Origin of the sequence: Nitrincola sp. A-D6, from assembly GCF_000764495.1 — a bacterium.
Taxonomy (GTDB): domain Bacteria; phylum Pseudomonadota; class Gammaproteobacteria; order Pseudomonadales; family Balneatricaceae; genus Nitrincola.
This window is the reverse complement of record NZ_JRLB01000024.1, coordinates 1-57,671: the sequence shown is the minus strand read 5'-3', so window position 1 is coordinate 57,671 and position 57,671 is coordinate 1. Positions and strand designations below refer to the sequence as shown.

55 protein-coding genes and 3 pseudogenes (1 of these 58 running past the window's edge) are annotated in these 57,671 nt (G+C 50.7%); 27 read left to right on the top strand and 31 right to left on the bottom strand.

Annotated elements, in window-relative coordinates:
- From betA to LH51_RS22170, 3 genes and pseudogenes are all read left to right on the top strand, one after another.
- Positions 1–1,199 (top strand): annotated as a pseudogene (gene betA, locus LH51_RS04855) (choline dehydrogenase) (it extends 486 nt beyond the left edge of the window).
- 174 nt (positions 1,200–1,373) lie between these two features.
- Positions 1,374–1,943, top strand: coding sequence for a hypothetical protein (locus tag LH51_RS22175; RefSeq protein ID WP_235263522.1), 570 nt, complete (start codon positions 1,374–1,376; stop codon positions 1,941–1,943).
- 5 nt (positions 1,944–1,948) lie between these two features.
- Entirely contained in the window at positions 1,949–2,590 is a 642-nt protein-coding gene (locus LH51_RS22170) for a hypothetical protein (protein WP_235263521.1), read from the top strand.
- On the opposite strand, the gene LH51_RS04845 is transcribed toward LH51_RS22170, so the two are convergent.
- Positions 2,565–3,497, bottom strand: coding sequence for a DMT family transporter (locus tag LH51_RS04845; protein ID WP_235263520.1), 933 nt, complete (start codon positions 3,495–3,497; stop codon positions 2,565–2,567). The genes LH51_RS22170 and LH51_RS04845 overlap by 26 nt on opposite strands.
- 65 nt (positions 3,498–3,562) lie before the next feature.
- Positions 3,563–4,309 carry an AraC family transcriptional regulator gene (locus LH51_RS04840; protein WP_036520293.1) on the bottom strand — a complete coding sequence of 249 codons (747 nt, stop codon included), beginning with the start codon at positions 4,307–4,309 and terminating at the stop codon, positions 3,563–3,565.
- A 238-nt stretch (positions 4,310–4,547) separates the two neighbouring features.
- Here LH51_RS04840 and LH51_RS21215 point away from each other — a divergent pair.
- The 4 genes and pseudogenes from LH51_RS21215 (at position 4,548) to ggpS (ending at position 8,253) form a co-directional block, all read left to right on the top strand.
- Positions 4,548–5,473: pseudogene (locus tag LH51_RS21215) on the top strand (MFS transporter).
- Positions 5,474–5,477: 4 nt separating this feature from the next.
- Complete coding sequence (locus LH51_RS21205) at positions 5,478–5,951, top strand: hypothetical protein (protein ID WP_200881869.1); 474 nt, start codon at positions 5,478–5,480, stop codon at positions 5,949–5,951.
- A 27-nt stretch (positions 5,952–5,978) separates the two neighbouring features.
- A complete protein-coding gene (locus LH51_RS22165; RefSeq protein ID WP_235263519.1) occupies positions 5,979–6,503 on the top strand; it encodes an HAD family hydrolase in 525 nt (174 codons plus the stop codon).
- Position 6,504: 1 nt separating this feature from the next.
- On the top strand, positions 6,505–8,253 hold the full coding sequence (gene ggpS / locus LH51_RS04830) for a glucosylglycerol-phosphate synthase (RefSeq protein WP_235263518.1): 1,749 nt from the start codon (positions 6,505–6,507) through the stop codon (positions 8,251–8,253).
- A gap of 9 nt (positions 8,254–8,262) precedes the next feature.
- Here the strand turns inward: ggpS and LH51_RS23395 are convergent, their stop codons facing one another.
- A complete protein-coding gene (locus tag LH51_RS23395; RefSeq protein WP_268746524.1) occupies positions 8,263–8,394 on the bottom strand; it encodes a hypothetical protein in 132 nt (43 codons plus the stop codon).
- Positions 8,391–9,149, bottom strand: a complete 759-nt coding sequence (locus tag LH51_RS04825) for a DMT family transporter (protein WP_235263517.1) — start codon at positions 9,147–9,149, stop codon at positions 8,391–8,393. The genes LH51_RS23395 and LH51_RS04825 overlap by 4 nt, the downstream gene beginning before the upstream one ends.
- Positions 9,150–9,366: 217 nt before the next feature.
- On the opposite strand from LH51_RS04825, the gene LH51_RS04820 reads away from it, so the two are divergent.
- Positions 9,367–9,843, top strand: coding sequence for a peroxiredoxin (locus LH51_RS04820; protein ID WP_036520291.1), 477 nt, complete (start codon positions 9,367–9,369; stop codon positions 9,841–9,843).
- Between the two features lie 76 nt (positions 9,844–9,919).
- Here the strand turns inward: LH51_RS04820 and LH51_RS04815 are convergent, their stop codons facing one another.
- A complete protein-coding gene (locus LH51_RS04815; RefSeq protein WP_036520289.1) occupies positions 9,920–11,845 on the bottom strand; it encodes a DNA topoisomerase III in 1,926 nt (641 codons plus the stop codon).
- A gap of 78 nt (positions 11,846–11,923) precedes the next feature.
- Between LH51_RS04815 and LH51_RS04810 the strand changes: the two genes are divergently transcribed.
- From LH51_RS04810 to LH51_RS04800, 3 genes are read left to right on the top strand one after another with little or no spacing between them, the layout of a single operon-like run.
- Positions 11,924–13,438, top strand: a complete 1,515-nt coding sequence (locus LH51_RS04810; RefSeq protein WP_081960663.1) for an MFS transporter — start codon at positions 11,924–11,926, stop codon at positions 13,436–13,438.
- Positions 13,365–14,063 carry an EamA family transporter RarD gene (rarD, locus tag LH51_RS04805; RefSeq protein WP_081960662.1) on the top strand — a complete coding sequence of 233 codons (699 nt, stop codon included), beginning with the start codon at positions 13,365–13,367 and terminating at the stop codon, positions 14,061–14,063. Before LH51_RS04810 ends, rarD begins: the two co-directional genes overlap by 74 nt.
- Positions 14,064–14,123: 60 nt before the next feature.
- Positions 14,124–14,732 carry a LysE family translocator gene (locus tag LH51_RS04800; protein ID WP_036520287.1) on the top strand — a complete coding sequence of 203 codons (609 nt, stop codon included), beginning with the start codon at positions 14,124–14,126 and terminating at the stop codon, positions 14,730–14,732.
- 17 nt (positions 14,733–14,749) lie between these two features.
- Here LH51_RS04800 and LH51_RS04795 read toward each other — a convergent pair whose 3' ends face one another.
- From LH51_RS04795 to LH51_RS04775, 5 genes are all read right to left on the bottom strand, one after another.
- A complete protein-coding gene (locus tag LH51_RS04795) occupies positions 14,750–16,318 on the bottom strand; it encodes a sensor domain-containing diguanylate cyclase (protein ID WP_144244178.1) in 1,569 nt (522 codons plus the stop codon).
- 119 nt (positions 16,319–16,437) lie between these two features.
- A complete protein-coding gene (gene codA, locus LH51_RS04790; protein WP_081960661.1) occupies positions 16,438–17,820 on the bottom strand; it encodes a cytosine deaminase in 1,383 nt (460 codons plus the stop codon).
- 28 nt (positions 17,821–17,848) lie between these two features.
- Positions 17,849–19,102 (bottom strand): cytosine permease, encoded by a 1,254-nt coding sequence (gene codB / locus LH51_RS04785; RefSeq protein WP_036520282.1) that lies wholly within the window; start codon positions 19,100–19,102, stop codon positions 17,849–17,851.
- 87 nt (positions 19,103–19,189) lie between these two features.
- A complete protein-coding gene (preA, locus tag LH51_RS04780) occupies positions 19,190–20,464 on the bottom strand; it encodes an NAD-dependent dihydropyrimidine dehydrogenase subunit PreA (RefSeq protein WP_036520279.1) in 1,275 nt (424 codons plus the stop codon).
- 15 nt (positions 20,465–20,479) lie between these two features.
- A complete protein-coding gene (locus LH51_RS04775; RefSeq protein ID WP_052063448.1) occupies positions 20,480–21,829 on the bottom strand; it encodes an NAD(P)-dependent oxidoreductase in 1,350 nt (449 codons plus the stop codon).
- A 293-nt stretch (positions 21,830–22,122) separates the two neighbouring features.
- Between LH51_RS04775 and LH51_RS04770 the strand changes: the two genes are divergently transcribed.
- Positions 22,123–22,776, top strand: a complete 654-nt coding sequence (locus LH51_RS04770; protein WP_052063453.1) for a TetR/AcrR family transcriptional regulator — start codon at positions 22,123–22,125, stop codon at positions 22,774–22,776.
- An 8-nt stretch (positions 22,777–22,784) separates the two neighbouring features.
- Here the strand turns inward: LH51_RS04770 and LH51_RS04765 are convergent, their stop codons facing one another.
- A complete protein-coding gene (locus LH51_RS04765) occupies positions 22,785–24,074 on the bottom strand; it encodes a Zn-dependent hydrolase (RefSeq protein ID WP_036520324.1) in 1,290 nt (429 codons plus the stop codon).
- Between the two features lie 477 nt (positions 24,075–24,551).
- On the opposite strand from LH51_RS04765, the gene hydA reads away from it, so the two are divergent.
- From hydA to LH51_RS04740, 6 genes are read left to right on the top strand one after another with little or no spacing between them, the layout of a single operon-like run.
- Complete coding sequence (gene hydA, locus LH51_RS04760) at positions 24,552–25,991, top strand: dihydropyrimidinase (RefSeq protein WP_036520276.1); 1,440 nt, start codon at positions 24,552–24,554, stop codon at positions 25,989–25,991.
- Positions 25,992–26,004: 13 nt separating this feature from the next.
- Positions 26,005–26,844 carry an ABC transporter ATP-binding protein gene (locus LH51_RS04755; RefSeq protein WP_144244176.1) on the top strand — a complete coding sequence of 280 codons (840 nt, stop codon included), beginning with the start codon at positions 26,005–26,007 and terminating at the stop codon, positions 26,842–26,844.
- On the top strand, positions 26,841–27,185 hold the full coding sequence (locus LH51_RS22160; protein ID WP_235263516.1) for a hypothetical protein: 345 nt from the start codon (positions 26,841–26,843) through the stop codon (positions 27,183–27,185). The genes LH51_RS04755 and LH51_RS22160 overlap by 4 nt, the downstream gene beginning before the upstream one ends.
- The gene (locus tag LH51_RS22155) at positions 27,170–27,724 is read left to right on the top strand and encodes an ABC transporter permease (protein ID WP_235263515.1); all 555 of its coding nucleotides are present in this window, start codon (positions 27,170–27,172) and stop codon (positions 27,722–27,724) included. Before LH51_RS22160 ends, LH51_RS22155 begins: the two co-directional genes overlap by 16 nt.
- Complete coding sequence (locus tag LH51_RS04745; RefSeq protein ID WP_144244175.1) at positions 27,724–28,674, top strand: ABC transporter permease; 951 nt, start codon at positions 27,724–27,726, stop codon at positions 28,672–28,674. The genes LH51_RS22155 and LH51_RS04745 overlap by 1 nt, the downstream gene beginning before the upstream one ends.
- 58 nt (positions 28,675–28,732) lie before the next feature.
- Positions 28,733–29,740 (top strand): ABC transporter substrate-binding protein, encoded by a 1,008-nt coding sequence (locus LH51_RS04740; protein WP_036520273.1) that lies wholly within the window; start codon positions 28,733–28,735, stop codon positions 29,738–29,740.
- Between the two features lie 66 nt (positions 29,741–29,806).
- Here the strand turns inward: LH51_RS04740 and LH51_RS24045 are convergent, their stop codons facing one another.
- Both LH51_RS24045 and rapA read right to left on the bottom strand, forming a co-directional pair.
- Positions 29,807–30,838: a hypothetical protein gene (locus tag LH51_RS24045; RefSeq protein ID WP_327124277.1), complete on the bottom strand. Its 1,032-nt coding sequence runs from the start codon at positions 30,836–30,838 to the stop codon at positions 29,807–29,809.
- Complete coding sequence (gene rapA / locus LH51_RS24040) at positions 30,820–32,658, bottom strand: RNA polymerase-associated protein RapA (protein ID WP_327124275.1); 1,839 nt, start codon at positions 32,656–32,658, stop codon at positions 30,820–30,822. Before rapA ends, LH51_RS24045 begins: the two co-directional genes overlap by 19 nt.
- Positions 32,659–32,797: 139 nt before the next feature.
- Here rapA and LH51_RS04730 point away from each other — a divergent pair, with 139 nt between their 5' ends.
- On the top strand, positions 32,798–33,649 hold the full coding sequence (locus LH51_RS04730; RefSeq protein ID WP_036520270.1) for a prephenate dehydratase: 852 nt from the start codon (positions 32,798–32,800) through the stop codon (positions 33,647–33,649).
- A 291-nt stretch (positions 33,650–33,940) separates the two neighbouring features.
- On the opposite strand, the gene LH51_RS04725 is transcribed toward LH51_RS04730, so the two are convergent.
- Positions 33,941–34,420, bottom strand: a complete 480-nt coding sequence (locus LH51_RS04725) for a MarR family winged helix-turn-helix transcriptional regulator (protein ID WP_036520267.1) — start codon at positions 34,418–34,420, stop codon at positions 33,941–33,943.
- A gap of 126 nt (positions 34,421–34,546) precedes the next feature.
- Between LH51_RS04725 and LH51_RS04720 the strand changes: the two genes are divergently transcribed.
- Both LH51_RS04720 and LH51_RS04715 read left to right on the top strand, forming a co-directional pair.
- Complete coding sequence (locus LH51_RS04720) at positions 34,547–35,452, top strand: EamA family transporter (protein ID WP_036520264.1); 906 nt, start codon at positions 34,547–34,549, stop codon at positions 35,450–35,452.
- Positions 35,449–36,042: an NADPH-dependent FMN reductase gene (locus LH51_RS04715; protein WP_036520261.1), complete on the top strand. Its 594-nt coding sequence runs from the start codon at positions 35,449–35,451 to the stop codon at positions 36,040–36,042. The genes LH51_RS04720 and LH51_RS04715 overlap by 4 nt, the downstream gene beginning before the upstream one ends.
- A 123-nt stretch (positions 36,043–36,165) precedes the next feature.
- On the opposite strand, the gene rsgA is transcribed toward LH51_RS04715, so the two are convergent.
- The 5 genes from rsgA to LH51_RS04685 all read right to left on the bottom strand — a co-directional run bounded on the left by rsgA (position 36,166) and on the right by LH51_RS04685 (position 40,001).
- Entirely contained in the window at positions 36,166–37,200 is a 1,035-nt protein-coding gene (rsgA, locus tag LH51_RS04710) for a ribosome small subunit-dependent GTPase A (RefSeq protein ID WP_036520258.1), read from the bottom strand.
- A gap of 343 nt (positions 37,201–37,543) precedes the next feature.
- The gene (locus tag LH51_RS04705) at positions 37,544–38,098 is read right to left on the bottom strand and encodes a GNAT family N-acetyltransferase (protein WP_036520254.1); all 555 of its coding nucleotides are present in this window, start codon (positions 38,096–38,098) and stop codon (positions 37,544–37,546) included.
- Positions 38,091–38,606, bottom strand: coding sequence for a YpsA SLOG family protein (locus LH51_RS04700; RefSeq protein ID WP_036520253.1), 516 nt, complete (start codon positions 38,604–38,606; stop codon positions 38,091–38,093). Before LH51_RS04700 ends, LH51_RS04705 begins: the two co-directional genes overlap by 8 nt.
- Before the next feature lie 519 nt (positions 38,607–39,125).
- Positions 39,126–39,530, bottom strand: a complete 405-nt coding sequence (locus LH51_RS04690) for a DUF1801 domain-containing protein (RefSeq protein ID WP_036520250.1) — start codon at positions 39,528–39,530, stop codon at positions 39,126–39,128.
- Positions 39,531–39,605: 75 nt separating this feature from the next.
- Positions 39,606–40,001, bottom strand: a complete 396-nt coding sequence (locus LH51_RS04685; RefSeq protein WP_036520247.1) for a putative signal transducing protein — start codon at positions 39,999–40,001, stop codon at positions 39,606–39,608.
- Between the two features lie 555 nt (positions 40,002–40,556).
- Here LH51_RS04685 and LH51_RS04680 point away from each other — a divergent pair.
- Together LH51_RS04680 and LH51_RS04675 are read left to right on the top strand one after the other, a co-directional pair.
- Positions 40,557–41,531 (top strand): DUF1852 domain-containing protein, encoded by a 975-nt coding sequence (locus LH51_RS04680; RefSeq protein ID WP_036520245.1) that lies wholly within the window; start codon positions 40,557–40,559, stop codon positions 41,529–41,531.
- Positions 41,532–41,567: 36 nt separating this feature from the next.
- Positions 41,568–42,598, top strand: a pseudogene (locus tag LH51_RS04675) (methionine synthase).
- Positions 42,599–42,641: 43 nt separating this feature from the next.
- Here the strand turns inward: LH51_RS04675 and LH51_RS04670 are convergent.
- Genes LH51_RS04670 through LH51_RS04665 form a run of 3 tightly spaced genes read right to left on the bottom strand, consistent with a single transcriptional unit; the run spans position 42,642 to position 45,282 of the window.
- Positions 42,642–43,232, bottom strand: a complete 591-nt coding sequence (locus LH51_RS04670; protein ID WP_036520243.1) for a class GN sortase — start codon at positions 43,230–43,232, stop codon at positions 42,642–42,644.
- Complete coding sequence (locus LH51_RS20755) at positions 43,229–43,405, bottom strand: hypothetical protein (RefSeq protein ID WP_160173677.1); 177 nt, start codon at positions 43,403–43,405, stop codon at positions 43,229–43,231. The genes LH51_RS04670 and LH51_RS20755 overlap by 4 nt, the downstream gene beginning before the upstream one ends.
- Positions 43,402–45,282, bottom strand: a complete 1,881-nt coding sequence (locus tag LH51_RS04665) for a marine proteobacterial sortase target protein (RefSeq protein ID WP_052063446.1) — start codon at positions 45,280–45,282, stop codon at positions 43,402–43,404. The genes LH51_RS20755 and LH51_RS04665 overlap by 4 nt, the downstream gene beginning before the upstream one ends.
- A gap of 228 nt (positions 45,283–45,510) precedes the next feature.
- Here LH51_RS04665 and LH51_RS22150 point away from each other — a divergent pair, with 228 nt between their 5' ends.
- The 3 genes from LH51_RS22150 to creC are packed head-to-tail and all read left to right on the top strand — an operon-like array spanning position 45,511 to position 47,515.
- Entirely contained in the window at positions 45,511–45,930 is a 420-nt protein-coding gene (locus LH51_RS22150) for a response regulator (protein WP_235263514.1), read from the top strand.
- An 8-nt stretch (positions 45,931–45,938) separates the two neighbouring features.
- Positions 45,939–46,178 (top strand): winged helix-turn-helix domain-containing protein, encoded by a 240-nt coding sequence (locus LH51_RS22145; RefSeq protein WP_235263513.1) that lies wholly within the window; start codon positions 45,939–45,941, stop codon positions 46,176–46,178.
- Positions 46,175–47,515 carry a two-component system sensor histidine kinase CreC gene (gene creC / locus LH51_RS04655; protein ID WP_036520242.1) on the top strand — a complete coding sequence of 447 codons (1,341 nt, stop codon included), beginning with the start codon at positions 46,175–46,177 and terminating at the stop codon, positions 47,513–47,515. The genes LH51_RS22145 and creC overlap by 4 nt, the downstream gene beginning before the upstream one ends.
- A 751-nt stretch (positions 47,516–48,266) precedes the next feature.
- Here creC and LH51_RS04650 read toward each other — a convergent pair.
- From LH51_RS04650 to LH51_RS04625, 9 genes are all read right to left on the bottom strand, one after another.
- On the bottom strand, positions 48,267–51,821 hold the full coding sequence (locus LH51_RS04650; protein WP_200881868.1) for a hypothetical protein: 3,555 nt from the start codon (positions 51,819–51,821) through the stop codon (positions 48,267–48,269).
- Positions 51,815–52,837 carry a hypothetical protein gene (locus LH51_RS21200; protein WP_200881867.1) on the bottom strand — a complete coding sequence of 341 codons (1,023 nt, stop codon included), beginning with the start codon at positions 52,835–52,837 and terminating at the stop codon, positions 51,815–51,817. Before LH51_RS21200 ends, LH51_RS04650 begins: the two co-directional genes overlap by 7 nt.
- A gap of 244 nt (positions 52,838–53,081) precedes the next feature.
- Positions 53,082–53,591 (bottom strand): DUF4145 domain-containing protein, encoded by a 510-nt coding sequence (locus tag LH51_RS04645; RefSeq protein ID WP_144244174.1) that lies wholly within the window; start codon positions 53,589–53,591, stop codon positions 53,082–53,084.
- Positions 53,591–55,249, bottom strand: a complete 1,659-nt coding sequence (locus tag LH51_RS04640) for an RNA-directed DNA polymerase (RefSeq protein ID WP_036520238.1) — start codon at positions 55,247–55,249, stop codon at positions 53,591–53,593. The genes LH51_RS04645 and LH51_RS04640 overlap by 1 nt, the downstream gene beginning before the upstream one ends.
- 118 nt (positions 55,250–55,367) lie before the next feature.
- The gene (locus LH51_RS04635) at positions 55,368–55,694 is read right to left on the bottom strand and encodes a hypothetical protein (RefSeq protein ID WP_036520237.1); all 327 of its coding nucleotides are present in this window, start codon (positions 55,692–55,694) and stop codon (positions 55,368–55,370) included.
- A gap of 87 nt (positions 55,695–55,781) precedes the next feature.
- Positions 55,782–55,931 carry a hypothetical protein gene (locus tag LH51_RS20750; protein ID WP_160173676.1) on the bottom strand — a complete coding sequence of 50 codons (150 nt, stop codon included), beginning with the start codon at positions 55,929–55,931 and terminating at the stop codon, positions 55,782–55,784.
- A gap of 12 nt (positions 55,932–55,943) precedes the next feature.
- A complete protein-coding gene (locus LH51_RS04630) occupies positions 55,944–56,435 on the bottom strand; it encodes a hypothetical protein (RefSeq protein WP_036520228.1) in 492 nt (163 codons plus the stop codon).
- 12 nt (positions 56,436–56,447) lie between these two features.
- Positions 56,448–56,777 (bottom strand): hypothetical protein, encoded by a 330-nt coding sequence (locus LH51_RS20405; RefSeq protein ID WP_144244173.1) that lies wholly within the window; start codon positions 56,775–56,777, stop codon positions 56,448–56,450.
- Between the two features lie 370 nt (positions 56,778–57,147).
- Positions 57,148–57,468: a hypothetical protein gene (locus LH51_RS04625; protein ID WP_036520225.1), complete on the bottom strand. Its 321-nt coding sequence runs from the start codon at positions 57,466–57,468 to the stop codon at positions 57,148–57,150.
- Between the two features lie 91 nt (positions 57,469–57,559).
- Between LH51_RS04625 and LH51_RS24650 the strand changes: the two genes are divergently transcribed.
- Positions 57,560–57,671 (top strand): type II toxin-antitoxin system RelB/DinJ family antitoxin (locus tag LH51_RS24650; protein ID WP_036520222.1); only part of this gene is annotated, 112 nt, incomplete at its 3' end.

The window sequence follows — 57,671 nt, the reverse complement described above, 5'->3', positions numbered from 1 at the left end:
AATGCCGGTGTCGAAGCGGGTTATTTCAACACCAGCGATTATAACGGTGCACAGCAAGAAGGCTTCGGGCCGATGCACATGACCATCAAAGGGGGCCGTCGCTGCTCCACCGCGAATGCCTATTTGCGTCCAGCCATGAGCCGCTCCAACCTGATGTTGGTCACCCATGCGCTGGTACATAAAGTTCAGCTTGAAGACAAAAAAGCCGTCGGGGTGATTTACGAACAGGGCGGTCGTACCCACACGGCTCGGGTCAACCGGGAAGTGATTTTATCGGCCGGTTCCATCGGCTCACCCCACCTGCTGCAGCTCTCCGGTATTGGTGATCCTGAGCTGCTGGCAAAAGCTGGTATCGCTTTGGAACATGCGCTGCCAGGTGTGGGTAAAAACCTGCAGGACCACCTGGAATTCTACTTTCAGTTCCGCTGCCTGCAACCCGTTTCACTGAACCGCAAACTGGGTTGGTGGAGCCGCTTAAAAATTGGTACCCGCTGGATTCTTAAAAAAGATGGGCTGGGTGCAACCAACCATTTTGAATCCTGTGGTTTTATTCGCTCTAAAGCCGGTGTTGAATGGCCAGATCTACAATACCACTTTCTGCCTGCAGCGATGCGTTATGACGGCAAGGAGGCGTTTGATGGCGATGGTTTTCAGCTGCATATCGGCCATAACAAACCCCAAAGTCGCGGCTCAGTCGACATAGTCTCTGCTGATCCACATCAGCCGCCACGCATACAGTTCAATTACCTGCAAGAGGAAGCTGACCGGGAAGGTTTTCGTGCCTGTGTCCGGCTGACACGTGAAATCATCAACCAGTCCGCCATGGACCTTTCCGGGGGGGTGAAATTCAGCCAGGACTGGACGTACAAAGCGATGAGCAGATCGATGCCTTTGTCCGTCGTGCCGTCGAAAGTGCTTACCACCCCTCCTGCTCCTGCAAAATGGGTGTTGATGCGATGGCCGTTGTTGATCCGCAAACCCGTGTCCATGGTCTGCAAGGACTAAGGGTTGTTGATTCCTCCATTTTTCCAACTATACCCAACGGTAATCTGAACGCACCCACTATTATGCTGGCGGAACGTGCCGCTGACCTGATTCGGGGCAAGGAGCCCCTTGCACCATCGAATGCTGATGTATCGATGGATGCTCTCTGGCAGGAGCGCCAGCGACCCGAAGAGGCAAAACGCAAAGTTACCTAAGCTTTGCGTTTTACCTCAACCCAACGTGCAAACCATCAGGCTGTAAGCAAGATTACAGCCTGAGCCGTTCACACGCGGTGGTTTGTGTCCAATTCGAATGAACGCCCGTTTCAATAGAAGAGGTACACCTATGCTATTTCGAAAAATAATTGACTGCTACTACCGGAGGCGCGCATGACACTCTGGTTATCCATCGGACTTCTGTTCACCTTCGCTGCGATTATCGCGGTATTGACTAAATGGTGGAATCTGCGCTGTATTGGCGTCACCCCGGTTCGCACCTTTACTTTCATTGCCATACTGTTTACGTCCGGGCTGGATGTTGGCTTGATCATGTTCCCATTGACCGAATTCGCTGGCTATGCCGACCTGTCAGCCAGCCCTGAGTACAGTTTTGCCAATCCACTGGCGATAGAATTTGGCTTCTGGGCATTTTTAATCTGGGGGTTTTACTTCCTCACCTGTTTTTACTTCTGTGTGGTCGAACCTCGGGTGCGTTTTTTTGATATTCCGCTGGTCAAAGTGGTCAACAATGCCGTGATTATCGGCACCTGTGCATTTACAGCCTTCCTGCTACTGGTCAACCTGCCCTGGTATCTGCCCGAAATAGGTGATGGTGAAAGCGTGATACCCACCTTCTACCTGATCGTGTTATTGGCGATTGCAGCCGCTGTATACTCCAGCAGCAAACTCAAGTATGTACGAATTCTCAGCCTCGGCTCCTCCTGGCTGTTCATCGCCTGATTGCCATGATGTGGGGCGGCGCCTTCCTCACAGACAACGGCAGCCCGAGTGATTTTATTGCCACCGCTGGCCTGATCACGGAATACTTTACCAATCTGCATCAATTCATGTTACCGCTGAATGACTACCACGAGTTTTACCTCTTCTGGTGGTTCTCCTGGAGCATCATGATTGGTCAGTTCACCGCACGCTTTGTCAGTGGTTTGCGCACCTGGCAGTTAATGCTGGCGATGCTGGTATTCCCGTCCGTTGCTATAGGTACCTGGTTCACCGTGCTCTATCATTACCATTCAGAAGGCCTGCATATCAGCAGTTTCATCAATGTGGCGATGATCTCTGTCGGTATCTTGATGGTGGTTAACTCACTGGATTCATTGATCCGTCTCTACACTGAGAACCTCAACCTGACCGCCCGTCATATCGGCAAATCGCGCTACTTTCTGGGCAACTTTGCCGCCATGTGTGCGCTGACCATTCTTTTCCAGTTGGATTTCCTGAAAATCCAGTGGGTGGGCGCTTTGGTTATCGCCATTTACTTTGGCTGTTTAGGCTACATACTGCTGTACAAGCGCAAAGAGGTCATGGCAATCGAGGCCTCACCCGAGGAAAACATCCTCGACTTCAACCGCATAGAGCTAGCCAACTAACCTCCTGTAGGCGCTCGCTCTGCGGGCGCTTCAACCCACCGGTTTCTGCCGCTTCCCGGCAATAAACGAACCACTCACAATAGCGATACTGGCATAAAACAGCGTCCAGCTGGCATTCGCCTCTCCCGCCAGCACCAATAGCACCACCGAGATCAGTGGCGCACTGTAAGCCAGGGTGCCCAGCAACTGCAGATTGCCGTGCTTGACGCCATAGTCCCAGGTAAAAAAAAGCGATACCTACCGGCCCTAACCCTAATCCGATCACCCCCACCCACTCGGCCCAACTCTGTGGCCAGACGGTTTCTTCCAACACCAGGTGACACACCAGCGCCAGTACCGCTGTAACAGCACAAAACCAGCCAACCGCATCTGTTGGTACCGATTTGACCAGACGGCTCAACACCGAATAACTGGACCAGATCAAGGCACAAAGCAATGCCAGCAAATACCCAGGTAAGTATTGCGGTTGAAAGCCATTGTGATTCTGACCAATCAATATCCAGCAGCCCAGAAGCGCCAGGCACGCACCAAGCAAATGTACGCCACGTAAACGTTCACCGGGTAACAACGCACTGAAAATCACAATCAATAGCGGCCAAAGATACGCCAGCAAACTCACCTCAACAGCCGGTGCCAGGGTCATCGCCTTGAAATAAACAAAATGATAGCCAAAAAGCCCAGCGACACCGATCACCCAGGCCGCCAGCGGTTGTCGCAGATAGCGCAATCCTGATCGCTTTTGTCCATGCCAGCGGATCAGCATCAGCAGAAAAGCGATGGCAAAGGTCATCGTCATCATCTGGAACTCCGGGATAGCCCCGCCGGTCATGCGTGTCAATAACGCCAGCGTCCCCCAGAGAAAAACCGATACAGAACCAATCAGTGTGGCCTTGTGCAGTTGGGTCATTATCAGACTCTATCAGCTTGGAAAAACACCAGTGTATACCATGCCTGCAGGCTGTCTTTGCCGGATCAGCTGTGTTGTTTGTTCCGCTGGCGGAAATAGCGTGGTGATTGACCAAAGTGACGGCGAAAACGGTCGCTGAAAGCCGCAAGATTGGTATAGCCGACCTGTTCAGCCACTAGCTGCACCTGAAGATCAGTAGATTCCAGTAGTTGTCTGGCTTTCTGCATACGCAGCTCCAGCAAATATTGCTGTGGTGATCGCCCTAAGTGCTGTTGAAACAGACTGGAAAGCTGCCTGACACTCAAATAAGAAATGCCAGCCAACTGATTCAGAGAAATCGGGCGATGCAGTTGCTGTTCCAGATAGGTTCTGGCAACTTCAATACGCCGGTCCTGCCGAACGGGCAGAGCGAAACGTTGCTGTAGCAGTTGCAACAACAAGCGCAGCATCTGGTGCTCGGTTTCTGTCGAGCCAGGTACCTGGTGACACTGCATCTGTAGGTGCAAAAAATTAATATACTGACGTAATACCTGATCCAACTGCACAAAAGCCGGAAGCCGCTCCAACATGGGAGCCATTGTTTCAGGCACATCGGCGACTAAAAAGCAGTTGGCTACTGGCGCATAAAAACCATGATCAGCACCCGCCGGAATAATTGCGGCCTGCTGGGCAGTGACTGCACCCTCAGCATAATTGACACTCAGGCACAGCTCACCATCAACCGGCAATACCAATTGATGATGATCGTGATGGTGGCTCGCCACCTCATCTGAATAGGAGCGCAACTCCAGTTTGAGCGCAGCTGAGTTCACCCAACATCATCCTGTGACTGATTGATAGAAGTATCAGTATACAACAGCTAAACCAAGCAAGAGAATTGTTCAACACGCTCAGTCTGCTGACTAAATTCCCATACCGAAATTTACCTTCTCAACTGGAAACGTTAGTCAAAATCGGGTAGGGTCTAAAGAAAACAACATAAATACAGGAGCCCCAATTCAAGTCTGACTGCCCTTAATCCAGGCTGTTCAGAAGGAGAGAGCTGAACTGATGATCCCGATTTTACTGCCGATTGGCGCACTGTTAACGGGTATTGCCCTGCTACTGCTGGGCATGGGATTGTTAAACACTCTGCTCGCACTTCGAGGCAGTGCAGAAGGCTTCAGTGATCAAACCCTCGGCTTGCTGGGTTCTGCCTATTTTATCGGTTTTATTCTGGGCACCTGGCTCTGCCCCAAACTGATCCGGCGTATGGGCCATATCCGCGCCTTCGCCTTTCTCGCTGCCGCAACATCCACCTGTGTACTCCTGCATGTTTTGATTATCGATCCTGTCACCTGGTTTATCCTGCGCGTCATTACCGGTACGGCACTGGTTGGCATCTACACCGTGATTGAAAGCTGGTTGAATACCCAGGCACCACCGGAACGCCGTGGTCGGGTTTTTGCCGTTTACATGGCGATTAATCTGGGTTCACTCGCACTGGCGCAGCAGCTACTGCGTATAGACAGCCCCCTGGCGTTCAGCTTATTTGCCATCTCGGCAATCTTTATTATTTTAGGCCTTATGCCAGTGGCCGCCACACGACTGACGCAGCCCAAAATCAGCGACACTCCCTCCCTGTCACTGAAACTGCTTTGGCGTGCGGCCCCTATCGCTTGTGCCGGTGCTTTGCTCTCCGGGTTGGCAATGGGGGGCTTCTGGGGGCTGGGGCTGTTTACGCTGGTCGATTAGGCATGTCACCCGCTGATATTGCCATGTTTATCTCTCTGGTTATCGTCGCCGGAGCACTGTTTCAATGGCCAATGGGGATACTCTCCGATCGCATAGATCGACGCCAGGCACTGGCGATTATTGCCATGATCGCTGCTGTTGGCGGCGTATTGATGATACTCCTCAGCCTTATGGCCAATGGTTTTTGCTCGGAGCAGGCGTATTTGGAGCGGGAGCCTTTGCAGTCTACCCGGCTGTTGTAGCCACTTGATCGACCACCTGCATCAGGATGAAATCCTCTCCGGTAATGCCGCTCTACTGATGCTGCATGGTGTAGGTGCGGCCTTGGGCCCCGCCACCGCTGGCTGGATAATGAGCCAAACTTCGGCTCATGCTCTGCCGGTTTACTTCAGCACCATGTTTGTCATCTGTGCCGTCTACAGCCATATACAGGCACGCCGCATGCGCGACACTATTGTTGAAGAGTCTGCTCACTATGTACCCATGGTACGCACCTCACCGGTGGTGCTGGAAATGATGCTGGATGATCAAACTCCAGATGAACCAACAGACGAGGCTACTGATTTGGAAATGGAACCTCATACCGATACAGAAGAGGCTCTACAAGAAGAATCTACAGAACAAGAAAACACCCCAAAAACTCCCCTTGATAAAGTGCCTCACAAGGAAGAAACAGATCCATCAAATGACACTGACAAGCCCGATCCTACTGATCGTTAACACGTTCAGCCATGACCGGCAGGAGTAATGAGTACTATGATTCTGGCAACAGATCTTGACGGAACCTTTCTTGCAGGCGATCCGGAAAATCGCCAGCGCCTTTATCAACTGATCACTGCCCACCAAGGCATCAAACTGGTATTTGTCACCGGACGTGGCCTGGAAGTTGTGGTCCCCCTGCTTTCCGACCCGGCTATTCCTCGCCCTGACTACATTATCTGTGACGTGGGTGCCACGCTGGTGGATGGTGAAACGCTGCAACCTGTGTACCCGGTGCAAAGCGAAATAAATGCCTGCTGGCCCGGAGATCTGACCATCGTTGAAGCACTGAAGGGCTTTCCTGGCCTGGAACGTCAGGAGGTGCCGCAGCAACGTCGCTGCTCCTACTTTTGTGAACCCGGCGCGGTGACTGACAAACTCAAGCAGACGATTGAAGGGCTAGGCTGCGATATGCTGTTTTCAGCCGGGATATATCTGGACTGCCTGCAAAGGGTTAACAAGGGCACAACCCTGCAACGCTTGATCGAGCACTTGCAACTCGCCAGGAGATGATGTGCTGGTTGCCGGGGATACCCTGAACGACCTGTCGATGTATGAGCAGGGATTCAAGGGTGTCTGTGTCGGTGAATCGGAACCTGCCCTGCTGGATGCTACTGCCGACAGGGCCAGTGTGCTGCAGGCACGCCTCAGTGGTTGTGGCGGGATTCTGGAAGCTGTGGGTCATTTTGGTTTTCTGGGTCCCCTGGGGGTCGATCACGAACTACCCGACCTGACCATCAAGGGTAAAGCCGATCTGGTGATGGTTTACCACCGACTGCCCTATGAGGAGGTCGAAGAGTCAGGCAAGCTGATCCGTCGTCCGCCCTCATCACCCAACGGTATCCTGCCCACCCTGCTAAGTTTCTTTGGCCGTGGTCAACGCGGCTCCTGGGTGGCCTGGTCAATCCATGACCCGCGTAAAGGCCGTGCGTTTGAGGTACATACCCAGGTCGACCCCGAGCAGTATCCAAACCTGGTCGCTGCACGAGTAGCACTAACCAAGGACGATGTGGATACCTTTTACAAACGTTTCTCCAAAGAGGCCTTCTGGCCGACCCTGCATACTTTCTGGGAAAGAGCCATCTTTCGTGAGGAAGACTGGGTCACCTTCCTCAAGGTCAACCGCCTGTTCGCCGAACGCACCGCTGCCGAAGCCGCTGAAGGTGCGATTATCTGGTTACACGACTACAACCTGTGGATGGTCCCGGCCTACCTGCGGCCCTTGCGCCCGGACCTGACCATCGCCTTCTTTCACCACACCTACTTTCCTTCGGCGGATGTCTTCAATGTCCTGCCCTGGCGACGTGAGATCATCGGCAGTCTGCTGCAATGTGACTATATCGGCTTTCATATTCCCCGCCAGGCGGAAAATTTTGTCGATGTCGCCCGCGGCGTTGCACCACTGGAAGTCGTGGAAACCAGCGGCTGCGCCCCCCGTTTTCTCACCTACGGCTGTGCGGTAGGGCTGGACAGTATGACCACGGCTATTCGTGTCCATGATCGCCATATCGGTCTGGGCGCGCATCCGGTCGGACTGGATGTCGGTCGTATAGACACAATTGTTCAAGAGCCAGCCTGCCAGGAACTGATGGAAACACTGCGCCAACAGCTTCGCCATACCCGCGTGGTTTTGTCGGTAGAACGGCTGGATTACACCAAGGGTACCCTGGCGAAACTACTGGCCTTTGAGGCATTACTCGATGTGCACCCGGAACTGATCGGCAAGGTCACGCTGATGACCATCTGTGTACCGGCGGCACGGGAAATGACTATCTATGATGAGCTGGTGGGACAGATAGAACAGGCTGTGGGGCGCATCAATGGCCGCTTCTCCCGTGTAGGCTGGTCACCGGTACAGTTTTTCTACCGAGCATTCCCATTTAAGGAACTGATTGCCTACTACCTGATGGCTGATGTGATGTGGATTACGCCCCTGCGCGATGGTCTCAACCTGGTTGCCAAAGAGTATATTGCCACTCAGGGACTCTGTGGTGGTAATGGGGTGTTGGTATTATCAGAATTCGCCGGGGCCGCTGCCGAGTTGCATGGCGCCTTGTTGACTAATCCACACGATCCGCATGACCTATGCGATACGCTCTATATCGGCCTGACACTAGGTAAAGCCGAACGTGAAGCCCGCTTGAAGGAGATGTACCAGATCGTCTGCCATAACGACATCGCCCGCTGGGGCGAGGAGTTTCTGGGGGCCGTTAAGGCGACACGCCGGACACAACTGTCACTGCTGACAGAGGGAGCCGCCTGAATCTCAAGCTTAGGCTGGTGGCCGGCGTATGGGGATTCGATGCCCCCAAAAAAACAGAGCCAGGCCACCCACCACCAGCAAACAGCCCTTCCATAAGCTGGCGGTCAAGGGTTCGGCATTGAGCAGGTTGCCCAGCATCAAGGCGAAAACCGGGTGATCAGTGTCACCAGAGCTACCGTACTGGGTGGCAGGTGACGCAATACATGAAAATAACTGACAAAGCCGATCAAAGAGCCAAAGATTGCCAGGTAGAGTACTGACCAGAAGGCACGCGTGGATGGATCGATTACCAAAGGTGCTGCACCCATCAACCACCAGGTCAGCGCGAATCCGGGCAGAGACCAGAGTAACGCACCGACTGTGTGTGCCAGCGGATGCACCTGAGCACCGGTGCGTTTGACCAGCACGCCACTCAGACTGAACAGACTAACGGCCATTAACAGCAAAAACACACCCGGCAGGCTTTCCCGTCCCAGCACCACATCATCGGTAAAAATCACTCCCAGACCCACAAAAGCCAAGGCACTGGCCACCCAGCGATAGGGTCTCAAGGCTGGCTCGTTAAGTAACCCCATGCCAAAGATCGCCGAAAGAATCGGTGCCAGACCAAAAATGATCGAAATCAGCCCGGAAGGTACATAACGTGAGGCAATATAGGTGCAGCACATGGCGCCAAACACCCCGAGTGAAGCATAGGCATAGGCCAGTTGCGCACGCGCATTTAACGGCAGCCGAATACGCAACACCGCCAATAACATCAAGCCAAGCAAAGCCGCAATGCCCATACGCAACCAGCCGGCCAGCACCGGATCGATGGTTTCACTGCTCCAGGCAATGGTTAACGGTGTGGTGGACCAGATCAACACCACAGCAAGATAGGCAACCGGTATAGACATCATGTCTCCGAAGCCGTTATCAAAACGGCACAGACACCGCACACAGGCTGTGGCGGTATAGATCAATAAAAAACCCTGCAAGCCTGTAATCTTCCGCCATATCCGGTTTTGGGTCAACGGTCTTTGCCAATATCCGAGTAAAATACTACGTTATTGCTATACTACCTAAACACGAGGATACTATTGGGTAATCAATTAACCATTAAGGAGAACACATATGAGCCTTCAAATAGGTGACACCTTTCCTTCACTGACCCTGAAAGTACTGGGTGAGAAAGGTCCAGAAGACGTTACCACCGACAGCCTGCTGAGCGGTAAAAAAGTGGTGCTGTTTGCCGTTCCCGGTGCATTCACCCCCGGTTGTTCCAATACCCACCTACCCGGTTTTGTCATGAAAGCCGATGAAATCAAGGCACGTGGGGTCGACAGCATCATCTGCACTGCCGTAAATGATGCCTTCGTCATGGGTGCCTGGGGTAAGGCGCAGAATGCGGAGGAAATCATTATGCTGGCTGATGGGCTGGGTGAACTGGCTAAAGCCGCCGGACTGGATCAGGACCTTTCAGCTCCAGGGCTGGGTGTGCGCAGTCAGCGCTATGCCATGATCATCAATGACGGCAAGATCGAGCTGCTCAATGTCGATGCCACAGGGGTCGATAAAAGCAGTGCAGAAACTGTACTCGCGGCGCTTTAACGTTTTCCGGCAGCGCCTGACCGGCGCTGCGGTTTGATTACGACTTAAAGCCGCACAACCTAAGCCGGCAAACAATTTATAGTTTCGATGACCTGGCTTTTCGCCGACGAGTGGCTTTACGCTTGGGGCGCTGTCCGGTTCCGGCAGGTACCCGAATAGCGCTTTGGCTCACTTGGCTTATCAGGCTGCTCAGGGTAGTTTCCAGACTGTGCATAAAAGCCTGATAACTGTCTTCACGCTGGCTGATAGCATCAAGCCGGGCTTCCCATTCCGCGGTCATATCCGGCAAGGTGGTCGGTTCTGGCAGACTGTTAATCAGTCCCTTCCCCGCTGGCGTTGCCAGTATCTGCTTACCCTGGCGCATCAGAAATTGACGTTTGAACAGCAACTCGATAATCCCCGCACGGGTGGCTTCTGTACCTAATCCATCCGTTTCACGCAGAATTTTACGTATCTCCGGATCTTTGACATACCGGGCGATGCCGGTCATGGCAGCCAGCAGCGTAGCATCAGTGAAATGCTTGGGTGGCTGGGTCATTTTTTCCTGCAACTCCCCCCTCAGACAGCGTAGGGACTGGCCTTTCTTTAATGGCGGTAGTGCTGACTGTCTGGGTTCATCGCCGTCATCATCACTCTGACGTGAGGGAAACAGCACCTTCCAGCCACTGTCCTGCGTTTCACGTGCGCGGGCAATAAAACAGCCTCCGGCAATATCCACAAGCACTTCGGTATCATGATAGCACCAGGGTGGATAAAACTGGATCAGGTACTGACGGGCGATCAGTTCATACAAACGTTGTTCATTTGCCGACAGGCGGGTGCCGCTGGCCTGTTTTTCGGTAGGTATAATGGCGTGGTGGGCATCCACCTTTTTATCATTCCAGGCTTTGCTGCGTAATCGCAGGTCAGTGCCATCGGCGGCCTCGGCCAACGCCGGGCAGGTGCTGCGAATAGCCTTAACAACGCGCTCCGCCCGTCCCAAATGCTCCTCAGGCAAATAACGGCTATCAGAACGCGGATAGGTAATCAGCGTGTGCTTTTCGTACAGGCTCTGACAGGTATCCAGCACCTGTTGGGCACTCATGCCGTAGCGTTTACCGGCATCGATCTGCAGAGCTGACAGACTATAAGGCAGGGGGGCAGGCTGCTGTTTGGTTTTCCGGTTCAACTGGGTGATCTGTGCTGGCTGACCGGTAATGCGGCGAATAACATTCTCTGCCAGGGCTTTGGATATCACCCGCCCCTCTTCATCCTGATAAGCCGCGCAGGCTTCACTGGGTTGCCATTTAGCCTGAAAATGTTCACCGGCTTCAGTTTCCAGTTGCGCCAGCACTTCGTAAAAGGGTTTGCTGACAAAGGCTTCAATGGTCTCATCCCGACGTACCACCAGTCCGAGCACTGGCGTCTGCACCCGTCCTACCGACAAGACACCCTGATATCCGGACTGCTGACCTTGCAAGGTGCAGGCACGCGTCAGGTTGATACCATACAACCAGTCGGCTCGTGAACGCGCCAAAGCCGAGGTCGACAGCGGCACAAATTCGCGGTTAGGTTTGAGTTGAGCCAAAGCCCGACGTACCGCATCGGGGTTCAGGTCACTGATCAGGCAACGCTGCACGGTATTGCGTTTGTATTCGGGCACTTTAAGGTAGGCGATCACTTCATCAACCAGCAACTGACCTTCGCGGTCCGGATCACCAGCATGAACTAATTCATCCGCTTGTTTAACCAGCTTTCGCAACACAGTCAGTTGCTTGCGAGTTGCACTCTTAGGTTGCAGCTGCCATTCACCGGGTAGAATCGGCAGATGTTCCATGCGCCAGCTTTTAAATGCCGGATCATATGCCTCGGGTTCAGCCTGCTCCAACAGATGCCCGATACACCAGCTCACCAGCACATCCTGCCCGCAACGCACAAAGCCATCACCACGCTGCTTGCTGCCGGGCAGCGCATCAGCAATGGCACGACCTAATGAGGGCTTCTCGGCAATATACAACCTCATGCAAAAATGCGGGCCTGTATTTTCATCCCCAGCCTGTTATATTCATGTCTTTGATGATTTCTCTGACGGACATTTCTCATGCGACTCCCTATCACTGTCTGGGGCCTGGCACTGGGCCAGGCTTTGCTGGTTTCCGGTAATATTCTACTGGTTTCGGTAACGGCACTCATCGGCCAACAAATAGCGCCCAGCCTGAGCTTAATCACGCTGCCGGTCGCACTGCAGTTTCTCGGCTTGATGGGTGTTACCCTGCCTGCAGCACATCTGATGCGTATTTTTGGACGCAAAGCGGGCTTTCTGATCGGTAATCTGATCGGTGTTGGCGGTGCTGTGCTGGCCTATTCTGCCCTTGCTGCCGGCAATTTTACACTGTTTTGTGTCAGTACGTTTCTGCTGGGCATGGCCATCGGCGTCGGGCAGCAATACCGCTTCGCCGCCATCGAAGGTTGCTCTGGAAGCCAACACCCCCGCGCGATTAGCCTGGTAATGGCTGGAGGAATCATTGCCGCTATTTTAGGCCCTAACCTGGCGATCTGGGGTGAAAACCTACTCCCGGACACTCAATATTTGGGCGCTTTTGCCGTACTGATCGGTCTTTATGTCCTCACAACTATCCTCATTTCCTGCCTGCCTTTGGCAAGGCCATCGTTTGATGAACTGCATGGTGAAGCTCGCTCCTACTCTGAATTGTTCCGTCAACCGCAACTGATCGCCGCCATTACCGCTGGTGTCATAGGTTATGCCGTGATGGTACTGATCATGACCGCCACACCCTTAGCCATGCAAGGTTGCGGTTTCGGATTCAGCAGTACCGCCAGCGTGATTCAGTGGCATGTGCTGGGTATGTTTGCCCCCTCCTTTATTACCGGACGATTGATCACCCGCTTTTCAGAAGCCAAAGTGATTCAAACCGGCTGCCTGCTGCTGATCCTGTGCGTACTTTTGAACCAGTTAGGCACCAGCTATTGGCATTTCTGGACCGCCCTGGTTGCCTTGGGTGTAGGCTGGAACTTTACCTTCATCGGCGCCACCTCACTACTGACCCACACCTACCGCCCTGCAGAAAAAGCCAAAGTACAAGGCATCAATGACTTTCTGGTATTCGGCAGCGCCGCCATCGGCAGCCTGCTGGCCGGATACTGGCAAAGCCTGCTCGGCTGGGAAATACTCAATCTACTCATGCTCCCCGCCATCGGCGTCGCCATGCTCCTGGTCGCCCTCAGCGCCAAAAGACACCAACAAAAAGGGTCAGTACCCTTTTCCGGTAAAGGTACTGATCCCTTTAATTTTTTAGGAAGGCTCATGGAAACATCTTCTCGAAGTGGAATTGTTTTCGCACTAAGTGCATTTTTTCTATGGGCTGTTGCACCCATATATTTTAAAGAGATGTCCTTTGTTCCCGCGACTGAAATTCTTGCCCACCGGGTGATTTGGTCTTGCGTCATTGTTTTTGTGTTGATCATTCTGCTGCGTTATACCGGTGCATTAAAAAAAAGTGCTGCAATCACCCAAAACGCTCATGGCCATGTTGGTTTCGACTCTGCTTATAGGCTTAAATTGGGGAACCTTTATCTGGGCCATTCAGAACAATAAAATGCTAAGCGCCAGTTTGGGCTATTACATTAACCCACTGATCACCATTCTATTGGGCGTGGTTTTCTTTAAAAACAAACTTGATAGAGTACGTATAATTGCGGTGGGTTTATGTTTCTGTGCCGTGGTGTTTGAAGTGATTCAATTTGGCTCTTTACCCTGGATTGCCCTGGCACTCGCCATTACCTTCGGATTTTATGGCTTAGTACGTAAAAAAGTCGCTGTAGACAGTTTTACCGGCATGGCCATAGAAACCGCCATTCTGCTGCCTATCGCTCTATTATATTTATCGCTAATCGACTCACCTACGGCGAATATGTTTGATAATAGTGCTGGTGTAAACTGGCTGCTGTTTGCTGCCGGACCGGTGACTATGGTCCCGCTGATGTGTTTTGCGGCCGCCGCGAACCGTGTTAGCCTGGTGACCCTCGGCTTCTTTCAATACATAGGGCCAACAGGGATGTTTTTGTTAGCGGTATTTGTGTATGACGAACCGTTGAGTGCAGAAAAACTCACGACGTTTGTACTTATCTGGTCGGCACTTGCTATGCTGATTGTCGATTCCTTGCGATACCTGCGTAAAACTAACGCGGCCACTATCATGATCGACAAAGATGCGACTTAACCAGACTGTTGTTTGCATACCAAGAACAATATTGACTACTAGCTTACTCAGGAGTTGGGTATGACACTGGAAACCTGGCTGATTTACCTTGTCGCCACACTGGGCCTGTCACTTACACCAGGGCCGAATAGTCTGCTGGCACTGACCCATGGCGCTATCCATGGACCAACGCAAACGCTAAAAACCATTACCGGTGGGGCTCTGGGTTTCGCCTGTGTTATAGCCCTGTCAATGTTTGGTATTGCCTCGGTGCTCAAGCTTGCTGAAGAACTCTTACTGGGCATGAAGATTATCGGTGGATTATATCTGATATGGCTGGGCATTCAGGTCTGGCGTTCACCCGCACCAGGGCAAACAGGCATAACGACTGACAGCCGTTGTGGCTGGCGTATGGCACGTCAGGGTTTCTTGGCAGCTCTGTCCAATCCTAAGGTCATTTTATTCTTTGCGGCCTTTCTACCTCAGTTCATCAACCCCAACAGCGATCTTTGGTTACAGTTTTTGATCATGATGGTAACGTTTGTGTTGGTTGAATGTTTCGTCGAGCTGTTCATTGCCGGATTTGCCAGAAGTATTGCCAACTGGCTTGGACGCTGTGGCAAAGGCTTTAACCGGGTCTGCGGTAGTTTGTTCGTGCTGATAGGTGTTGGATTACCGTTAAGCAGCTAAGATCTTAAGTGTATGGATCAGGCCGCGATGCAAACCTGATTACGACCACCCTTCTTCGCCCGATACAAGGCAAGATCAGCGGCCAGGAACAACTCCTCTACCGTTCCTTTAAGGTCGGGATAGGCAACCACCCCAACGCTGATCGTAATTGTGCCCAGGTTGCCGCCTGCCTGTGCCCAGTGTTCCGATTCAATATGGCTGCGCAAACGTTCGGCGATCTCGAGGCCTACGTGCTTGCAGGTCTCAGGCAGCACGATTACCAGTTCCTCTCCTCCGTAGCGGCCAGCGTAATCGACATCGCGTATCGTCTCGCCCAGAAGTGCGCCAATACGGCGCAGAACCTCATCGCCAGCCTGATGACCAAACTGGTCGTTTACTAGTTTAAAGTTGTCGATATCAATGAGTAACACGCACAGTGGGTGCTGATAGCGTTGCGCACGCGCAACATCCTCATGCAAGCGGTGCATCAACTTGTGTCGGTTGTACAGGCCGGTCAGCGAATCGTGCGTGGCCAATCGTTCAAGCTCCTGCTCCATGCTTTTGCGGTCAGTAATATCAAAGATCAGACCTTCAATATAGCTATTGCCGTCCACCGTCACGCTACGTCCCTGCTCCCAAACCCAGCGCTCCGTGCCATCCTGGCGAATGATCCGGTACTCCATGGCGAAGGAGCGGTCTTCACTAATCGCCTGCTGCACCGCCTCCCAGAGGGGTTGACGGTCATCAGGATGTGTAAGATCAGCGAAATAGGTTTTTGCGTTGTTTACCAACGCTGCGGGTGGATAACCGGTGAGTGATAGGCAGCCATCACTGACGAACTTCATGGTCCAATGCGAGTCGTTGATGCAGCGGTAGGCCATACCGGGAAGGTTAGACATCAGCGTCGCGAGCTGCCGTTCACGCTCAATCAACGCGTGCTCTGCTTGCTTGCGTGCGGATATGTCCTGACCAATCGCAATCGAACCTGTCATCGTACCGTCTTCATCGAAAAATCGGCGTGAGTTCCAGGCAATGATTTTGTCCTGGCCATTGCTGGCACGAATGCGGGTCTCAAAACCTTCCACCTCGGTGCCGTGCTCAAGTATTTCCATCACCTTGGCGCCAATTGACGCTCGATAGGCTGGATCCGGATAAAGCCACTCCCAGATAGCCGGGTTACCCAGCACCTCGTCACGACCATAACCACTGATCTGCTCGGCCGCCTTGTTCCAAACGGTGACGCGCCCCTCCGGATCGAGGACATTGATCCAGACCAAGGCATTGTCGATGACATTTACGCGAAACTGATCCAGTACCCGTAACTGCTGGCGCTGCTGCGCCTCCCGCCGCTCGGACGCTTCAAACTCCCGCTGCCAACGCCACAAGACCATATACAGCATCAGCGCTGTCACGAACACGAAACCTAAGCCTTGGGAGATGCTTATAGCTGTCGCGAGATCGGGCCTGCGCACAGCCCAGTAGCTTCCCAGTAAATCGCTGCCTATAAACAATGTACCTGCTACCAGGATATAAACACCCAGTACAGCAAGGGCGTGCAGCGGCGAATGCGACGCTCGAAGTCGGTTCATTGCAGACCATTTGTTCACAACATTCTCCAGGTATTCCAACGGGCAAGCATTCCAATGTTATTGTTATACTCGGAAGTATTTGGGAATGTTTGGAGTATAGGTAGTATTGTTTTGCTAGTGAGTATAAACACCCTTTTTCATGAATCAAAGACCAATGTAGTAGCCATTTTCAAACAAACGCTTAAAGGGGTCAGTACCCTTTTCTGCAAACAAACGCCCCACCGGCAGGGCCGGTGGCGGCAGAGGGGTACTCGGAAAAGGGTACTGACCCTTTTAACGGACCCTTGGGGGGTTAGGATTTTAGCAGGTTGGCGTTGCAGGAGGATCTTGCCTTGGCGTACCGACAGAAGTACTTCGCTTTGCTGGCGTAGTACGGCATAGTCATCTTCGCCCTGTAACAGGATAAAACTGGCGGGTTTACCTTCGGCGATGCCGTAGTTTTCACCCAGGTTAAGGGTGCGGGCACTGTTGTCGGTGATGAAATCCAGTGCGGTACGGAAGTCTTCGTAGCCCATCATCTGACAGATGTGCAGTCCAAAATCCAGGGTGCGCAGCAGGCTGCCGTTACCCAGGGAGTACCAGGGATCAAAGATAGAATCTTCACCGAAACACACATTAATGCCAGCCGCATTCAGCTCTTTTACCCGCGTCACGCCACGGCGTTTGGGATAGGTATCAAAACGGCCCTGCAGATGGATACTTTCAGTCGGGCAGGAAACAAAATTGATTTTAGATTGTTTCAGTAAGCGAAACAGTCGAGAACAGTATGCATTGTCGTAGGAATGCATCGCTGTGGTGTGGCTGGCGGTAACCCGATCACCGATATCGTTGAACAGGGCTTCAGCCGCCAGCACTTCCAGAAAGCGCGAAGCTGGATCGTCAATCTCATCACAATGCACATCGATCAGCTTGTCATATTTCAATGCCAGCTGCACCAGTGTTTTGACCGAGGCTTCGCCCAGTTCGCGGGTGTACTCGAAGTGCGGGATGCCGCCCACGACATCAGCCCCCGCCTCCACAGCGCTCTCTAATAGTTTTTCACCGTCTGGAAAGGAATGGATACCTTCCTGCGGGAAGGCTACTACCTGTATATCGATACGATCACGCAGCTCATCACGTAAGGCACACAGGGTATGCAAACCCAACAGACTGGGATCGGTGGTATCCACATGGGTGCGCACATGTTGTACCCCGCGACCTACCAGCATCTCCAGGGTCTGCAACACCCGCTGACGGATATCCGTGTCGCTCAGCATGGGTTTGCGCTGCCCCCAACGCTCAATGCCCTCGAACAGCGTACCGCTGTGATTCCAGTCCGGCTCACCCGCCGTTAAGGCCGCATCCAGGTGGATATGCGGTTCGACAAAAGGTGCGCAGAGCAGGTTGCCACCGGCATCCAGTTGTCCATCGTTAACCGGCAGCAAACCTGGCTGTACCTCAATGCGGCTGAAACGCCCTTCTCGAATGACCAGGCGATGGTATTCAGTCGAATGACGTAAACGGGCGTTGATAATTTCCATAAATCCTTTCCAAATCGGTGAAAAATGATTATTTAGCTGAACTGTAGCTAGGTACCGGCATGGGCAGCTTCAGGAGTACACCATAGCAGAGCGCCGCAACCAGTACACCCACGACAGGGGGTAGCACTGGAGAGAAATACGCGGCAGCCGAACCGACAGCATAGGCCGCCAGACCATGCCAGTTGAAGTCTGGCAAAGAAACACTGCTCAGTAACGGGTACTGGCCTTTATGCCGCAACCAGAAGTCGGCCATGATCACACCACCAATCGGTGGAATAAACGTACCCAGCAGAATCAGGAAAGGAATCAGCAGGTTGTACATTCCGCCCACAGCCAATACCGTCCCTATGGCCGCGCCAGCAACCGTTACCACTTGCCGACGATCGGTACGCAACAGATTACAACCCGCTACGGCAAAGTTGTAGATGGTATTGTCCTGCGTGGTCCAGATATTCAGAAACAGCATCAGTACTGCCAGCACTACAAAGCCCTGCGCCAGCATCACATCGACAATATCGGCCTGCTGATAGATCAGCGCACCCAAGGCACCGGTGAACACCATCAAACCATTGCCGACAAAGAAAGCTGCCAGCGTCGCCAATACCGCGATTTTCGGGCTGGCGGCAAAACGGCTCCAGTTAGTCGCCTGAGTACCACCGCTGACAAAGGTACCAATAATCACGGTGATGGCCGCCGCAAAACTCATGCTACCGCTGCCAGATGCACTCATCAGACTGCCCCAGCCACCGACATCCACCCAACCTTTGTACAGACTGATGAGAATAAACAGCATCATCGCCGGAACGGCAAAGCGTGATAGCCAGTCCAGCCCTTTGTAGCCAACCATAGCAGTCGCACAAAAGGCAAAACCGAACAGCACCATCAGCGGTATCTCCAGTGCTTCAGGCAAGCTAGTTGTTTTCACCAGTACGATGGCGATGGTTGCTGTACCCCAGGCATACCAGCCTATCTGGGTAAAACCCAGCACAAAATCCGACAGTTTGCTGCCTTTTTCACCAAAGCAGAAACGCCCCATCAACACGGAGTTGAGTCCGCTTTTGCAGGCGATATAGGCTAATGCTGCGGCATAACTGCCAAGCAACAGGTTACCGATCAGGATCACCAGCAGCAGTTCAGTAAAACTGAACGCTGTGCCTAACGACCCACCCGCCCACATAGTGGCGGTGAAAAAGGTAAAACCAAGCAGCACCAGGGAGGTAGATAGCAACCCTTTACGTGCCTCGGCAGGAACTTCACTGAGTGGATAGTCTGTTTCTTTCATTACAGGATCCTCTGTTTAATTCAGGCTAAATCATTGGATTTAACAGCAAAGGGTATGCCATCAATAACAACACACCCGACAATTCAACTAACGCGCATCACCATAGGGGTTGCGCGGATCATTCAGCCAATTCATATAGGGTTTATCAGCCTCTTTACGCACCATGGTGATGCAGTTATCCACCGGACAGGTGATCTCGCACAGATTACAACCCACACATTCGGATTCGATAATGTCGAATTGATTAGTTCCATCAGCTTTGGGCGTCAGACTGATCGCCTGGTGCGAGGTATCTTCACAGCTGATGTAACAGCGTCCGCAACCAATACAGCTTTGCTGATCGATGCTGGCAACGATCTTGTAGTTCATATTCAGGTATTTCCAGTCGGTGGTGTTGGGCACCGCCAGACCCCGAAAATCCTCCAGGCTCTGGTAGCCCTTGCTGTCCATCCAGCGACTCAGACCATCCTGCATTTCGGTGACGATACGAAAACCATGCACCATCGCGGCGGTACAAACCTGTACGGAACCTGCACCCAACGCAATAAATTCAGCCGCATCCCGCCAGGTACTGATACCCCCGATACCGGAGATCGGCAGCCCCTGTGTCTGTGGATCTCGGGCAATTTCCGACACCATGTTCAGCGCAATCGGCTTCACCGCCGGACCACAATAGCCACCATGGGTGCTTTTACCATCCACAATCGGTCGGGCGACCATCTGATCCAGATCGATACCGGTGATGGAGTTGATGGTGTTAATCAGCGACACCGCATCCGCACCACCGGCATGGGCTGCACGCGCGGAGAAGCGGATATCAGTGATATTAGGCGTGAGCTTGACGATCACCGGCAAACGGCTGTAGGTCTTGCACCAGCGTGTCACCATCTCGACAAACTCAGGTACCTGGCCGACCGCCGCCCCCATACCACGCTCCGGCATGCCGTGTGGACAGCCGAAGTTTAGCTCCAGACCATCCGCCCCCGTCTGTTCGACGAGTTTAACAATGGTTTTCCAGGACTCTTCTTCACAAGGCACCATCAGCGAGACTACCAAGCCCGATCCGGCCAGTGTTTTTTTGACCGCTTCAATCTCGCGCAGGTTGATCTCCAGACTACGATCGGTAATCAGTTCAATATTGTTGAACCCGGTGACCTGCCCAGTGGCATCGTAGATGGCTGAATAGCGTGATGAAACGTTAACAGCGGCGGGATCTTCGCCCAGGGTTTTCCAGACCACCCCACCCCAACCGGCCTCAAAAGCACGCTCGACATTGTAGGCTTTATCTGTAGGTGGAGCCGATGCCAGCCAAAAGGGATTGGGTGATTCGATTCCGGCAAAGCGTGTGAATAAATTAGCCATAATAAATCTCCCGGATTAGGCCTGAACAGGCATCAGTAGTTGATGGATGGATTCGGCCGCCAGCTTGCCCTGCTGCACGGCCTCGACTGTCAGATCCTGACCTACAGAGGTACAATCTCCCCCGGCAAACACCTTGTCCAATGGAGTGCGAAATTGCGCATCGATCCAGAGTTTTCCGTCCTCGATCTGAAGCTGTTGCTGCATTTCGTCTTCTGGCAGTACAAGTGTCTGTCCGACAGCCTTGAACAAAGCATCACATGGCAGCGTGAAGGCTTGATCTGTATCCACCAGCTCACCCGCTTCGAACCGAGTGCGGCGCAGTTGCAGTCCTTGCAACTCACCCTGTTCATTAAGCAACAACAGTTCCGGGCGGCTCCAGGTGCAAATACGCACCTGATGATCCCGGGCGATCTGCTGTTCATGCCCGGTTGCACTCATGCTTTCCTCGCCACGACGGTAGGCCAGTGTGACCTCTTCACAACCCAGGCGACGCAACTGACAGGCGATATCGATAGCGGTATTACCCGCGCCAATCACCACAGCACGTTGAGGCACTGAGATCTGACTCAGATCAGATGCCTGGCGCAACTCCCGAATATAATCCACCGCATCCACAACCCCTTTGGCTGATTCATGCTCCAGCAGCAATTTGCGGGTGCCCTGCAATCCTATACCCAGGAATACGGCATCAAAGCCGGACTGCAATTCAGCCAGACTCACATCTCGTCCCAAAGCCTTGTGGGTGTGTAGGGTAATACCACCGATACTCAGCACAAACTCGACTTCACGTGCCGCAAAGGCATCGGTCATTTTGTAGCGGGCAATACCGTATTCATTTAAGCCACCGGGCTTTTCGCTGGCTTCAAAAATCTCGACCTGATGCCCTTTCATCGCCAGACGGTGAGCACAGCTCAGACCGGCAGGACCGGCGCCCACTACCGCCACGCGTTTGCCAGTATCGGCTGCACGGCTAAACGGATGGCCAGCATATTCCGCATGATCGGTGGCATAGCGCTGCAGCAAGCCGATCAATACCGGCGCACATTCAGCTTCCTTATTTCGGACACAGGCTTGTTCACACAAAATCTCGGTTGGACACACCCGCGCACAACTGCCACCGAGAATATTACTGGCGTAAATAGTCTGGGCCGCCCCTTGCAGGTTGTCGGAATGGATCTGCTGAATAAAGCTGGGGATATTGATGTCACTCGGACAGGCTTTGATACAGGGTGCGTCATAACAGTACAAGCAGCGTGCACTTTCCAGCAAGGCTTGCCTGCCAGTCAGCGGTGGATGGATATCAGTAAAATACTGATCAATATCCTGTGGAGGTGACATCTTGGTCACCGGCGGTTGAAGGCTCATTGTCAGGTTCTCCGGTTATCACTAACACAGTCAGGTTCATCGTTGTTATGGCTCTATGGAATGCAGACTCTGTGCCATCTTCTGACCATTTGGTCAGAAGATTTTTAATTAACCAGACAATTAATTGATTTAAATAATATTTATGCCCCTGTACGAAAGTAATACAAGCCAAAAACTGGATAAATTTTCAGCTTGGTGCTTGCTACGAGATGATTTTTTCTGCACTCTTTTCAGGCATCACACCCTATTTATGCGCCAGACATGGTGCAGTTTGCAGCGAATTCAGTCCGAACATGAGTGTAAAAAAGCAATCCAGCAAACCGGTACGACGCAGTCTGGCGAGAATCCGCAAGGACAACTCCGAACATATTCTGAAGGTTGCCGAACGCCTGTTCAGTGACAACGGCTACAACGGCACCACCATTCAAGCCATCGCCAAAGAAGCCAACCTGCCAAAAGCCAATGTGTTGTATTATTTTCACACCAAAGAAGCCCTGTATAAGCGAGTACTGAGCAATATCCTGTCGATTTGGATGCTGAGCATGAATGATATGACCGAAGATCAGCACCCCAGGGATGCGCTGCGCAGTTATATCGTCAAGAAAATACGCCAGTCCAAAGAGCATCCGCATGCATCACGGATTTTTGCCGCCGAAGTGCTGCATGGCGCGCCCTATCTGAAAGAGCAGCTGGAAACCGATCTAAAGGATCAGTTCCAGACCACCTGTCAGGTGTTTCGCCAATGGATATTGAAGAAATGGATGGACCCGGTAAGCCCGGAGCACTTGATGTTTATGCTCTGGTCTACGACCCAGGCTTATGCCGACTTCCAGGTACAGAGCAGCATTCTGCTAGGTAAAACGGAGCTGGATGATCAGGACTACAACGAGGGAGCAGACCTGATTATCCGTATGGTGCTGAAAGGCTGTGGCATCAATCAGGTGTGAATGAGCCGTTACAGCTCACCCACCCGATGCAGCACCAGGGTTTCCTCTTCCAGGTCCGTGTCAGCCGACACCACCTCAGCCATACGCAGCATGGCATTCAGCAATACCGAGCAACCCGCTTCACACTCTTCCGGTGTTGTGGATTCAATTTCATTGTGACTGATACCATTTAAACAAGGGGTAAACACCATACTGGTTGGCGCAAAATCGGACACATAACAGGCGTCATGGCCGGCGCCAGCAATGATATCCATATGACTATAGCCCAGATCGGCCGCTGAATCCCGCACCGCTTCGATACAGTATTTATCAAATGGAATCGGCGCGTAGTACCAGATGGGTTTCAGTTCTATTCGTACACCCGTGTCAGCTATCAATTGCTCAACGGTCTTGGTCAATTCGGCATCCATGGCACTGAGTTGCGCATCATCCGGGTGACGCAGATCGACACTCAGGTTAATTTTACCCGGTATGGTGTTGCGCGAATTGGGCATCACCTGCATAAAACCTACTGTGCCACAACCCGGTTTATGCTGCTGCGCAATGGCCTGAACCGCCAGTATCAGTGAAGAAGCACAAGTTAAGGCATCCGTACGCAGATGCATCGGCGTGGTACCGGCATGGGATTCCTGTCCGGTCAGTTCGACATCATACCAGCGCTGCCCTTGCCCACCGGTGACTACGCCGATTACCTTGTTTTCGGCTTCCAGATAAGGGCCCTGCTCAATATGGGTTTCAAAGAAGGCATGGTACTGACGCCCGGTCACCGGCGTATCACCGGCATAGCCGATTCGCTCCAGCTCATCACCCAAACGAATACCGTCGACATCGGTTTTATCCAGTATTTCCTGCAGGGTAAAACGCCCTGACACCACGCCCGATCCCATCATCGCTGGCGCAAAACGTGAACCTTCCTCATTAGTCCAGACTGAAATTTCGACCGGGTGACGCGTCTTGATGCCATGGTCATTCAGGCTACGCACCACCTCCAATCCAGACAGCACACCAAACACACCATCGTACTTACCGCCAGTTGGCTGAGTATCCAGATGACTGCCCGTACCCACTGGAGGCAAACTCATATCTTCACCCGGACGGGTCGCCATAATATTGCCCACGGCATCGACACGGATGCTGCAACCGGCTTCTTCTGCCCAACGGATATATAGATCACGAGCCTGTCTATCCAGATCGGTCAGCGCCAGTCGGCAACACCCGCCTTTCTCCGTTGCACCAATTTTGGCCATCTCCATGAGACTGTCCCATAAACGCGCTTTGTTTACCTTCACAGGTTTCATCATCACACCCTTCTGCTTGTTATCAGACTTGTATTGTCAATATCCATCCTGGACAGCAAGCCACCCGGACAGGTTGTTTGCAGCAGTCACATGCAAAGTTTTGACCATAAGGACAGGAAGTTTGTAATTATTTACTTAATTTAATGTTTTATAAGAACAAATATACAAAACCTGTCAGCGAGTATTTCCTTGCAGTAGCTATCCGCCTATGCAGCCTATGTAAAAATGCACTTTTTTAGCCCACTCAGCCCCGTGATTGTGCAGAACAAAAATCAGCCTGCCCTCAGCCTTGCCGTAGCGCTCAGACAATAAAAAATAAAACCCTATTACTAACAATGAATTAAAACAAATATCACTAACCTCCTGTCCAAATGGTCAGATAATTGCATTGCACTCCAGGTATAGATCGTGGGCGACAATACCGCGATACAACAAGCCACCAAGTACAGCGGCAAGGTACTACTGAGGAGTGTCAACATGGGCGTACTGATCAAAGGGGGTCTGGTCGTTAATGCGGATCAGAGTCAGCTAGCGGATGTGTATTGCGAAGATGGCAAGATACAGGCTATAGGACAAGCACTGAGCGTTCCTGAAGGAACGGAGGTGGTTGATGCCAAAGGCCAGTATGTGATGCCCGGTGGCATCGACCCGCACACCCATATGCAGCTGCCCTTTATGGGCACAGTCGCCAGCGAAGACTTCTACACAGGTACAGCCGCCGGACTTGCCGGTGGTACCACCATGATCATCGACTTTGTGATCCCTGCTCCCCAGCAGCCACTGATGGAGGCCTACCATACCTGGCGGGAGTGGGCGGAAAAATCTGCCGCTGATTATTCGTTTCACGTCGCCGTGACCTGGTGGGACGATTCCGTATACGAAGATATGGGCACCCTGGTGAATGAAGAAGGGGTGAACTCCTTCAAGCATTTTATGGCGTATAAAAACGCCATTATGGCCACCGATGAAACCCTGGTGAACAGCTTTAACCGTTGCCTTGAATTAGGTGCCATGCCGACGGTACATGCCGAAAACGGTGAGCTGGTTTACCATCTGCAGCAAAAGCTGCTGGCGGCTGGGCTGACCGGCCCGGAAGCCCATCCATTGTCGCGCCCGTCGCAGGTTGAGGGTGAAGCGGCTAATCGCGCCATTCGCATCGCTCAGTCGCTTGGCGTGCCGCTCTATCTGGTGCACGTGTCCTGCAAAGAAGCGGTGGATGAAATTGCCCGCGCGCGCCATGAAGGTCAGCGGGTCTATGGTGAGTGCCTGGCCGGTCATCTTGAACTCGATGACAGTGTGTATAGAAACCCCAGTTGGGAGTTTGCAGCGGCACATGTTATGAGCCCGCCCTTTCGCCCCAAGGAGCATCAGGAAGTGCTCTGGAAAGCACTGCAAGGTGGCACCTTGCAAACTACGGCCACCGATCACTGCTGTTTCTGTGCCGATCAGAAAGCCGCCGGCAAGGATGACTTTTCCAAAATCCCCAACGGCACCGCTGGTGTTGAAGACCGCATGATGGTGCTGTGGGATTCCGGGGTCAACAAAGGGCGCTTAACCCCTAACGAATTTGTGGCCGTCACCTCTACCAACAGCGCACAGATTTTCAATCTCTACCCGCAGAAAGGCCATATCGCCGTGGGTTCCGATGCCGACATCGTCGTCTGGGACCCCAACAAACAACACACCCTGTCCGCCAAAACCCACCATCAGAATATTGATTTCAATATATTTGAAGGCCGTACAGTTACCGGTACGCCTAGTCACACTATCAGTCAGGGTCGGGTGGTGTTCAAGGATGGCAAGCTGATGGCGGAAAAAGGCGCCGGTCGTTATATCAAGCGCCCAGCCTTTCCCAGCGTGTTTTCAGCCGTGGAGAAGTATAACGCCGAACATAAACCTCAGGCCGTAAATCGCTAAAAGGAAACCCGTTATGCAGGCTGTAGAAAACCTTACTGAGCTAAGCAGCAAACCCAGAAGCCACAGGCAAATGATCGCTATCGACCAGCTGTCGTTAGTCTTTGAAACTAACGACGGGCCGGTGCATGCACTGTCTGATATCGACCTGACGATTCACGAAGGTGATTTTGTCTCCTTCATCGGCCCATCCGGTTGCGGTAAAACCACCTTGCTGCGTGTGATTGCCGATCTGGAGCACCCGACGGGTGGGCAGATTCAGGTCGGTGGCACCTCACCAGAGGATGCCCGCCTGAACCGCCTGTACGGCTATGTGTTTCAGGCCCCGGCCCTGTTCCCCTGGCGCAGCATCGCCAGTAACTGCGCTCTGCCTATGGAGATCTCGGCGCAATCCAAAGCGCATCGCAACGCGCAGATCGACAAATACCTTGGCATGGTCGGCTTGCAGGACTTCAAACACAAATTCCCCTGGCAACTGTCTGGCGGTATGCAACAGCGTGCTTCCATTGCCCGGGCCTTGTGCCTGGAACCAGAGCTACTGCTGATGGACGAACCCTTCGGCGCGCTGGATGAGATCACCCGTGATCACTTAAACATAGAACTGCTGAAAATCTGGCAGGCAACCGGCAAGACCGTGGTGTTCGTGACCCACTCCATTCCCGAAGCGGTGTTACTGTCCACGCATATTGTGGTGATGTCTCCCCGACCTGGACGCATCGTCAAGGTGATTGAAAGTCCACTGCCACGTGACAAGACCTTGGCGCTGCGGGATACCCAAGCCTTTACGGCGCTGGCTGCGAGATACGTCAGGCATTGGCCACTGATCATCAGATCGATTGAGGTAGCCGAGCTATGACGACGCTAAAACAACTCACAAACAAGCAGTGGTTCGCAGTCCTGGTGCTGGTGATCGCGATCATCATTATCTGGTACATCGCCGCGCTGCTGATGAACGGTAACCAGATGATCAATATGCTCGAGCGCACCGGTCAGAGCTGGTCTTACACGCAGATTTTTGAAGGCGCCTACAGCATACAGCGCCCACCACTTCCTGTACCGCATCAAGTGGCGTACGAGCTGTACGACAGCATTTTCAACAATGCCATCACCTCTAAACGCTCGCTGCTTTACCATACCCAGATCACGCTAAACACCACTCTTCTGGCTTTTTTCTCGGTTCAGTGCTGGGCATTCTGATCGCCGTAGGCATCGTACACAACCGCACCCTGGACACCAGTTTGATGCCCTGGGTTATCGCCTCGCAGACTGTACCCATTCTGGCGATAGCACCCATCGTCGTCGTGGTGCTGGGTTCCATGAACGTGACCGGCATACTGCCCAAAGCCATCATCTCCATGTACCTGTCGTTTTTCCCGGTGGTTATCGGCATGGTCAAGGGGCTGCGCTCAGCTGACAAACTGCATACCGAACTGATGATCACTTATAACGCCAGTACCCAGCAGATGTTCTGGAAGCTGCGCTGGTTTTCAGCACAACCCTATCTGTTCGCCAGCTTGAAAATCGGCATTGCGGCGGCACTGGTCGGTGCCATCGTCGCTGAACTGCCTACCGGTGCCCAGGGTGGACTGGGAGCACGCCTGCTTAGCGGCTCCTACTACGGTCAAACCGTGCAGATCTGGTCTGCGCTGGTGATGTCGGCCTTGCTTGGCTGGGTACTGATCACCCTGGTCGGACTGGCTGAACGCTTTATTCTGCTCAGACGAGGTCTCTCCTGATGAAAACTCTGCTTACCTTGCTGGCAATTGCACTGTTACTGGTAAAGATTACTCTGGTGCTGATACTGCCAAATGGCTTTTACCAGGGCAGCTTTCTGTTACCACTGTTATTGTTATCACTGTTTGCCGCAGGCTATCTGATGAGCCGTATGACCCAGGTGGTCGATAGCCCTAGCCAGTGGTCAAAGCCCTGCAAACTGGCGGTGCCTGCACTGTTTGGCATGATGATTCTGCTGGTCTGGGAAGCCATCGTTCGCGGCTTTGATGTGCCCATGGTGCTGATGCCAGCGCCGACACAGGTGTTTATCACCCTGGGCAATAACCTGCCGCTGCTTTGGGCCGACTTTCAGCAGACCTACCTTAAGGCGGTGGTAGCCGGTTATGTGATGGGTTGCGGTCTGGGCTTTATCACCGCCAAGCTGGTGGTTCGCAATGCCTTCCTGCAAAAAGGCCTGCTGCCGCTGGGCAACTTCATGGCTTCCATCCCGATCATCGGCATTGCCCCGATTATGGTGATGTGGTTCGGTTTTGACTGGCAATCCAAAGCCGCCGTGGTGGTGATCATGACCTTCTTCCCCATGTTGATTAATACCCTGGCGGGACTGCGCTCGGTCGATCCACTGCATGCCGATCTGATGCATACCTATGCCGCCGGTAAGGGGCAAATCTTCTTCAAAAATCAGCTACCCCAAGCCATGCCGTTCATATTTAACGCGCTAAAACTGAATTCAACCCTGGCACTGATCGGTGCAATCGTCGCCGAGTTTTTTGGCACACCGATTGTCGGCATGGGCTTCAGGATCTCCGCCGAAGTGGGCCGGATGAACATGGATATGGTCTGGGCAACCATTTTCGTGGCCGCTTTGGCAGGCTCTTTGAGCTATGGCGCCCTTGCTCTACTGGAACGACGAGTCACCTTCTGGCACCCGTCCGTGCGCAGCGGACGTTAAGTTTTACCTAAATGTTTATCTAAAACTTTATTGAAACCTAGTCAAATGAGGCACGACAATGAAAAAAAATATCATCTCAACCGCGGCCGGTATCGCCTTAATGGCGGCTACTTTTTCTGCTCAGGCCAACGACCCGCTGACGTTGCAACTGAAATGGGTCACCCAGGCTCAGTTTGCCGGTTACTATGCCGCACTGGATCAGGGCTTTTATCAACAGGCTGGTATCGACCTGACCATTAAACCCGGTGGTCCGGATATCGCTCCGGCACAGGTGCTGGCTGGCGGTGGCGCTGATGTCGTCGTCGACTGGCTGCCATCCGCACTGGCAACACGTGAACGCGGCCTGCCACTGGTAAACATCGCCCAGATCTATGAGCGCTCCGGGATGATGCTGACCTGCCTGAAATCCAGCGGTATTGAAACACCCGAAGACTTCCCAGGCAAAACCCTGGGGGTGTGGTTCTCAGGCAACGAATACCCCTTCCTCAGTTGGATGTCACAACTCGGTTATGAAACCACTGGTGGAGACACAGGCGTGACCGTACTGCGTCAGGGCTTCAATGTTGATCCACTGTTCAATGGCCAGGCGGATTGCGTGTCCACCATGACTTATAACGAATACGGCCAGGTACTCGATGGTGGTCTGACACCGGAATTCCTGACTCTTTTCCCTTATGAAGATGGTGGCGTAGCTACGCTGGAAGATGGTTTATATGTGTTGGAAAGCACCCTGGAAGATCCAGACAAAGTGGATGCCCTGGCACGTTTTCTGAAAGCCACAGTACAGGGCTGGGAATGGGCGAAAGAGAATCCTGAAGCCGCAGCCATGATCGTATTGGAAAACGACGATTCCGGCGCTCAGACTGAAGCCCATCAGGTGCGGATGATGACCGAAGTCGCCAAACTGCTCAGCAGCAGTGAAGAAGGCATAGGTTACCTTGATCCAGCCGCCTTTGATCGTACCGTTGAAGTACTGCTCAGCAGCGACTCCTCACCGGTCATCTCCAAAGTACCCGAAGGTGCTTATACCCACGTTGTTTACGATGCTATGAAGTCACTCGACTAAGCCTATTAGATCAGGTCTCTGACTCAGAGACCTGATCTTTTCCCTGCAGCCTACTCTATTAAATAGCTACTCCGCTACAACAATCACCCGTAGTGCATCCAGTCGTAGTCGGGCACTTTGCAAGGCATTCTGCATCAGTTGCGTATCGGCCTGGTGGCTGTCCAGTTCGGCCTGATCGATGGCGGGATTTACTTTCGCCAGGGCCTCCAGACGCTGATAGGCTTCATTCCGCGCCTTGGTCAGTGCACTGAGCGCGGTATCACGCAGACCCGGCAGCCGTGCATCAGCCTGCTGTTGTGCCTGCTTCAACTGACTGGTGATATTATCCCGCACCATCCGCACCATATTCTGCGAGGTCGATAGCTTCAGTGGCTTGGCTAACTGGTTGAGGGGCTGATGCGCCAGCGCGTCGCTCAGATCCCGTCCTTCCGGATCAATCAGCAAGCGCAGATAGCCACCCGGCAGGTAACGTGCCAGTTGCAGTGCTTTAGGTACCGCCAGATTCAATTCATACACGGTTTCAACCAAAAGTGTACCGGCTGGCAAAGCGGGCAATTTCAGCATACAAATAGCGTTATTGCCGGTTTCATTGCGAGTCAGCAAATCCATCAGCTCCAACATCAGCGGGTGTTCCCAGCTCATGAAGTCAATATCTTCACGCAACAGGGCTTCATCACGACTGAACGTCAGTGTCATGCCATCTTCCGGCAGCTCTGCCAGGTGACAGAGCATATGTTCACCCGGATGCAGCACCAGGCCATGGCGACCGTGAGGCTGTATACTGATGCCAAAGCGATCAAACAACCGCTCGGCATAAGTCTGGATACGGCTGACATCGTCCTCGTCCTGCATCGCTTCAAGCAATAGCTCGGCACGTTCGGCATTAAAACTGCTCATCTCCAGCAGGCGATCACGCCCTTCAGACAGGGTCAGTTCCAGTTCTTCACGCGCTTCACGGGTATCTTCAAGCAGGGTATGCAAGGCATCCTGATCATCCGTGCGCTGCATCACATCACGCAACGGCTGAGCAAAACTATGGTAGAGGGCATCACCGGTGGCACACACCCGTTCAAAGGCATTCAGCCCTGATGATACCACTGCATCAGCACCTCGGTAGGTGAGTGACGGTAGTAAGGCAGGTGAATCTGTACCGCCTCGGTCTGACCGATACGATCCAGACGACCTATGCGCTGTTCCAGCAGATCAGGGCTCAGCGGCAGATCAAACAGCACCAGATGATGACAAAACTGGAAGTTACGCCCTTCACTGCCGATTTCAGAACTGATCAGCACCTGCGCGCCCAGCTCTTCATCCGCAAAATAGGCGGCACTGCGGTCGCGGTTGATCAGGCTCATGCCCTCATGGAACACGGTTGAACGCACACCGATGCGCAAACTCAGGTATTCATCCAGGGCAATCGCGGTTTCGGCATGCGCACAGATCACCAGCACTTTGTCCTTGCGCTGTTGCTTCAGCCAATCCTGCAACCAGGCCACCCGCGGATCCTCACTGACCCAGTTGACACCCAACTGCCGCTCCGGATGCAGCAAAGGTTCCAGTGCATCGGCATCAGGTTGATATAAATTCGGTGCCATCAATGGGTAACTGTGAAAATGCCGCGCCGGGAAACCAGCTACCGTACGCCGGGTATTACGGAACAACACCCGCCCCGTGCCCTGTCGATCGACTAACTGGTTAATCAGCGAGGCAATTGCCGCGTCCTGCTCTTTTGCAGGTAAGGCCAACCACTGAGCAATCACGCTTTCACCCAGCCGTTCAGCCAGTTCCCGTTGGGTGTGCTTATCCTGTTTCAGGAAGGCCGCACCGCCTTCAAGTAACGAGCCGATCAGATGATTCAAATGAAAATACTGCTGCTCTTCATCCAGAAACTGATCCAGATCGGGATAGCGCTCCGGGTCCAGCAGCCGCAACCGGGCAAAGTGCCCCTCTGGACCTAACTGCTCCGGCGTCGCCGTCAACAGCAGCAAGCCGTCACTGCGCCGCGCTACCCGTTCCACACACTGGTAGGCATGGCTGACCACCTCTCGGCTCCAGCCAAGATGGTGGGCTTCATCCACCACCAGAATATCCCAGCCCGCCTGCTCGGCCTGCTGCAAGCGCGTTTCACTGCGTGCCAGCAAAGAAACCGGCGAGATAACCAACTGTGCCGTCTCGAAGGGATTCTCATGGCCCGAATCTTCCAGGGCTTCACAACGCTCTGCATCCAGTAATGAAAAAGTGAGATTAAAACGTCGACGCATCTCCACCAACCACTGGTGCAACAACGAATCCGGCAACAGAATCAAAATGCGTCGGGCACGTTCGCTGATTAAACGCTGATGCAGAATCATGCCCGCTTCAATGGTCTTGCCCAGCCCCACTTCATCGGCCAACAAGGCGCGTGGCGCTGTGCGCGAAGCCAGTTCAGCAGCAATATATAACTGATGCGGCAACAACTGCACCCGCGTACCGATCAAACCATAGGCTGGTGACTGCGCCAGTCGGTACTGGTGTTCACGTGTTTCAACCCGCAGCTTATACAATCCATGACGGTCAATCTGGCCGACAAACAGGCGTTCCTGAGGTTTACTGAAATGCACTGCGCTGTTGAGGTGCAGCTCCGGCAAAATCACCTCATTGCCATCACTGTCTACTCCCATATACAGGTAACAGCCGTTGTGCTCCATGCGCTCACGCACAGTAACCAGCACATCTTCATCACTACAAACCTGTTCATCAGCTTCAAAACACACCCGGGATAAGGGCGCATTGTCTGTGGCGTAAGTACGCACTTCAGCTGCTGCTGGAAAACTGATTTCAACCCGTCGATTGGAACACTCTACGACAATACCCAACCCAAGATCCGCTTCTGTGTTGCTGATCCAGCGCTGCCCCGGTACAAATTCTGTCTGAGACAATCTCTAACCCTCTGTAACGCTCTTAAAAATGCCATGATAGGCGCTGTCGCCGATGAGTTCAAAGGCTGATCGTGATTACTGAAAGACTATGCGATAATATTCAGCCTAAAATCGAGTTAACTGACACAGACGGACCCTCATGACTCAGACCAATGATGTGATTGCCTACCAGGGGCACCAAGGTGCTTATTCTCATCTGGCTTGCTGCCGCGTTCACCCGGAGCTCCGGGCACACGCTTGTGAAACCTTTGTCGAAGCCATGTTTATGGTGGAACGTGGCGACGCGCGGTTAGCGATGATTCCGCTGGAAAACTCCACCGCCGGACGGGTCGAAGAGATCTATCGGCTGATGCCGAAAACGCAATTACACATCATTGACGAGCATTTTGAACCGGTCAACCACTGTTTGTTAGCCTTGCCCGGCACCAAACTGGAAGAGCTGCGCACCGTATCATCCCACCCTCAGGCACTGGCGCAGTGTGATGGTAATATCAAGAAACTCGGTCTCACGCCCATCGCAGCCCTGGATACAGCCGGATCAGCCCACGAACTGGCTGATTCACGCCAGCCTGGCCACGCGGCTATCGCCTCCAGCCTGGCAGCGCAACTCTATGACCTGGAGATACTCAACGACAATTTCCAGGACATCAGTGGTAACACCACCCGCTTCATGATTCTGGCACGCGAAAGCCGCATGCCCGCCTTTGAAGACGGCAAGCTCTACATCACCACTTTGATGTTTCGCGTGCGCAACATTCCCGCCGCGCTGTACAAGGCGCTGGGCGGTTTCGCCACCAACAATGTCAACATGGTCAAACTGGAAAGCTATATGGCATCAGACACTATGCAGGTCTCCAGTTTCCACCTGGATGTTGAAGGACACCCGCACCAGTTGGCGATGCAACACGCCCTGCAGGAACTGAACTTTTTTGCCAATGAAGTCAGAGTGATGGGCACCTACAAAGCCCACCCCTTCCGTCAACCTGGCTAACTCCTAATGCTGCATCGCACAATAAAATACTTTCGTTAGAATTAAAAAATCTAACAATAAGTGTTTTCCCTATTGTGCAGCGCACAAAATTAGACTATCTTTGAATTGTCCTGAGGTTCAGGACGCGAAAAAGCTGATTCCTACCGGATTCAGCCTATCGCATCCCATCTCTCAACTCTTCCTGAGTTGTATGCACTTTGTTTGCCCCTCTTCGGAGGGGCTTTTTTTTGGCTGAATCATACAAAACCGGCATATCGACAACTGCATTAGCATTCTACTCAGCCGCTGGGATTAACGACTGTGAAGCATTACTTTTTTCAGCAGATTGGCTAATTGCACTCTCTCATCCTTATTCAGCGCTTCAAGCATCACTTCCATATTTTCAAGATGATCCTGCAGAGCCGCGTCCAGTTTTTGTTGACCTTGTTCCGTGAGCATGACTTTACAACTCCGGCGATCATCTTCACTTGCTATACGTTCAATAAACCCACGTTGAACCAGCTTTTCAATCCGGGTACTCATCGCACCGGAAGACAGCATCAAGGTTTGGTACAACTCCGTGGGTGTCAGAGGCACCTGGCTTCGGCGTAGAGTGGCCAAAATATCAAACTCAATACCACTCAAGTCATGCTGATCAAACGCTGTATCGATTTGTTTACGCCAGATAGAGCTCACTCGCCCCAACCTGCCGACAACCCCCATCGCTGAACAATCCAGATCAGGTCGGGCATCACGCCACTGTAACAAAATATGATCGACTGGATCCTGCATATCACTATCTCCAAAAGTATCTTATAGAAAAGATACTTGATCATAAGGAATTTCTCCATTACTCTTTAGAAAGTATCTTTTATAAGAGATACTTTCTAAAGAGTAATCATCCAAGGCAAAATAGTAATGAAACCAATACAGTCACTCACAACCCTGGTACTTACCGCCATTGCCCCTATCGTTTGGGGCAGCACCTACATAGTCACAACGGAGCTGCTCCCAGCGAACAGCCCCTTGATCGCCTCCATGCTCAGAGCACTGCCCGCAGGTCTCATCCTGGTATTGCTTTCTCAGCACTTGCCCAACGGCAAATGGTGGGGAAGGCTAGCCGTATTGGGGTTTCTTAATATTGGTTTCTTTTTCTACTGTCTGTTCTATGCGGCTACTTACCTGCCAGGCGGTATGGCCGCATTAATCATGTCGACGCAGCCGGTATTGGTGATGCTATTAAGCTATGCACTGCTGAAAAGTGATTTTAATTACAAACATGTAATCGCATGCCTGTTAGGTATAACGGGTATTGCCTTACTGGTTCTCAATCATCAGGCAGATTTAGATGCCAAAGGCCTTTTGGTTGGCTTGTGTGGTGCCGTAAGCATGGCATCGGGTGTTGTTCTGACCAAATACTGGGGACGGCCACCGGAGATGACACTACTTAACTTTACAGGATGGCAGCTGCTATTGGGCGGATTAATGCTACTTCCCGTCGCCCTGTGGATGGAAGGGTTTCCAACAGACCTGAGTCTAAAAAACTACCTGGGTTACGGCTATTTGGCCATATTGGGAGCCATCATCTCCTACTCACTGTGGTTTCGTGGCATTGAAAAATTGCCAAGCATCACGGTTTCATTTCTCGGGCTTTTAAGCAGTGTCTCAGCTGTCATTCTGGGTTACTTCATTCTAGATCAATCACTTACCTGGCTACAACTGGGTGGCGCGCTAGCCATCCTGGTTTCTATTGTATTGGCGTCCTCTTACACAGGCCGCTTAACTTCACCCCCTGTTTTAAAAGCAAATAAGGAATTAGCATGAAGCTTGTAATTATCTCTGGCAGTCAACGCACGCAGTCGAAAAGTCTGTTGGTGGCGCAATACCTACACCAACTGGCCGAAACCCATTTTGATCAGGTTCAAGTCTACGATCTGCATGAACTTAATTTGCCGCTCTGGAATGAAGGTGTGTGGAATGGCAGCGAAGAGTGGCAACCCTGGCGTGAAATTGCCAAAGAACTACAAACAGCCGATGCGTTTATCTTTATCACCCCAGAGTGGCACGGCATGGCAACCCCAGCATTAAAAAACTTTCTTATGCTGACGACAGATGATGAACTGGCGCACAAACCGGCCTTAGCTGTGAGTGTGTCCGCAAGTATCAATGGCATCTATCCCATCAGCGAACTGCGTTTAACCGGCAGTAAAAACAACCATGTGTGCTTTCTGCCGGATCACCTGGTTTTCCGCGAGGTCGATAAATTATTTGATGCCAATCAGCAGTGCCTGGATGAAGCCATGCACTCGAGGAGTGAATACACAATTCAATTACTGGCCACCTATGCACGTGCACTAAAGCCGGTGCATCAGGATATGCTGATGGCTGGCAAAGCGTTTCGCTATGGGATGTAAGGGTTAGTGGCAGATGTTGGTGTAGACACTCTCCTTGTGAGCGTAACGAGGAGGTGTCCAGTCAACTACGGGTGGTAACCTATATTGATAAAGCCGCTTGTCAGCGGCTTTATCAAAGTTACTCTATTTTCTCCTCGCCTTGGTAGACACCACTGACTTCACCATCTTGCTAAACTGTCGTTCCCCCGCACGTCGTTCCTGCAGCGACGCTGTGTTTCTAGCCTGTTCAGCATTAAGTTTCTGAAAGTTAGTTAACCGTCGTGCATCAAGTGTACCTTCATCAATTGCTTGCCGCACCGCACAGCCCGGTTCCGCTTTGTGCTGACAATCACTAAAACGGCACTGTGTAGCCAGCGCGTCAATGTCAGAAAAGGTACGACGAATACCATCGTCACACTCGGTCAGCTGCAGTTCGCGCATACCCGGTGTATCAATCAGCACAGCGCCATCGTCAGTGAAATGCATAGAGCGTGACGTGGTAGTGTGCCTGCCTTTGCTGTCATCATCACGAATAGAGGCCGTTTTCTGCTCAGTGTTGCCTGTCAGTGTATTGACCAGAGTAGACTTGCCAACGCCGGACGAGCCCACCACGGCCAGGGTGCTACCGGCTTTGTACCAGTGGCGAAGCTCGTCACAGCTATCACTATCGAGTGCATTAACCGCTTCGACCACTAACAAAGGGTCTAACTGCTGCACCCTTTGCTGTAACCTTTCAGCATCTGGGCACAGGTCTTTTTTGGTGAGTACCAGCAATGGCTCTGCCCCGCTGTCATGCGCCATCGCCAGGTAACGTTCTATCCGGCTTAAATTAAAATCATGGTTTAACGAGCAGACAATCAACAGTGTATCGACATTGGCGGCAATTAACTGCTCAGCCAGTTGGCTGCCAGCGGCTTTGCGTTTAAACAGTGACTTTCGCGACAATAAGCGCACAAAGCGGCCGTCGCCATCCAGCAGCAGCCAGTCACCAATGACCATCTGGGGCAGTGCAGGACTAATAGCCAGGCTACGCAGCCCTTGCTCTGTCACCAGCTCATAGGTGCTGCGATGATTCGCTATTACACGGGCAATAACGCCGTGTTCAAATTCCTGAAGATTAAGTTGTTGCTGAAAAAACGCCTGCCACCCAAGTTGCTGTAATGTTGAGGGTAAGTTCATCTCATTTCCTTTTACGCACAGCAATACCCTGCACGCACAGTAAAAAATGGTTAGGAACTCTGGTAAACGGCTTACAAAAACCGCATTAAATGATTTTCAGAGATCCCGGTCGACAAACACCGGGCAAAGGCAGGTTAAAGCAAAAAAGGTAACAGTTTAAGCTACGCCGCAGCCTTTACCGGGTGGGTAATTACTACAATCATCAAACTCTCCTTCATGCTAGAAATAAACATCGAAAATATATCAGAAGCGTTAACGCAGAGCAAAGTTACGATACCCGTAATGCAAAAAATTCATTACCGGAATTATGGGGGACAGATCTAAATTAATCCGGGCTAACGTCTTAAACACCCGAAAATCGGCTAATGCTGCCAGCACGTGCGCTTATCTTGTACAAAACATGCTCACAGAGCGGGTCCGAAGGTTCCAGGTCCGGATGCTTAAAGTTGTTGGTATAGGACATCCCGATTTTTTCCATAACAGCTTGAGAACGAATGTTGCGTACTGTCGTAAAAGAGACCACCTCTTCTAAACCCAAGTGAGTAAAAGCGTACCGCAATGACTCATTGGCGGCCTCTGTCGCGTACCCCATACCCCAATATCGTTTAGCAAGACGCCAGCCAATCTCAACACATGGTGAGAACGGCATATTTTCTTTGGGGATGTGCAGCCCGACAAACCCAACAAACTTGCTTTGGCCAGGGATCTCCACTGCCCAGAACCCCCACCCACGTTCAGCAATGAGAGACTTGATTTTTCTCCCCATACTGTAGCTTTCTTCCTCCGTCAGAAGCTTCGGGAAGAACTCCATCACGTCATTGTCCCTACACATCTGCGAAAATGGATAGAGGTCTTCGTCATCCCATTGCCGAAGTATCAATCTTTCCGTTCTAATCATACGTCAGGTAATGCCTTATAAAGCCGCGCCATGCTTGGCCTGATGATGTTGATTGCTTTATGAGAATGCCAACAGCACACTTAACATAGTCGTACACTTTAGGGCAGTTGCTTGATCTGGGACCTGCCACATTTAATACACTGATATTGAATTCATGGACGAATTCGCCAAGCAGTTCTACCGCTCGTATAGGTTCAACCAAAGCTATATCAATGAGTTTGTAGGGCTTGCTCTGCCGAATACAAAAAAGAACCGTAGCTTCAGTTCCTCCACGGACATAAGACTCATAAAAGATAACTGTACCGTCTGAATCTATGACATTTTGCTTCGTTCGCTGCCTATAGCCGCCACCGATTTCAGTTAAGGTATATACATTATCAATCGGCCCATCTTCAGACATTCTTCCGACAGGACAACTCCCTCCGATTGGAAATGAATGCTCTAGAGCGGCGTCTAGCGCCGCCCGGTCAGCACCGGTTTGCCCACCACTTATAACCTTTGAAAGCATGGCCTATCCTAATCATAATAACGCCGTTCATCAGCTTGCATCCGGCGTCGAAGACACAAACTGCATGAAATTGTTAGCCGGCACTTGCAATCTCTTTCCGCAATGCCTCTAGGCATGATCCGGGATGGTTTCACCTTCCTGTCTGAAGGAGACCTTACCTGCACTGGTTAGCTTTGCGCCGCCACAAGCGAAGCAAAACCAAAAGTGTAGCCCACAGTAAAAAGCCGAAGGCCGGCAAGCACCAAACGAACCCGGCGTCGGTGTACACGAGTTGAGCTTCTGGATCGTAGTACCGTCCAAGCTCATTAAAATCGATGCTCAAGTACCGCTCGTACCAAACCCAAAAAAAGAATGCGGACAGTACAAGCAACAAAGCGCATCCGGCTGAAAATACTTTGACTGGGGGTTGCGGGTCGATACTTTTCATAGGGCTAACGCCGCGCATAAACGGCCGAGTGAAACGAGGTCCGGCGACCGAAGGGAGCGTATTTGATGGTTTGGTTACGTGTTTTCGCCACTTCAAGCTCCAAGCAGAGGGCGATGTTTCAAACTATGATACTTCAATGCCATTTGGAGACAATGGCCTAGGGGCCCGTCTTTGATAGCTGCGTCCAGAGGCACAACGATCGCTCGTTTACCCTCAAATTCGAACTCATCTCGATATATCTCCCTAAAGGTTTCGATCAATTTAGTCTGGCAATGGAAATATACCTTTATAGAATCCGGATTTTTTGGCTTCCAGTCCATGCGAACCGTAGTGCCGCCTTTTACGAGATAACTGGCCTCACCCCACTTAAGAGTTTCTTCAACCGCACCCAAGTCGTTTTCTTCCGCGACCGCAAGTATGAGCTGACGAACGGCTAATAGCTGCCTCTGTGCCTCGTCAGGGTATGTCGAAAACTTGTCCTTTATTTCAGGTTTCACGAATCCTCCGAAATTGTGACACGTAACGCCCTTGTTCAGCCGTGACAGCTTGCTGGCATCGGCTGAAGCAGTTTGTTACGTTTTTGATACTTTGCCGCATTGCTTACACTTGATGCCATCTTTCACAGGAAACAACGGAAAGTCCAGGCCCAGGAACACCAGAAATGCCCAGCGACGACCAATTGGGTAGAACTCCGTATCGTAACTTCCGCAGTAAGCGCATTTTTTTGTTTCAATGCCGTACTCCTCGACAAGATCCTCCTCCCGATCCTCGGATAGAATGGCAATCGAAGCTTCTGCGTAAGCCTCGGGGACCTGAAGTCGCACTCCTCCAAGCGCATTGGAGTAAAGCCACTGCATATTTATTGTGTGTTCGTCAGCCACAAAAGAAGGTATACCTTCTGAATCAAGACGTGACTTAGCTATGTGTGCTTCGTAGGGGAAGCTATATCGCGAAATAGTTACTAGCACACTGACCTTCTAAAACGTAACATTTACATCATAGCCCCAAAGACCACTATACCAAAACGACTAACCTGCACTTAAATTGGAAAAACCCATAGCTGACCTATCTTCCCTCTTATGTACAGCCTTAATACCGGTCTATTATCCCGATATTATGCAGGCTTAACGCACAGAGAAAGCCTATTGCATTTGTGTAAACGGGTAGCATCCAAAATACAGTTAACTCGCTGAGTACCAAGCAGGCTACCGCATGGCCTGCATCATATTACAGCCGCCGCATATCCAGATTGTCTGTAATGGATTAAAACAGGCAGAGTTGATTGCTGCAAGGTTTGTTGTGAGGTCCACTGAGAGGCCTTCAGGTATCATAAATTAATAATACTCATGAATAAATGAAATAACATCGTTTTAATTCATACAAACTTGGGCGTATAACGTACACACAGACTTCAAGCCCAGACGTCCAGATGCCTTTTACGACTCAAGAGCGTCAACCGACAACGGCAAACACTGCCTTCAGGGCTTGTCTCAGCAAATCAGTAAATGGGATACCAGACAACGATGAATCAGGATTTCAGTTTTAGTATTAAGCGTATTCGTTTCGATGAACATTATCAGCCGTCGGACAGTACACGTATCACCACCAACTTTGCTAATTTGGCACGAGGTGAGTGCCGCCAGCAGAATTTGCGCCATGCTTTAACCATGATTGACAATCGTTTTAATGCATTAGCGCATTGGGATAATCCCCAAAGCGACCGCTACTCTGTCGAGCTGGAAATCATTTCCGTGGATATGGAGATCGAAGGCCAGGGTGACAGTTTTCCCTCGATTGAAGTGCTGAAAACCAACATAGTGGATCATAAAACCAACGAGCGTATCGAAGGTATTGTTGGCAACAACTTTTCCTCTTACGTGCGGGATTATGACTTTAGTGTCCTACTGCTTGATCATAATAAGCAGCAAGCCCAGTTCAGCATCCCGGATAATTTTGGCGACCTGCATGGCAAGCTGTTCAAGTATTTCGTTAACTCAGAAGCGTATCAGCAGCACTTCAAAAAGCCACCGGTTATCTGCTTGAGTGTGTCGGACAACAAGACCTATCAGCGCACGGAAAACCAGCATCCGGTACTGGGGGTGGAATACCAGCCAAACGAGTCGTCTTTAACCGAGCAGTATTTTAAAAAGATGGGTCTACAGGTTCGCTATTTTATGCCACCGAACAGCGTTGCGCCTTTGGCCTTCTATTTCGTGGGTGACTTACTGAACGATTACACCAACCTCGAGCTGATTAGTACCATCAGCACCATGGAAACCTTTCAAAAGATTTACCGGCCAGAAATCTACAATGCCAATGCTGTCGCAGGAAAAAGCTATCAACCGAATTTGAACAACCCGGATCATTCCATCACACACATCGTGTATGACCGGGACGAACGCAGCCAGTTAGCCATAGCGCAGGGGAAATTTGCTGAAGAGCACTTTATCAAACCCTACCGGGCTGTGCTGGATCAATGGTCGGCTAACTACGCTTAATTAATCACTCCCTGAATTTAGATAGAAGTATTGATGATGAAAACACTATTACCGACGTCAACTGCCGGCAGCTTACCGAAACCTTCCTGGCTGGCACAACCTGAAACACTTTGGTCACCCTGGAAATTGCAGGGAGAGGAACTCATTGACGGTAAACACGATGCGTTACGCCTGTCATTGCAGGAGCAACAACGGGCCGGTATTGATATTGTCAGTGATGGTGAGCAAACCCGCCAACACTTTGTGACAACCTTTATTGAACACCTCAGCGGCGTTGATTTCGAGAAGCGTAAAACGGTCAGAATTCGTAACCGTTATGATGCTAGTGTGCCAACCGTGGTTGGCCCAGTTTCCCGACAAAAACCTGTTTTTGTTGAGGATGCCAGGTTTCTACGTCAGCAAACCACTCAACCAATAAAATGGGCGCTGCCAGGCCCCATGACGATGATCGACACGCTGTATGATGACCACTATAAAAGCCGTGAAAAACTCGCCTGGGAATTTGCCAAAATCCTCAACGAAGAAGCCAGAGAACTGGAAGCCGCCGGTGTGGATATCATTCAATTTGATGAACCGGCCTTCAACGTGTTTTTTGATGATGTGAACGAGTGGGGCATTGCCTGTTTGGAAAGAGCCATCGAAGGGCTTAACTGCGAAACGGCGGTGCATATTTGCTATGGCTATGGCATCAAGGCCAATACCGACTGGAAAAAAACCTTAGGTTCCGAGTGGCGGCAATACGAACAAGCTTTTCCAAAGCTGCAAAAATCCAATATCGATATCATCTCGCTCGAGTGCCACAACTCACATGTACCCATTGAGTTACTGGAACTGATCCGGGGTAAAAAAGTGATGGTCGGCGCCATCGATGTGGCAACCGACACCATCGAGACACCTGAAGAAGTCGCGGATACGCTGAGAAAAGCCCTGCAGTTTGTCGATGCCGACAAGCTCTACCCTTGCACTAACTGCGGCATGGCGCCTTTATCCCGACAGGTTGCAGCAGGCAAGCTCAGTGCTTGGCAGCAGGGGCACAAATTGTGCGCAATGAATTGCTGGCCAGATAATATCCAGCAAACGTGAGGGTGGGACGAATCTAACACTATGCTATTACTCAGGATGCAGGGGCTTCTCAGGCTCAACAGCAGAGGCCATCACAACCAGCCGCTGGGTTCCCCCTGCGGTGAACGCATCAAAGGGATAACAGGTCACCAGTATCAGTCCACCTGGAAAGGCGGTGGGCGTCAGCCGGGTAACGGCTGAATCCACCACCTCAATCTGATCAATCTGGTAGGTCACATTTCCGTTATGGTCGCTGAGCATCAGAGTCTGGCCTGGTTGTATATTCCGCAGGAAGCTGAAGTGGGTATCTCTGTGTCCGCTGATAATCCGTGCGGCATGGGTCATCGCATGTGCCTGCATATTTTCACCGGGGCCAAAAGCCAGCGAGCTGCCGCTGTCTCCGGCCAGGACAATCTGGTCAATATCCATATCAGGCACGCTCAGACGCGCAACCGGCCAGTGGTCGGCCCAGGGCCAGGGTTTTACTGCTGTGCCGCTGTCCAGACTTTCGGCCCAGGCATCGGCCAGCAGCCATTGCGCCAGCCGGGCTTTTGCAGGAATCCACAGCGCTGTTGAGGTGAGGATCAGACCAGCAGCCACAAGGGCTGCCAGTATGAGGTTACGGATGCTGAGGGTCATGCACACCACCTTGAACCGGACTTTTTGCGACGCTCCACAATCATGACGGAAAGTGCTGCCAGCAGTGCGGCAAGTCCTCCGGCGAGGGTCAACTGATACCCGGTAGCGCCCTGGGCCATCCCCAGATCAAGGCCGTGGGGTTTGGCTGCAGGCACCACCAGAGTTTCGCTCATTTCCTGTTCAGGACGGACAGGTGTTTTATCAACGGCAACCAGGCTGGTGTATGGCGTAACCAGGTGATATTTAAGACCCAGCGCAATGATTTCAGAACGGATCTGTTCTTCGCTGACACCTCTGAGATACCCACGGCGCCAGTCCTGCACCGCACGCTGGCCCAGTCTGTCATGATACCCCGGGTATTATCCGCCGGTGCCAGTGTCAGTGTTTCCTGCCAGGCGGCATCACCGGTACGGCCACTGATACGGACTTCGCCTGTGCCGTTTGTCAGTTGCATCGAAACAGCCAGCGGCTCACCGGAGTAAAGGTCAGGAATTACCGATGGCATCAGGTCTTTAATCCCCTCGCCTTCGATCCTGATATCGGTCATTGCCGGTTTTTCCAGCTTGTTGAAGAGCGTTTGCATGCTGCTTTCAGATTCAGACGGAGACGCAATATACGTAAAGGTGCCCCGCCCGGCTACGGCGGCCTCTTCCATAAAGTAACTGTTGGGTGCGCTGCCGATACCCACTGTGAACAGGCGGGTGTTATCGAGACGGCTGCGGATCAGATCAAACAGTTGCTGTTCGTTAGACACACTGCCATCGGTGATAAACACGATCTGGCGCAATCTGGGGGTGTCATCATTACTGCGTAGGCCTGTCAGTGCAGCAGTGAGCGCAGGTGCCATTTCGGTACCACCGCCTGCCTGCAGTGAGTTGATATAGCTGGCGGCCTGCTGACGGCGCCGGATATCGGCTATAACCGGCTGGTTAAAGAGCGTATCGGTTGAAGAGTTAAACTGAATCACGTTAAACGTGTCATCAGATGCCAGCCCGTCTATACCGGCCTGCAGCGCTCTGCGCGCGGCTTCAATTGAGGTACCGGCCATGGAACCTGATGTATCAATCACAAAGACCACTTCCCGGCTGTAGCGTGCTGTGTGCAGATCCTGAGGCGGCATCAGCATCAGCAGACCATAGTGTTCATCCCCATGCTGCTCAGAGAAAAACGCCGCCGAAGGTTCGTCGCTTTCCACCGGTGTCCAGTTCAAAACAAAATCACGGTAGTCATCCGGTTCATCCGCCAGCAGGCTGATGATGTAGCGGCCATCGTCTGTCTGTTGCTGACTGATCTGATGTGAAGGGCTGTCCAGAGAGCTGAGTCTGAATCCAGGTTGCAGATTAAGGCTGATCTCAACCGGCCCCGGAGTATTGCTGACTGCGGTTTCGTCATCACCGCTTGTGGCCATCACGGTTTTACGCTCACCCGGCAGTACCTGCCAGCCGCTGTTCAGGGTTGCCTGTCCCTCAACCACACGGCGCACTTCTCCGGGCTGTACCGGGTTATAACGTGGGGTGATCGCCAGCGGGAAACCGGCGCTGAACCGGCCATCTTTCCAGACCAGTGTCTGCTGATACTCAATACTGATGGTGACCTCGCCACCCGGCGGAATATTGGCAACGGATGTGTGAAACAGGTTGGGGCGGTCCTGCTCGGTGAGCGCGGCGTTCTGTCCCTGAGATTTTGCCTGCTCATAGGTTGCCCGGGCCTGCTCTTTTTCCTGAATATCACCCTCGATGATGCGGTCCCCTATCTGCATTTTCAGGTGATCAACGGCTGCCTCACCTGGCAGAGGGAACAGATACAGTGCCTCTGTCCAGTTATCTGTGGGGTTATGGAATACCTGGATCACCTGAGCGCGCAGCACAGAGCCTGTAATATCCATGGCCACACGGGTGCTGACCAGCGGCATATCCTGCTTGTGCCCCTGCTCATCACGGGATACCAGGGTACCGTGGGTAACAGCATCAGCAACCACATTCTGTGCACACCCCATCATCAGACAGGCCAGAATCAGTGGGCGTATTCCTTTGTGTGAAAATGTATGCATTTCTCTTCTCCTCATTAAGATGTGGCCAGTATCTGCTTACTGCTTGAGGAAAATATGAAGTGAGTGTGAAGTCCTGTTTTTCTGTGAAATAACAACGCCAGATTACACTCAGGCACAGGTGCCACACACCCTAGTGGTAATATAAGCGGCTTTACAGTAGCTGATCTGCCAGAGATAATGTGAGCATCTGCACCACTTATGGACCGGCGTTTTAACAGAGGGAACACCATGGCGGTACTGATTGTTGAGGATGAGCCATCTATTGCTGACACCATACGCTATGCTCTGGAAACCGAACGGATAGATAACATCTGGGTCACCACCGGGCAGCAGGCTCTGGATGCACTCAGCGCCGGTAATACAGAGCTGGTTCTGCTGGATATCGGCCTTCCTGATATGAGCGGATTTGATGTCTGTCGGGTCATCAGGCAGAAATCCTCTGTGCCGGTGGTGTTTCTGACCTCTCGCCATGAAGAGATCGACCAGGTGCTGGGTCTTGAACTGGGCGCTGATGATTACATCACCAAACCCTTCAGCCCCGGGTGCTCACGGCCCGTATCCGTGCCCGCCTGCGCCAGCCTCCGGAAGCGGCGCATATCACCTCTGCTGGCTTCAGTCACGATGCAGATGGCGCCAGAATCACGCTGAATGGTGTCTTGCTGGATCTGAGCCGCTATGAATACCGCCTGCTACTGTTACTGATGAGCCATCCCGGCAGAATCTATTCCCGTGAACAGTTGATGCAACAGGTTTGGGAAGAGCCTGAACGCAGCTTCGACCGCACTGTCGATACACACATCAAAACCCTCAGGCGCAAAATCCGCGACATCAGCAAAAACTGTGACCCGCTCAAAACCCGCCGTGGTCTTGGTTACAGCTTTGAGGCAGACGCATGAGCCTGAGATTACGCCTGATTCTGGTGTTTCTGTTTTCAGTGCTGACAGGCCTTAGCAGTGTGGTTTACTGGGTACTCGATGAGCTGGAGCCCCGTTATCAGGAAGCTCAGGAGGATATTCTGGTCGACATATCAGAAATGATGGCCACTCTGATCGCGAATGAAGCCGTCAGCTTCAGCGAAAGCGGTGGCACCGTGATCGACACGCATCTGGCTGAACGGCTCTTTGCAGGGCTGGCCGGCAGGCCGCTAAACGCACAAATTTATGATCTGCTTAAAACCGAAGTTGATCTGAGAATGTATATCACCGATGCCAGAGGCACCGTGATTTTTGATTCCCATTACACCGATACCGGCCGCGATTATTCCCAGTGGCGCGATGTCTATCTGACTCTGCGCGGTCATTATGGTGCCCGCAGCAGCGACGATGTACCCGGCCAGAGTGATACCGAACGGCTCTATGCCGCAAGCCCGGTGCTGTATCGCGGTGATATTATCGGTGTGGTGTCCACCGGAAAGCCCACCCGCAACATTAAACGCTTTATCAGCCACCTGAGCACCAACCTGCTCTGGATTTCACTGGTCGCTGCACTGGCAACTCTGTTGACTGGTCTTGTGATCACCCTCTGGATTACACGGCCCCTGCTCCGCCTTGAACAGTATGCCAGAGGGGTTTCCAGAGGCGAACGCCCCGCTCTGCCGGCGCTTGGTCATAATGAAGTTGGACGTGTGGGTACAGCGCTTGAAAGCATGAAAGCCGCACTGGATGGTAAATCCTATGTGGCAGATTATGTGCAGAGCCTGACGCACGAACTGAAAGCCCCGATCGCTGGTATCCGTGGTGCAGCAGAGCTGTTACAGGAACCGATGTCCGATGCACGGCGCAATCAGTTTCTCAATAATATTATTGAGCAAGGTTCAAGGATGCAGGAGCTGATCGAGCGCTTGCTGAAACTGGCCGCCATTGAATATCAGAGCAGCCTGGAACGACACGACAGAGTCGTACTGAAAGAGCTGATCGCAGCAGTCTGCCGCAGCCTTGAAGACTATGCCAGCCAGCACAGAGTCAGCCTTGAATACAACTGTGACCCTTCCCTGTCCATCACCGGCGACAGTACCCTGCTGCAGGATGCACTGAGCAACCTGATCCGCAACGCCACAGAGTTCTCACCGCCAGAGTCAGCTGTACTGATCGGTGCCGTACAAAACGATGCTTCTGTTTACATCAGCGTAAAAGATTCCGGACCCGGGGTGCCACCTTTTGCCGAAGAAAAACTGACCCAGCGCTTTTTCTGTCTGCCCCGGACAGATGGCAGCAAAGGCAGTGGGCTGGGCTGAGTTTTGTTCATGAAATCATGCAACTGCATAACGGAAAGCTGAATTACCACCGCGAAACGGAACCACCAGCTACTGTGTTCTCACTGACACTGCCAGTTGAGTGTAGCCTGCCGAACGGAGTTTGATGTTATAGACTGAGTCATACTGCTACCAGCAAAGGGACTGAAACTCGGCTTATACAAGCCCGTCGCTTTGATTATCCATCCTGCTGGCGTGCACCAATACCCTGAGCGAGTGAACTTACACCGGCGCTGAACCTGAAACTAACTGAGACTGATACAGTAACCCGCTTTTTCAATAGGACAGATGCTGGTTAACCGATGAATGTCTCGGTTTTGGCATCTTGCATCGCCCTACCGCCTACATCCATGTAGCGTAGTGCCCCAGACCAACCTGCAAGGAGCAACCCGGTTTGGCAGTGGTTAAGAACCACGCTAAGTGAGCCTCTAGGCAACCGAAGAAAGTACCCTTGTGGTATTTTGCTGTAAGTCATTCACAGCCAACGATGACAGACGAAGTAGGGGCACTAGCTCAGGGACTTTATATTGATTGCTGACGTGGCCAATAAAGAACTAATACCTATTGGCTCATAGGGGTTATGTGTTCTGTTTATGCTATGGCACTCAAGATTAAAGTCTGCTAAAGATCATAAATAAAAGCCCTGCCGAGTTAGCTTAACAAACTCTGTTTTAACTTAGTTGCCGTACGTAAATCGACTAAAGGGCAGGTCGAAGTTTTCATGAAGACTTAGTTATTGCCTCTCAGCCATCTTTAGCCAATCATTGATGGAATTAACTCCCAGTGTCAACAGCAAATCTTGCACTGATACCACACGTTTAAGCATTGCACCTTGATCAGATTCTTCACGTTCCTCAGCTTCGGCAAAAAGCCGGGTCACCAGTTGAACAAGTTGATTGTTATGATCGTAAAAATGGGACTTGGTACGACTAATATAACCTAGATAAATTTCTGTCGTGGCCAATGCGATATCTGGATCACGTTGTGAAATGGCGTTGAGCCACTCGTCCAATCCAAACAGCCGGTGACTTTTGTTTTCGCTATCGAGTTCGAACACACTAAAGCACAATTGAATCAATTCTATCGGGATGGAGATAGGTGGCTCTTTGTCCCGAAAGATGTTCCCGGTATGTCGAGCAACCACCGCTGCATGACCACTGCCGGTTTTTAGTCCTGTCTCGATACCTGTAAGGCATTGCTCACGATGCTTTTTGATATTCTGAGGATAGGTCCAAACGCTTATTGCACCCTGCCAAGCTTCGGTAATATCCAATGTGCTCAATTCTGTAAGCAAATCGGCAAAATTGAGATGTCCCGTTAGGGCAGACAGTGCTGAAATTCGTCCCCAAGTTTCCATGTCTTTCTTGCTGCCCTCATGGCGAAGGCGTACAAGTAGAGGGGCGACCTTATCGAAGTGACCGTGATAGGCATAATACAGACAAGGTTCTGCGGACTTCCAAAGACCCACGGAGTCCAGCATGGCATGATCAAATAAATCCCAACCCAATTCGGGGTTCTGTCTTTGGAGATACGGCAAACGTCGCAAAATTAATGCACGGATTGCAGGGTGTTCCTTGCTGGCAAATCTAAGTAGTGTTGGGGGTAACAATTCGGGTAGTACAATACTCTGCTCGTGAAAGTTGTTGACCAAAATCATCAAGGCTTCGACGATATTCCCGGTTATCATATTGATACCAGTAGTAAGAAAATCGACCGAATCCCAACGTGTAGAGCTTTCTTCCCTAAGCTTTCCAAAGCCTATTGACAAGAACACAAGCCGCGAAGCAGCAAGTGTATCCTGGATGACATGTGCACAGGATACCAGGGCCTTGGCTGCAGAGCGATTGAGTTGCCAATGAGCGGGATGCCTTTCCAGTTCATCAAGTATTTGGTTCACCAAGGCAGGTGCATCAGGCTCATCGATTGGTGTCCAGGCAGTGTTCGCTTGCAAGTTTCCATAGCGATGTGCCAGGTAACTGGCGATACCATCCATGATCTCATTGCAAAATCCGGGTGAAATATTCGTCCAATGGGATGTCAGTAAACCTAGGAACCGGGATGGGTGGCGAGATGAAGCCTCGCGTAGTTGCCAACCGACCTCTCGCTCACCTCCGACCAAAAGGTCATCGAAATCTCGGCCATGTCCGGTGTAGTGCGCGAGTAAATGAAATATCCCACTATCACTGGCATTGAGGAGAACCTCGTATGAAAATGGGGCGGCCACATTACCGCCTCTCATGCAGATGTGCGGCTGTCGAAAGAATGTCCCATACACCTTTTCGTATGCATCTAGTATCGCTTGGGTTTCTGATGAACGCAGATGGCATGGTATCGTGGATATATACTCTACTCGCCTCTCCAGAGCCCATAAGCGTGTTTCCCCACCCTTTACCGTCTCATCCTCCCACAAGGCCTGTATTGTTGCCATGACTGAATCTTGTGTATGGCTATCAAGGTAAATAAATGCAGTCTGAATCAATGCACCCAACTCATAAGAAAGCTCAAATTCAAGTAAATTACTGTCGCATAATAGGTGACCGATCAGGTCTATATTTTCCTCTGGGTTACTAATGAAAGCGAGGATGGCGAAGTAACACAATGCCCCTTCGTGGTTAAAGCATAAGCGTTCTCGGTTACTTTGCCACCAATCGGAGTTACTTTTAGCGTGATTGAGAATGGCTGCTTCAACGGCATCCAGTAGAACACGTTCACTATCTATGTATGCATGATCGGTCTGCGTGTGAGTGTCACTATAAGAAGTTTCACTCAGGAATTCACTGCGATAGCCTATTCGGGTATCACCATAACGCGTTGATCGGAGTTGACTCCATTGTTCGATTTTTTTCAGTGCCAAATCAAGTAACGCGGTGGATTGCGCCATCCGCTGCTTCAGGAAACTCTCATCTGTTTCACCAAACTCATGGGGTTGGCAATGCAGTTTATTATCAAAATGAAATTTCAATATATCATCATCGTTGATCTCACCAGCGATATAGCGCCATAGGGCTTTGTCATCAATAGTGCCGGCATTGACACTACGTGCAACAGTACGTCCCAATAAAATATGGTCTGGTTTCGGCATACTGAGTAGTCGCTCTAGCAAAGGTGCAACGAGTGATAAATTTTCTGTTCGAAAGTCGGATAAAGAAAAAACTAACTGCTCTGAAATTCTATTGCCGTCCAGCCAATCTAAAGCAATTGCATCCATCCAGAATGCCAATACGCCAGCAGCATCGTCATTTGCCCACTGCGCTATGCGATGAACATGTGTTGTCAGCCCCTCGGCATCGTGCACTTCCTTCAATGCGGGCACCAGATAAGAAAGCCAAAAGTGATGCCACTCTACCAACGATCCCTGGTTGTAAATCACCTGAAACACCTCGCGATGGTTGGCATGTAAATCTCGTATCAGCGGCCAGTCATCGTCCTGAGGTATCTGTCGGGAAAATGATTCGGCAACCAGGCGACGGATATGGAAGGCGGAGTTGCCTGTCAATACTGTCCGCAGTTGCTTCCTAAATTCGCGGCGTTCTCCCGTCGCCAACTGTGCAACAAAGCTACGTATGCTCGGCCGTACGAAGGGAACGGGAGGCAAGCCTTGGACGAACTCATCGAGCGAGACGCCCCGGCGTAGGGCGCCACTAATCACCAGTACATCTAGTAGAGTTTGATGCCCAAACGTCAATTTACCATCATAGGTATCGAGCAGTACATTGAGACTGTGTAGTCGTCGCAGGATGTCCTGTGAAGCACTGAAGCGTTGATTTGCAATAGACAGACTGCGAGATTTCAGCATCGCATCGGCAATGTATTCAATTGCTTGCATCGCTGTGTCCCCCAGCGTGGGATCGGCCTTCACGATGGTATCGAGGTAGCGTTGTCCTAGTGCTTGGCTGGTCACTACGTTGAAGCTGCCTTCACGTTGCGCCAGTTCGACAAACAGAGCAAGTTCGCGAGGATTACGGATCAGTTCACGGGTGGCGGCATCAATAGTCGTCGAATCGATTTCAAGCTTGCAAAGAAGCGATACAATTTCAGACTCCCAGTCCAACGGCAGGCACTGCAATTCGCAGTCCCATTGCCGAGCAGCGATGCGTCGATCGTATTTACGGTCGAAGTCGCGGCAAGCGGTGATAACGGTAACATTGGGAAATAGTAGCAACTGATCAATTTGTGCCAGAAAGTACGTCAATATGCTGTGTTCGCGAGCGATGGATAAGACATCGAGTGAGTCGATAACTACGACAACATGTGCGTCTTCAGCTAAACGGGAAGCTTGTTCTACCACTGCTCTGGCAGGCCCTGTGCCTGGCGATCCTGCGCCGCTGCAAGGTCGGCGAATTCGCGTGATTGGATAAAGAGTGGTACCAGGTCAGATCGGACTTGCATACGCTGTTCTAGTGCTTCTTGCAGGCTCAACATCACACAGGTTTTGCCAGAACCAGGCAGACCCGTAAGCAAAATGGAACGTTTCTTGGCATCGATAGCTGCTAGGAGTTCGCCCAAAACTGGGCTAGAAATGCGCTGCCCGGCAATGTCCCGATGCCAATGCCTGCCAATGACCGAAGTGCTGGCAAACGATTTTCGCACCTCTGAAATGTCCATGCTCGGAACCAGCATTGCGCCCGAGCGATGAAGAATTTCTTTGATGTCGTCTTTGGTTAGTCGATGCTGGGTTGAGGCGGACAGGTTGCCGTCCTCCACACGACCACCAAGTTTATCGAGTCGCATACAGAGAGCGTTGAAGGCAACATCTGAGTTACTTGCCATTTGGTGCAAACGTTCTCGTAGTAAAATCTCCATGCGATCAAAATCTGGGCTGATCTCGAAAGAGGTACGGTGTAGGAATTCATACGTGGAAAGATTGGGCACCTGATCGGCGATGCGAGCGGCCAAGTCGCTATTTGTTTGCCTATGTTCTTTGGTCAATTTCGCAAGATAATCAGCCTCATTGGCATGGAGGGTACTGTATTCACGTAGTTTAGCGAGTGATCCAAACTCGCTACGCGAATAGAAGCGGACTTGAGCTTGTTTATTTTTAGCCAGCGCTAGTGCCGCTTTGTCCAGCTCATCTGCAAGATCAGCTATCGACCATGCCCTGAAATTGGCTTGGTTCTTTTTGCACTGGCAACAAATCAAGGAACCGTCTGATTTTCCAATTACAACATCATCTACCAGATAGTTTGTAGAATCTATCTCAAGCCATTGAAATTCGAGATCGGACAGGACAGTTAGTGCCCAGTCGAAGGCAACAAGTGTCTGATAAATATCGCCACGGTTGGAGAGTATTCCTGCGATGCTCATTTAGTCGCTTGCCAAATTTTTTTCATCTAAATCCTCTACTTTAGAAGCTGATGGTGCTGTTGTTGGAGCAGCTACTAGCGACCAGATCCCTCTGACTTTCTCAGCCCCTTTAATTACGGGCTGCTGTCAGTCGTTAGCTGATATTGGGTACACATAACGATTTGCTAATGGGCTGCCGCAGCGCAGCGTAGGCACTCCCGTGGAGGCCTCGTTTTTTGTAGCCGGAACGAAATTAAGCAACTTGTTAGCAATATTTACTAAGATACGCCTCTCCCAGTACATCTAAATTTTTATTCCAAAGCTCAGCGATGAGCTTTAATGAAAAGCTGTGAAAATTATCAACACCAAGCTGATCCTTTTTAACCAGATTATGCAATGCATGAAAATCTGAATCTTTTAGACGAAATATTGGCGTATGAACAGCATCATTTCTTAACTCACGGAACCAGTCATATAGCTTAAATTGGAAGTCATCAATAACTGATTTTTGTTTGAGTATTTCTAGCCGTTGATAATGATTTTTGAGTTTAGCTTCTGGGATGTGATAATCTAATAAGCTTTTCACCATCATCTCGACAAAAGAATGGGATACGATCACGAGTAAACGCGGGTTATCTTTTACTATTCCAATTTCTTTTCCAACCTGTAGCATGTAATTCTGAACCAAGCATACCCCCATATTGCTAACGCTTTGCTCACCGGAAAATGGCGTGCACCAGCAAGTTATTTTTTGCGGTGCAAAAAATTTTAGCACTACAATTCATCATCCCACTCAGACTCCCTATCTTCTCTCTCAGTTGAGTCAAAGTATTCCTCATCCATTTCATCAAACTCAAAATGATCTTCGATATGCCCATCACGATCAAAAAGTGCATCAAGATCGATTTCATGTTCATCGTCTTTCAATTCAAATATCGGCCTACATGATTTACTGTCATCATAGAACGATATCCCTAGCTTATGAAGAGCCCCAAAAAAATTATCATCTTTAATATAATTTGAGTCGCTATTTTTAAGCCAAAGACGTCTTCCGGCCTCGTATGACAAAAGCCAAGCATCTGCATAAAGTGACTCTTTGTTCGAAAATTGCCGCAAGTAATCAGCACGTATATTTGTTCTGATGATTCCAGATGCATATAAGTCCAATACAATTAGAACGCAAATAGAGCTAGACATCCCCTCAATTTCTCTAATAACTTCCCTCTTGATATTTAGTTTTAACTCCTTGCATATCCACAGGAGCCAGGATACTTCACTATGATGATCAGATATAGCATGAACTTTTATAAGATTATTGCAGAATCTTTGGATGGCATCCTTATTTATATTGTAGCTGTAATAATTGTATGTCGAAAGAATATTTGCAATGACTTGAAGGGTATTTGGGAAAGAAAATCCACACTTAAGCAAATATGCCTCGAACACATCCCAGTTTGATTTTTTAATTATTCGCGATGAGATTTTTTTTAATCCATACTTAACTAAGCTCTCGTCTGTATACCTTTCTTCCAAGGAAAATAGGGCCTCAAAATAATTGTGTATATCATCTCTTTGTTTCTTCTTTTGATCTGAAATATCAAGCTTCTTTAGATTATACTTCCATGTTTCTTCAACAAGCTCTTTAACCTCGACTATTTTTGTTTTTGCAGGGTTGATCTGAAGCTCGAAATTACTTATAGACTTTGTGAGCTGAGCAAGACATTTTTCCGCGTCCTCTCTTGTATCGAAGAATAAAAAGTAGTCATCTACATACCGAAAACCTTGCGGCCAACCTTTAAGAGCTTCTTTAACCTGAATATCAATTGCCACCCCTATAATTTCAGCAATAATATGTGAAGTATCTGGCCCAATCGGCAAACCTATAGTTTGGCGATCTTGAATCCCCATGCTTTTTTGGTCAAGAATGTTGCCGAAATACATAGCGCTTCTTTCTGAATTTCTTTTGGCTTCAACTTTTCCGTGCAAAGCCCATGGAATGGTGTGGGTATATATGCTTGGAAAAAAAGTCGATATGTCTGTTATCAACACATACCTATAACCTGTAGACTTGGTTATTTTGGCTTCATATAATTCACTAAATTTACTTAGCTGAATAGCTCTTAGAGATGGCGATATTTGCGGAATGCTTAATGATATTTTGCTCTTCCGATAGTGTTTTTGTATGTCACTCCAGTAAGTAACTATTTCTTTAGCAAGAAAAAAATAGCCAACAGGGTTGATAATTCTAGTAATACGTCGATAGTAGGATGAGCGTGCTACAGAGAATTTTTCCATTCTGCAATCAGGTGCTTTTTGTGCTCCCCAGCGGCCTTGAAATTCTTTGTATTTACTTGCGTAAGGTTCTGACGTAAACCCAGGAGGCAACTGAACAGGAAAAAAACCTTTTGCTAGAAGCTCTTTTAATTTATCCATACTTACCTATTTAAACAGAGACTAGTTTGCAGAATCCAGTAAAAGTAATAGTGCCCCGCGCCATGCGCGCGAACTGGCGAGCGTCGCAAGGAACTTAGGCCCCGAATGACGCGGCTTGTTATAATTCAGTAATCCAACTGTAATTTTTATGCAACTTGAATATATCTTTGGCAATTTTATTCGTTGTTTTATTTTTGATTTTATCCATTGTATGAACAATAGCACCTTCGACTATATTTTCTTCAAAATTTGTTCGAGGACCGAATTTTGTCATCTGAGCTTGGATTGCTTTCCAATCTGCAAGCAATTCTTTTGGGAAATGAACATCAAGCAAACTTGATGTTGCATCACTGGTGCTCAGTAGTCGCTTTCTGCCACCGCAAGTACCAATACACGATTCATCAATTGCTTCTTCGATAAGACCTTTAACATACTGATACTTCATAGGTGCTCCGATGAATCTGAGAGAGCTATAACGCTTGTAAGCTGGTGACCGAAAAGCATAGCTTTCTCGGTTCCCAGCTTACAAGCGTTAACTTTTCTTCCCTTCAGAAGAACTTTCCTTTTTAACGGCCTTCACGGTAGGCATCGGTGTTTTTGTTTTTGTAGGTGGCAACTGCCTATTTAATACCGCCCGACCGTCACTGCTCCACTTTGATATTTTTTCGTTTTCATCAGGCATTTACTTTCTCCTTCATTGATACGTTGATTCCAAATAAAGATCTGCCTCCTCTTGTGCCTTTTCAAGTGCAGACCTATTTTTAGGTAGCGCAATTCCACTAAGACACTTGCGCTCAGCCGCAAAAGACTTTTCTTTCAAGTCACTCCATCTTTTATGGATTTCTTCTTCAGTCCATTTCCCTTCAGCAACAAAATACCAATCCCTTTCTGAACTAAGAGATAATTTTGAAATTTCATCTCCCAGAGAATTCAGAGCAGCCATACGCTTCCTATACGGAAGCAGAGGCTTGACTGCTGTAATTACTTGAGATGCCGCGATTATCAGCGCCCAAGCAAACTGATAGTCTTTCCAAACAGCCCATGCCGCAATACTTGTTGAAGACGTAACAGCAAGAAAAATATTAATCCATTGATCATATTGCTGTTGTTGAACAGCATAGTTTTGCAAATAGAAAACATGAACTTTTAATTCTTTTAGCTGATTCCAATATCTATTCTGATACATAAAAACCTTCTTCTACAAAAACAGCAAATATAAGCCAAGTGCCAATATAAATAAACCTATGCTGTCAAATAATATTCCAACTATAGAGTTATTTCTAGGATGGCTAATCAACTCTCCTCCACTAGGAACACTTCTACTGGGAGGAACTATTTCTGTAAGAATGGGATGGTTAACCCATTCGCCAATTCCAATTAGAATACATGCCAGACTAAGAACTTGAACAGTATTATTATCAACGCCTTCTAGACTTACTGTTAATGACGTAAGAAGAAACAATGCACCTAACACAATCAGTACATGATACCAATAATCCAGCTTAAGATTTGAAAGCGGGTTATTCATTATTATCCTCGTATCAGTTAACATTTACATCCTAGCCCCAAAGACCACGATACAAAAACGACTAACCCTGCACTTAAATTGGAAATCCCCAATGGGGATCTATCTTCCATCACATCTACAGCCTTGATACCGGTTGGTAAATAGGCTATCAAGATCAATACCCAAATTACGTGAGCATCGAGCAGGCTACCGCACGGCCTGTGTCATATTACAGCCGTAGTATATTCATATTGTCTGTTATGGATTAAAACAGGCCAGGTTAATTGTTGCAAGGTTTGTTAGGAGATTCGAAACAGCACTGCTAGCCACGATGTTCAAAGGGTTGAGTCTGTAGCAAACTACTTCCAGCCCATACGCCCTGCATGATTTTTCAGGGCGCATAAAACCGCCAGTTTGGCGACGACGAAATTATTTGCGCCATTTTCACATAGCTGCTGCTTCCAGGATGTGAACCGTCATTGCTCATCACCTCAAGCTTGTATGAATCCTCAGACACCAGGGACGAAAAAATATCAATGTACGGCACGCTCTGCGCCGCTTCTTCATCCCCCGTGCCATTGACGAAAGAATCACCCACAAAACAAATTCTAATATCTGTAGTCATTAATACCTCGCGATTTTCGCCCTGACGAGCCAGCCATAAACGGTCGATTGCAACGAGCGCAGGGGAATACCGAGATAGCTGTTGCATGTAGTGCAGACGCCTATTGTTTTCAATTCGTCAGGCACTTGCTACACTTTGATATGCATTTGTAATACATAGCCAAGCAAATGGTGGCATTATGAAGACTGAAATGCTGAGTACCCGAATAGACCACGACACCAAGCTAGCATTCACTAATGTTTGCGAAGATATAGGACTTAGCCCCTCTCAAGCCATAAAGCTTTTNNNAA

Coding starts and splice junctions, on each gene's coding strand:
- LH51_RS22175 (WP_235263522.1), top strand. CDS start 1,374: ATGACACTCTGGTTATCCATCGGACTTCTGTTCACCTTCGCTGCGATT.
- LH51_RS22170 (WP_235263521.1), top strand. CDS start 1,949: ATGATGTGGGGCGGCGCCTTCCTCACAGACAACGGCAGCCCGAGTGAT.
- LH51_RS04845 (WP_235263520.1), bottom strand. CDS start 3,497: ATGACCCAACTGCACAAGGCCACACTGATTGGTTCTGTATCGGTTTTT.
- LH51_RS22165 (WP_235263519.1), top strand. CDS start 5,979: ATGAGTACTATGATTCTGGCAACAGATCTTGACGGAACCTTTCTTGCA.
- LH51_RS04825 (WP_235263517.1), bottom strand. CDS start 9,149: ATGTCTATACCGGTTGCCTATCTTGCTGTGGTGTTGATCTGGTCCACC.
- LH51_RS04820 (WP_036520291.1), top strand. CDS start 9,367: ATGAGCCTTCAAATAGGTGACACCTTTCCTTCACTGACCCTGAAAGTA.
- LH51_RS04815 (WP_036520289.1), bottom strand. CDS start 11,845: ATGAGGTTGTATATTGCCGAGAAGCCCTCATTAGGTCGTGCCATTGCT.
- LH51_RS04810 (WP_081960663.1), top strand. CDS start 11,924: ATGCGACTCCCTATCACTGTCTGGGGCCTGGCACTGGGCCAGGCTTTG.
- rarD (WP_081960662.1), top strand. CDS start 13,365: ATGGCCATGTTGGTTTCGACTCTGCTTATAGGCTTAAATTGGGGAACC.
- LH51_RS04800 (WP_036520287.1), top strand. CDS start 14,124: ATGACACTGGAAACCTGGCTGATTTACCTTGTCGCCACACTGGGCCTG.
- codA (WP_081960661.1), bottom strand. CDS start 17,820: ATGGAAATTATCAACGCCCGTTTACGTCATTCGACTGAATACCATCGC.
- codB (WP_036520282.1), bottom strand. CDS start 19,102: ATGAAAGAAACAGACTATCCACTCAGTGAAGTTCCTGCCGAGGCACGT.
- preA (WP_036520279.1), bottom strand. CDS start 20,464: ATGGCTAATTTATTCACACGCTTTGCCGGAATCGAATCACCCAATCCC.
- LH51_RS04775 (WP_052063448.1), bottom strand. CDS start 21,829: ATGAGCCTTCAACCGCCGGTGACCAAGATGTCACCTCCACAGGATATT.
- LH51_RS04770 (WP_052063453.1), top strand. CDS start 22,123: ATGAGTGTAAAAAAGCAATCCAGCAAACCGGTACGACGCAGTCTGGCG.
- LH51_RS04765 (WP_036520324.1), bottom strand. CDS start 24,074: ATGAAACCTGTGAAGGTAAACAAAGCGCGTTTATGGGACAGTCTCATG.
- hydA (WP_036520276.1), top strand. CDS start 24,552: ATGGGCGTACTGATCAAAGGGGGTCTGGTCGTTAATGCGGATCAGAGT.
- LH51_RS04755 (WP_144244176.1), top strand. CDS start 26,005: ATGCAGGCTGTAGAAAACCTTACTGAGCTAAGCAGCAAACCCAGAAGC.
- LH51_RS22160 (WP_235263516.1), top strand. CDS start 26,841: ATGACGACGCTAAAACAACTCACAAACAAGCAGTGGTTCGCAGTCCTG.
- LH51_RS04745 (WP_144244175.1), top strand. CDS start 27,724: ATGAAAACTCTGCTTACCTTGCTGGCAATTGCACTGTTACTGGTAAAG.
- LH51_RS04740 (WP_036520273.1), top strand. CDS start 28,733: ATGAAAAAAAATATCATCTCAACCGCGGCCGGTATCGCCTTAATGGCG.
- LH51_RS04730 (WP_036520270.1), top strand. CDS start 32,798: ATGACTCAGACCAATGATGTGATTGCCTACCAGGGGCACCAAGGTGCT.
- LH51_RS04725 (WP_036520267.1), bottom strand. CDS start 34,420: ATGCAGGATCCAGTCGATCATATTTTGTTACAGTGGCGTGATGCCCGA.
- LH51_RS04720 (WP_036520264.1), top strand. CDS start 34,547: ATGAAACCAATACAGTCACTCACAACCCTGGTACTTACCGCCATTGCC.
- LH51_RS04715 (WP_036520261.1), top strand. CDS start 35,449: ATGAAGCTTGTAATTATCTCTGGCAGTCAACGCACGCAGTCGAAAAGT.
- rsgA (WP_036520258.1), bottom strand. CDS start 37,200: ATGAACTTACCCTCAACATTACAGCAACTTGGGTGGCAGGCGTTTTTT.
- LH51_RS04705 (WP_036520254.1), bottom strand. CDS start 38,098: ATGATTAGAACGGAAAGATTGATACTTCGGCAATGGGATGACGAAGAC.
- LH51_RS04700 (WP_036520253.1), bottom strand. CDS start 38,606: ATGCTTTCAAAGGTTATAAGTGGTGGGCAAACCGGTGCTGACCGGGCG.
- LH51_RS04680 (WP_036520245.1), top strand. CDS start 40,557: ATGAATCAGGATTTCAGTTTTAGTATTAAGCGTATTCGTTTCGATGAA.
- LH51_RS04670 (WP_036520243.1), bottom strand. CDS start 43,232: ATGACCCTCAGCATCCGTAACCTCATACTGGCAGCCCTTGTGGCTGCT.
- LH51_RS20755 (WP_160173677.1), bottom strand. CDS start 43,405: ATGAGCGAAACTCTGGTGGTGCCTGCAGCCAAACCCCACGGCCTTGAT.
- LH51_RS04665 (WP_052063446.1), bottom strand. CDS start 45,282: ATGCATACATTTTCACACAAAGGAATACGCCCACTGATTCTGGCCTGT.
- LH51_RS22150 (WP_235263514.1), top strand. CDS start 45,511: ATGGCGGTACTGATTGTTGAGGATGAGCCATCTATTGCTGACACCATA.
- creC (WP_036520242.1), top strand. CDS start 46,175: ATGAGCCTGAGATTACGCCTGATTCTGGTGTTTCTGTTTTCAGTGCTG.
- LH51_RS21200 (WP_200881867.1), bottom strand. CDS start 52,837: ATGAGCATCGCAGGAATACTCTCCAACCGTGGCGATATTTATCAGACA.
- LH51_RS04640 (WP_036520238.1), bottom strand. CDS start 55,249: ATGGATAAATTAAAAGAGCTTCTAGCAAAAGGTTTTTTTCCTGTTCAG.
- LH51_RS04635 (WP_036520237.1), bottom strand. CDS start 55,694: ATGAAGTATCAGTATGTTAAAGGTCTTATCGAAGAAGCAATTGATGAA.
- LH51_RS20750 (WP_160173676.1), bottom strand. CDS start 55,931: ATGCCTGATGAAAACGAAAAAATATCAAAGTGGAGCAGTGACGGTCGG.
- LH51_RS04630 (WP_036520228.1), bottom strand. CDS start 56,435: ATGTATCAGAATAGATATTGGAATCAGCTAAAAGAATTAAAAGTTCAT.
- LH51_RS20405 (WP_144244173.1), bottom strand. CDS start 56,777: ATGAATAACCCGCTTTCAAATCTTAAGCTGGATTATTGGTATCATGTA.
- LH51_RS04625 (WP_036520225.1), bottom strand. CDS start 57,468: ATGCAACAGCTATCTCGGTATTCCCCTGCGCTCGTTGCAATCGACCGT.